The sequence below is a fragment of the Ramlibacter sp. JJN2-2R genome (assembly GCF_057747835.1).
On sequence record NZ_CM173226.1, the window covers coordinates 3,544,833 to 3,598,350 of the forward strand.

The window sequence follows — 53,518 nt, forward strand, 5'->3', positions numbered from 1 at the left end:
GGGCTGGTCGAGCGTGCCCACGCGCACGAAGCGCAACAGCGGGCCCGCGCCCGCGTAGTTGCTCCAGACGGCGATCCGGCACCGCGGGCAGCGGGCGATCTTCTGGCCCTTGCCGCTTTGCGACGGCGTGTCCACCAGCTCGGGCTCGCCGGCCAGCAGCTCGACCCGGTCGGCCTCGACCATCGCGTTGAGCGCGAAAGCCGACCCGCTCTCGCGCTGGCACCAGCGGCAATGGCAGCAATGGACGAACAGCGGCCGCGTGCGCAGCCGGTAGCGCACCTGGCCGCAGTCGCAGCCGCCGTCGAGGGGGAAAGGGTCCGCCCGGTCCATGCCGTCGTTTATACCGTCGCCCGCGTGCCCGCGGCCAGCCGGGCAGCCCGCGCCGTGCGTCGGCTCGCGGGAAACCCCGCGGGCGCCGGCCCGGCGGCCGGCGAGACACTTGGGCTGCCGCCCTCGCGCGGACCTGCCCATGAACAGCGAACCGATCCCCCTCCACGTGCCCACCGGGCTCGCCGAGCACCTGCGCGGCGCCAGCCGCACGGTGGTGCAGAGCCTGCTCAACGTGCTGGGCCGGGCGGGCGATTCCGACGAGCGCAAGCTCGAAGCCGTGCGGCTGGAGGTGCTGCAGGCGCTGCAGGCGAGCGGCGCCGCCGACGCCGACCTGGAGATGCGGGTGCGGTACTGCACCGACCTGGAGAACATGTGGTTCCTGCGCCCGCAGGTGAACGCCGCCCTCGTGCGCGGCCTGGGCGAGGCGCGCGCCGCGCAGGCCCTGCACCGCATCACCGCGCTGTTCATCGGCGCCGGCTTCCCCGTCCCCGGCTCGCGCCCGCGGCGGCGTTAGCCCGGCCCTGCGCCGCTAGACTGCGCGGCGGAGGAACACCCGCCATGCAGACACCCGCCATCCAGGTAGCCGGCACATCGGGCCACGCCGCTCCGCCCTTGCGCGCCGGCTTCAACCCCCTGATCCGCCCCTACCTCGTGCTGCAAGTCGGCCTGGCGCTGGTGCTGACGATCGTCGGCATCCCGCTGGCGATCGTGTGGTTCCTCGGCCTCGGGCCGTGGTGGGCACGGCACTGGTTCGACAAGCTCGAATGCGAGCTCGGCCCGCACGCGCTGCGCTTCCGCAAGGGCATCCTGTTCCAGGTGGAGAAGACGATCCCGCTGGAGAACATCCAGGACGTGACCTTCATCGAAGGCCCGCTGCTGCGCCGGTTCAACCTGGCGGTGCTGAAGTTCGAGACCGCCGGCCACAGTGCCCGCCAGGCCAGCGACATGCAGCTGGTGGGCGTGCTCGACGCGCACGAGTTCCGGGCCGAGATCCTGCGCCGCCGGCAGCTGTTGCGCGATGCACACGCGCCGGCGCAGCGCACCACTGCTGCCCCGCAGGACGAGGTGGTGCAGGTGTTGCGCGAGATCCTGGCCCGGGTCGATGCGATCGCGGCCGCCGTGCGCGAGCCGCGCTGAGCGTCAGGCCCCGGCGGGCACGGCCTCGCTGCCCTGCCGCTGCTGCAGCTGCCACATGCGGGCGTAGCGGCCGCCGCGCGCCAGCAGCGCGTCGTGCGTGCCGCGCTCGACGATGTGGCCGGCTTCCATCACCAGGATCTCGTGGGCGTCGACCACGGTCGACAGCCGGTGGGCGATCAGCAGCGTGGTCTTGTTGCGCGAGGCGCTCTTGAGCTCGGCTTGGATGGCGCGCTCGTTGGCCGAATCGAGCGCCGAGGTCGCCTCGTCGAAGATCAGGATGGGCGGATCCTTCAGCAGCGTGCGGGCGATCGCCACGCGCTGCTTCTCGCCGCCCGAGAGCTTGAGCCCGCGCTCGCCCACCATCGTCTGGTAGCCCCTGGGCGTGGAGGCGATGAAGTCGTGGATGCGGGCCGCGCGGGCGGCTTCCTCCACCTCGGCGCGGCTCGCGCCGGGCCGGCCGTACGCGATGTTGTATTCGACGGTGTCGTTGAACAGCACCGTGTCCTGCGGCACGATGCCGATCGCGCGCCGCACGCTGGCCTGCGTCACCTCGCGCAGGTCGTGGCCGCCGATGGTGATGCGGCCCTGCTGCACGTCGTAGAAGCGGTACAGCAGCCGCGCCAGGGTGGACTTGCCCGAGCCCGACGGGCCCACCACCGCCACGGTCTTGCCGGCGGGGATCTCGAAGCTGACGTCGTGCAGGATCACCCGGGACGGCTCGTAGCCGAAGGTGACGTGCTCGAACCGCACCGACCAGTCGTGCACCGGCGTCGCGGGCGCCGCGTCCTGCGCGCCGGCGGGCGGCAGCTGCAGCGCGCGCGCCCCCGGGCGGTCGGCGACTTCGCGCTCGCGGTCCATCAGCGCGAACATCTTGTCCAGGTCGGTCAGGCTCTGCTTGATCTCGCGGTACAGCACGCCCAGGAAGTTGAGCGGGATGTACAGCTGGATCATGAAGGCGTTCACCATCACCAGGTCGCCCAGCGTCATGCGGCCGTCCACGACACCCTGGGTGGCGCGCCAGAGCATCGCCACCAGGCCGACGGCGATGATCAGCTGCTGGCCGGTGTTGAGGATCGACAGCGTCGTCTGGGCCTTCAGCCGCGCGCGCCGCAGGCGCTCCAGGCTCTCGTCGTAGCGGTGGGCCTCGAACGCCTCGTTGTTGAAGTACTTGACCGTCTCGTAGTTCAGCAGCGAGTCGATCGCCTTGGTGTGGGCGGCCGAATCGAACTCGTTGGCCTGGCGGCGGAACTTGGTGCGCCACTCGGTCACCGAGACGGTGAACGCGATGTACAGCGCCAGCGCCACCAGCGTGATCCAGGCGAACCAGGCGTCGAACTTCACCGCCAGGATGCCCAGCACCAGCGCCACCTCCACCAGGGTCGGCACGATGCTGTAGAGCGAGTACGAGATCAGCGACTCGATGCCGCGCACCCCGCGCTCGATGTCGCGCGTCATGCCGCCGGTCTGGCGCTCCAGGTGGAAGCGCAGCGACAGCGCATGCAGGTGCTCGAAGGTCTGCAGCGCGATGCTGCGCGCCGCGCCCTGCGTCGCCTTGGCGAACACCAGTTCGCGCAGCTCGGTGAAGAGGGACGTGGACAGCCGCAGCAGGCCATAGGCCAGCAGCAGGCCGACCGGCACGACCAGCACCGACACCGGGTCGCCGGGCTTGAGGCTCATCGTGTCGACCAGGTTCTTCAGCAGCACCGGCACGCCGACGTTGGCCACCTTGGCGGCGATCATGAACGCCAGCGCGGCCAGCACCCGCCACTTGTAGCCCCACAGGTAGGGCAGGAGGCGCTGGAGCGTGGACCAGTCCGGGCTGCCCGCGGCGGCAGCGGCGGCGGAAACGGGAGCGGTGGGGGCGAGCGGGGCGGGGGCGGCTTCGCCGTGGCGGCGCATCAGGGACAATCCGGGGGTTTGCGAGGGGAGATTGTGCCCATGTCCACGAAATCAAGCGCGCAGCCGCTCGGCCCGGCCGAGCCTCCGTCCGACAAGGAACTGGTGCTGAAGGTGATCCCGATGCCGGCCGACACCAACGGCAACGGCGACATCTTCGGCGGCTGGGTGATGGCGCAGGTCGACCTGGCCGGCTCGGTGATCCCGGCGCGCCACGTCAACGGCCGCATGGCCACCGTCGCGGTGAACGAGTTCATCTTCAAGCAGCCGGTGCGCGTGGGCGACATCCTGTCGTTCTACGCCGCGGTCAGCCGCATCGGCCGCACCTCGATCACGGTGCAGGTGGAGGTGTATGCCGAGCGCTTTCGCGCCCAGGGCCGGTTCGTGAAGGTGACCGAGGCGTCGCTCACGTACGTGGCCATCGACGACAGCGGCCGCCCGCGCCCCATCGAGGAGCGCGACTAGCCTGCCCCGGTCGGGCCGGCGTCGGCCACCGGCCGCGCATCCGATGCTACGCTCGCGCGCATGACCCAACCGCCGGACCCGCTGCGCTCGCCCGCGCTGGAGCACAAGACGCTGCTGTGGCTGGTGGTGGGCTTCACGGTGGCGTTCGGCTTCGTCCTGTGGCCGCTGGCCGGCGCCCTGCTGTGGGCGATGTTCCTGGCCATCGTCTTCTGGCCCATGCACCTGCGCTGCAAGCGGCTGGTCAAGCGGCCCTCGCTGGCGGCGTTCCTCACGCTGCTGTCCATCGTGCTGATCGTCATCGTGCCGCTGGCGCTGGTCAGCGCGTCGGTCGTGCAGGAGGCGTCGCTGCTGTACCAGACGCTGCGCTCGGGCGAGCTGCGCCCGGGCGACTACCTGCAGCGCGTGCTCGACGCCCTGCCCGCCTGGGTGCAGGCCTTGCTGGCGCGGTTCGGCCTGACCGACGTGCCGGCCCTGGCGCGCCGCGCCGGCGAGGTGCTTTCGAGCAGCAGCCAGTTCCTCACCACCAAGCTGCTGGGCCTGGGGCAGAACACGCTCAACTTCGTGGTGTCGTTCTTCATCATGCTGTACGTGCTGTACTTCCTGCTGCGCGACGGCCGCGAGCTGTCGGACCAGCTCACCCGCTCGATGCCGCTGCGGGTGAACCAGACCCGGCAGCTGCTGGAGCAGTTCGTCGCCGTCGTGCGCGCCACCGTCAAGGGCAACGTGGTCGTGGCGCTGATCCAGGGCGCGCTCGGCGGCCTGGCCTTCTGGTTCCTCGACGTGCCCGGCGCCACGCTGTGGGGCGCCTTCATGGCGCTGCTGTCGCTGCTGCCGGCGGTCGGCGCGGCCATCGTCTGGGGCCCGGTGGCGCTCTACAAGCTGTTCACCGGCGAGGTGGCCAGCGGCGTCGGGCTCATCGTCTGGGGCGTGCTCGTGATCGGCCTGGTCGACAACGTCCTGCGGCCGATCCTGGTGGGGCGGCAGACCAGCCTGCCCGATTACGTGATCCTGGTGGCCACCGTCGGCGGCATCGGGCTGTTCGGCCTGAACGGCTTCGTCATCGGGCCGGTGATCGCCTCGATGTTCCTGGTCTGCTGGAACCTGCTGAACGAGGTGCGCGGGCACGCGCCGGACTCAGGCGCCTGACGCGCGCCCCAGCACGTCGAGCGCCGCCCGCAGGTCGCCGATGGGCAGCTGCCCCGGCGCCGAAGCCGCCTGGCCGGCCGCGAACGTGAGCGCGGAACCGAACTGGCCCGCGCACACGCGCGACACCGCGCCCAGCCGCCCCATCGCCATGCCGGCCACCGCGATCGGCAGCTGCCCGCTCGCGCGCCAGGTGGCCTGCAGGAGCGCGAGCACGTCGCCGGGCGACTGCGGCATCACGGCGACCTTGCCGACGTCGGCGCCCAGCCGGTGCGCCTGCTCGAAGCGCGCGACCAGCTCCTGCTCGGGCGGCGTGCGCTGGAAATCGTGGAACGAGAGCACGAGTGTGAGCCCGTGAGTACGCGCGGCCGCCGCAATGGCGGCCAGGTGCCGCGGCTCGGCCCCCATCTCGGTGTCGAGCAGGTCCACCGCGCCGCCGGCCGCCACCGCGCCGTACAGGTCGGCCACCTGCGCTTCGTCGAGCGCGATCGCCTCGCCGCCCTCGCGCCGGGCGCGGCGCGTGAAGAGCAGCGGCAGGCCGCCCGCGGCCGCCTTCAGCTGCGCGGCCAGCGCCACCACGTCGGCGGTGCGGCCGATGCCCTCGTAGAAGTCGACGCGCCACTCCAGCAGGTCCGGCCGGCTCGCCGCGGCCGCGGCCGCCTCGCGCACCAGCGCGTCGGCCGTGCGCGCCACCAGCGGCACGCACACGGCAGGCAACCTGCCGCCGGCCAGGGGTTTGCCACGGACGGGGATGGCGCGCATGGTCAGGAGACGATGTAGGCAGCGGCGCCGGTGGACAGCAGCTTGCCGTCGGCGCCCAGGAATTCCATCCGCGTGGAAGCCACGCGCGAGCCCAGCCGCAGCACCTCGGCGCGCAGCTCGAACGCTTCGCCGATGGCGGGGCGCAGGTAGTCGATGCGCAGGTCGATCGTGCCCAGCTTGGAGAACCGGTGCAGCCGCGCGCCCGGCGGCTCGTCCATGTGGCGCGCGCCGATCGCCGCCATGCAGGCCAGGCCGCCCATCGCGTCCAGCCCGGCGGAAATGACGCCGCCGTGCAGGCGGTTGTAGGCGAAATGGCCGACCAGCTCGTGCTTCATGGCCAGCCGGCCCGCCACCCGGTCGGGCCGCAGGCTTGCGATCTTCAGGCCCAGCAGCTGGTTGAAGACGATGCGCTCCTCGAAGATCGCCTTGAGCCCGTCGACGAACTCGGGCTCGAACTCGGTCACGCCCGCCGGCGGGTTCTTGCTCATGCCGGCATTGTCCCGCAGATGGCCACGGCGCCCCCATGGCTGGGCCACACCGCAGCTTCATGCTGGGTCATACTGTGCCGGCGAACCCATCACCCGCCGGACCGTGAAGAAGACCTATAGCCAGATGCTGGAAGAGATCGAGCTGCTCAAGCGCCAGGCCGAGGAAGTGCGGCGGCGCGAGGTCGAGGACGTGATCGCCCGCATCAAGGTGGCGATCGCCTTCTATGGCCTGACCGAGGAAGACCTGGGCTTTCGCAAGCGCGCGGACAAGACCGCCAGCGCGCCGCCCGCGCCGGCACCGGCCAAGAAGAAGAAGCGCAAGTCGCGCTACACCGAGCGGCCGCTGGCCGGCCCCGTGCGGCGCTGAAGCGCGGCGGCGCGCTCGCGCATCAGCGCCTGCTCGCGCGCATTGCCGGCCAGCCCGGCGGCGGCCAGGAAAGCGGCCTGCGCCTCGGCCGCGCGGCCCAGCCGCTCCAGCAGGTCGCCCCGCACGGCATGCAGCCATGGATAGCGCTGCAGCGCGCGATCCTGCAGCAGCCCGTCGGCGATCGTCAGGCCCGCCTGCGGTCCGTCCGCCATGCCGACGGCCACCGCCCGATTGAGCTCCACCACCGGCGACGGCTGCACGCCGGCCAGCTGCGCGTAGAGCGCGGCGATGCGCGGCCAGTCGGTGTCGGCCGCGACCGCGGCGCGGGCGTGGCAGGCGGCGATGGCCGCCTGCAGCGTGTAGGGGCCGGGCGCGGGCGCGAGCGACTCGGCGCGCTGCAGGGCGGCCAGGCCGCGCCGGATCAGCAGGCGGTCCCAGCGCGCGCGGTCCTGGTCGGCGAGCAGGATGGGACGGCCCTGCGGATCGGTGCGGGCGTTCATGCGCGAGGACTGCAGTTCGAGCAGCGCGGCCAGGCCGTGCGACTCCGGCTCCTGCGGCGCGAGCTCGGCCAGCATGCGCGCGAGGCGCAGCGCCTCCTGCGCCAGCGCGGGCCGCATCCAGTCGTCGCCGGCGGTGGCGGTGTAGCCCTCGTTGAACACGAGGTAGACCACCTCGTGCACCGAGGCGAGGCGCTGCCGCAGCTGCTCGCCGCGCGGCGATTCGAACGGCACGCGCGCCTCGCGCAGCTTCTGCTTGGCACGCACGATCCGCTGCGCGATGGTCGGCTCCGGCACGAGGTAGGCGCGCGCGATCTCGTGCGTCGTGAGGCCCCCCAGCAGCCGCAGCGTGAGCGCCACCCGCGCTTCGGTCGGCAGCACGGGGTGGCAGGCGGTGAACATCAGGCGCAGCAGGTCGTCGCCGATCTCGTCCTGCCGCGCCGCGTCCAGCGCGTCGGTGAAGTCCGGCGTGACCAGCGCCTCCTGCGCCTGCAGGTCGGCGCCGATCTCCTCGTGCCTGGCGGCCAGCATCTGGCGGCGGCGCAGGTGGTCCAGCGCCTTGTGCCTGGCCGTCGTCATCAGCCAGGCGCTGGGCCGCTGCGGCAGTCCGTCGACCGGCCAGTGCTCCAGCGCCGCGACCAGCGCCTCCTGCGCCAGGTCCTCGGCCACGGCGACGTCGCGCACCATCCGCGCGACCGTCGCCACCACCTTGGGCGCGTCGATGCGCCAGATGGCGGCGATGGCATCGTGCGTGGCCGAATGCATCGGGGGCGCCGGCGCCTCAGGGCTGCGGCGGCATCGCCGCCGTGTCCATCCACGTCAGTTCCCAGACGTGGCCGTCCAGGTCCTCGAAGCCATGGCCGTACATGAAGCCGTGGTCCTGCGGCGCGTTGGGGACCTTGGCGCCCGCGGCCACCGCCTTGCGCACCAGTTCGTCGACCTCCGCGCGGCTGTCGCACGACAGGCACACCAGCACCTCGGTGGCCTGGGTGGCGTCGGCCACCGGCTTCCTGGTGAAGGTCTGGAAGAACGGCTCGACCAGCAGCATGACCGCGATGTCCTCGGCCACGACCATGCAGGCGCCCTGCTCGTTGGTGAACTGCGGGTTGAAGCCGAAGCCCAGCGCCGTGAAGAACGCCTTGGTGCGTTCCATGTTCCGGACGGGCAGGTTGACGAAGATCTTGCGTCCCATGCGCGATTTCCTTGGTGCGGAAAAATCAGGCGCCGGAAGCCAGCTCGGCTTCCAGGCGGTCGAGGTTCTGTTCGTTGGCGGGGCGGCACATCGCCTCCAGCTGAGTGCGCAGCGCGGCGGTGTCGAACACCTGCCGCCACTCCAGCAGGCAGCCGTCCGCGGCCGGCGCCAGCTGCACGCTGAGCGTGAACCCGGGCGCCGAGACGTGGCGGATCACCACGCGGCCCGGCTCGTCGACGGCCTCGAAGACGGCTTCGTTGGGGTACCGCTTGCCGTCGGGCCCCTCCATCTCGTGCGTCCAGCGGCCGCCGGTGCGGAACTCGAAGCGCTCGAAATGGTTGCGAAAGCCCGCCGGGCCCCACCACCGCGCCAGCCGGCGCGGATCGCGGAAGGCGGCGAACACCTGCTCGCGCGTGGCCGCCAGCCGGCGGCTGGTGGCCAGGGCGCGGTCGTCGTCGGCGCGCATGGTCACAGCGTCCCCAGCTCGCGGAAGCGCCCGGCGCCGCCGCCCAGGCCCATCTGCTCGAAGTGCTCCATCTCGTAGAGGGGGCGCACCTCGATCTCGCCGGCCCGCCCCTCGCCCATCGGGTTGGGGAAGCGCCGCGCCCATTCGAGCGCCTCCTCGCGGCTGCGCACCTGGATCAGCGTGTAGCCGGCGATCATTTCCTTGCTCTCGGCGAACGGGCCGTCGACCACGCGCTGGCCGCCCGCGTCCCAGCGCACGCGCCAGCCCGTGCTGGAGGGCTGCAGGCCGGACGCGTCGAGCAGCACGCCGGCGCGCGCCAGCTCCTCGTGGTACTCGGCCATGCAGGCCATCAGCTTGTCGGTGTCGGGCGGAAAGCGCCCGGCTTCGGTGTCCGGGTTGGCGCGGACCATGATCATGTAGCGCATCGCCGGCTCCTCACTGGCCGCCCATGGGCAGCGGCTGCAGGATGCTGGAGCGGTTGCCCTCGGTGTCCATGAACGAGACGTAGGCGCCGACCCCCGGGATGTCCATCGGCTCGCCCAGCACCTGGCCGCCGGCGTCCTTGATCTTCTGCATCGAGGCGCCGATGTCCTGCACGGCGATGACGATGCTCGGAAACTGCGCCGGCATGTCCTTGGTGCGGGTGTAGAAGCCGCCGCCGATCGCGCCGCGGTGCGCGTCGGGCCGGCCGTCCTGGTCGGACGTGGTCACCACGACGTAGTTGCCCATCTCGGGGCCGAGCATCTGGGTCTTCCAGCCGAAGGCCTGCTGGAAGAAGCGCGCGATGCGCTCGCGGTCGTCGCAGGGCAGTTCGAAGTGCACGACGGGATCCATGGCGTTCTCCTTGGTGGGTTGCAGTGGTCGCGGCCGCGGCGCGGCCTTCCGATGCACGACGAACGAGCGGACCGGAGATCGACACGGCCCGAATCCGGGCAAACCCTAGGCGCGCCTTAGGTGTAGCACGGCCCGACCGCGCGGACCTCGACCGTGGCCCACTGCGCCGCCGGGCACTCGCGCGCCAGCGCCACCGCCTCGTCGCGGCCCGCGCACTCGACGAGGAAGAAGCCGCCGACCATCTCCTTGGCCTCGGCGAACGGCCCATCGACCAGCCGCGTGGCGCCGCCGCGCACCTGCACGCGCGCCGCCGTCGCGTCGGGCGAGCTCAGCGACTCGACGGCGCGCAGCAGCCCGCGCCGCTGCAGGTCGCCTGCGTAGCGGACCATGCGCTCGTAGACCTCGCGCCCTTCGGCCTCGCTGCGCGTGCCGCGCTGGGCCGGATCCTCGACGATGAGCAGCATGTAGGCAGGCATGCGGCGGATGATAGTGGCAGCCCGTGTCGGCGTCGTGCGCCGGACAGTCGCGCGGCGGGGACCGCCAGTGCCCTTGCGCGCCGGCGACCGGACCGGCTCAGGTGTCCCAGTGCCGGCGGAACACCGGCGCCAGGCGAGCATCGCCGTCGATGCGTTGCAGCACCGCGTGCAACGCCGGCCGCTGCTCGGCCAGGTGCTTGCGGGTGCCGGCCCAGCGCGAGACCACGCCGGCCAGCAGGTCGAGCGCGCCGGGCGTGTCGCCGCCGAGGAAGGGCCGGCTGCCGGTGAAGGTGTCGGCAAAGATCTCCCAGTGCCGGTGCAGGCGCTGGCGCGCGCCGGCGCGGATGGCTTCGCGCGCCGCCTCGTCGTCCTGGACGGTCCAGCGCTCGGGGTAGTCCATGATGCTGATCGCGCTGTAGCAGTTGGCCGCGATGTACACCAGGCCGCGCACCTGCTGCGCGCGCGCCGGGGCTTCGGCCGGCAGCAGCAGCCCGGGCGCGGCGGCCGCGGTGCCCAGGTGGACGAGGATGGCCGCGCTCTCGGTGAGCACCGAGCCGTCGGGCAGCACCAGCGTGGGAATCTGCTGCAGCGGATTGACGCGCCGCAGTTCGTCGAGCGACGACTCGGGCAGCCAGGTCGCCGCCTCGACCACGCGGTGCGGCAGGCCGGCCAGGTGCAGGGCCGCCTCGACGGCCGCCGAGCCGGAGCCCTTGGCCCCGTAGAGAACGTAGTCCTGGGCCATGCGCTTCAGAGCTTGGAGAAGTCGGGCTTGCGCTTGTCCATGAAGGCGCCGAACGCCTCGCGCGCCGCCGGCTCGCGCAGCATGCGCGAGAAGATCGCGCCCTCCTCCTGCATCTGCTGCAGCACGAGCTGCTGCTGGCCTTTCTTCATCAGGCGCTTGGTCTCGACCAGCGAGGTGCTGGGCTTGGCCGCCAGCTTGCGGGCGATCGAGGCCGCATAGCCGTTGGCCTCCGTGGGCGGCAGCACGCGGTTGACCAGGCCCGCCTCCAGCGCCGCCTCGGCCATGAAGGGCTCGCCCAGCAGCAGCGCCTCGGCCGCGCGGAGGTGGCCGAACATCTGCGGCACCAGCAGGCTGGACGCCGCCTCGGGGCAGATGCCCAGGTTGACGAAGGGCATCGAGAACGCCGCGTTGTCGCCGGCATAGACCAGGTCGCAATGGAACAGCATGGTGGTGCCGACGCCCACGGCCGGCCCGCACACCGCGGCCACCAGCGGCTTGGGGAAGGTGGCGATGCCCTGCAGGAAGCGGAACACCGGCGCGCCCTCGGCCGGCTGGGGCGGCTGGTCGAGGAAGTCGCCGATGTCGTTGCCGGCCGAGAAGATGGTCTCGTGGCCCTGCAGCACCACCACGCGCACGGTGGGATCGTCCTTGGCGCCCGCGAGGGCGTCGGCCAGCGCGGCGTACATCGCGACCGTGATCGAGTTCTTGCGCGCCAGCCGGTTGAGCGTGAGGGTCAGCACGCCGGCTTCGGCGTGGATGAGGATGTCTTGCGTCATGGTGCCCTGCATTGTCGTGGGTCGGGAAGGGTCAGGCGAGCGCTTCGCGCACGAAGTCCAGGCGGTCCTGGCCCCAGAACATCTGGCCGCCGACGAAGAAAGTCGGTGCGCCGAACACGCCGCGCGCCACCGCGTCCTGCGTCTCGGCCTTGAGGCGCTCCTTGACCTCGGGATCCTGGGTCAGCGCCAGCACAGCTTGCGGATCGAAGCCGGCGCCCTGGAGCACGGCGGCGACCTCGGCCGGGTCGTTCATGTTGCGCGCGTCGACCCAGATCGCGCGGAAGACCGCATCACCGAACGGCACGAGCCGCGCCGGCTCGCGCAACTGCAGCCCGAGCGCGGCGCGCATGAGCATCAGGGTGTTGATCGGGAAGTGCGGGTTGTGCCGGAACGGCACGCCCTGGCGGGCGGCGTGGCGCGCCAGGTCCTGCCGCATCCAGGCGTTCTTGGCCGGCACCTCCATCGGCGAGCGGTTGCCGGTGGCCTGGAACACGCCGCCCAGCAGGATCGGCTTGTAGTGCACGGCCGCCCCGGTGTCGCGCGCGATGGCGGGCACCTGGGTCCAGGCCAGGTAGGCGGCGGGGCTGCCGACGTCGAAATAGAAGTCGAGATCCTTGGGCATCAGAACTTCTCCATCCAGGGGCGCAGGTCCAGTTCGTGGGTCCAGGCGTCGCGCGGCTGCATGTGCAGCATCCAGTACTGGTCGGCGAGGTGCTCCGGATTCAGGATGCCGTCCTGCGCCTTCAGCGCGTAGCGTTCGGGAAAATTGTCGCGGATGAAGGCGGTGTCGATGGCGCCGTCGATCACCACGTGCGCCACGTGGATGCCGGCCGGCCCCAGCTCGCGCGCCATGCTCTGCGCCAGCGCCCGCAGCGCGTGCTTGGCGCCGGCGAAGGCGGCGTAGTGGCTGCCGCCGCGCAGCGACGCCGTGGCGCCGGTGAACAGGATGGTGCCGCGACCGCGCGTGACCATGCGCCGGGCGACCTCGCGCGCATTGAGGAAGCCGGAGAAGCAGGCCATCTCCCAGACCTTGAAGTACCTGCGCGCCGTCTCCTCCAGGATGCTGCTGCGCACGTTGGCGCCGATGTTGAACACCAGCACCTCGATCGGACCGACCGTCGATTCGATCTGCTCGATCAGCGCGACGACGTCCTCCTCCTTGCGCGCGTCGCTGGCGAAACCCTTCGCGCGGCCGCCCTCGGCCTCGATGGCCTGCACCAGCGGCTGCAGCTTGTCGGCGCTGCGGCGCGTGACGCAGGCCACGTAGCCGCCGCGGGCGAAGCGCCGGGCGATCGCGCCGCCGGTGGCGTCGCCGGCGCCGACCACGAGGCAGACCCTGTCCTGCCCCGGGCCGGGTGAGCCTTCGGCCGGCGCGGCGGGCAGCGTCGGCGCGTCAGCGCGGGGCGTGGTGGCCATGCGGGCTCACTCCTTGTAGTAGACGACCTGGTGCGTGGTGGCGAGCAGGTCGCCCGTCTCGCCCCACAGCTGGGCGGTCTGGTCGAAGTAGCCGCCCTGGAAGGCCTGGGCCTGCGCCTGCCCGAGCAGGTAGCCCGTGCCCGCCCGGTGCAGCTGCGCGGCGCGGGCATGGAAGTACACGGTCATCGACACGGTGCCGATCGGCACGAGGACGGCGCGGCGACGCCAGATGCGCGGGTAGAACACATCGGCCAGCGCGGCGAGCGACGCATGGTCCAGCGGCCGCGGCGGCGCGTCGCGCAGCCACAGCCGCGTGCGGCTGACGCCGTGGTCCCGGCCGTCCCATCCGGCGGGATAGCCGCCCTCGATGAACCGCATCTCGTAGCGGTTGGTCCATTCCACCCGCTTGCCGCCCTGCGGCAGAGGAACGTCGGCCGGCGCGGGCACCGCCGGCATCGTGTGTTCCACCGCGCCCCAGGTGTCCCGGCGCAGGGCGGTGAACGCGGTGGCGGTCAGCGCCGTCTGGCCCTGCTGCCGGGCCTCGATGGTCCAGTGCTGGGTCGACCGGTTGGTGCGCGCGGGCCGGGCCAGGATCTCGAACGGCCCGTCGGCCAGCGCGGCGGCGAAGTTCACGGTGAGCGCCACCGGTTCGCCGAGCAGGCGCGGGTGGCGCAGCACCGCCGACAGCACCTGCGCGGCCATGATCCCGCCGAACGGGCCGACCATGTTCGCGTAGGCCGGGCTGGTGTGGCCGCGCCAGAGGTCGTCGCCGGCCGGCTCCAGGGCCGTCGCCACGTCGAAGGGGTGTGCCTGCGTCATCCCTGCTGATCCTCCTGTCGCCCCAGAAAAAAAGGCCATCGCTTGCGGTGGCCCGTGCGGCGCGTCAGACGCGCTCGAAGATGCCGGCGGCCCCCTGGCCCATCCCGACGCACATGGTCACCATGCCGTACTTCAGATTCTTGCGGCGCAGCGCGTGCACGACTGTCGCCGACCGGATCGCGCCGGTGGCGCCCAGCGGGTGGCCCAGCGCGATGGCGCCGCCCATCGGGTTGACCTTGGCGGCGTCCAGGCCCAGGGTGTTGATCACCGCCAGCGATTGGGCCGCGAACGCCTCGTTGAGCTCGATCCAGTCGAGGTCGTCCTGCTTCAGGCCGGCGGCCTTCAGCGCGGCCGGGATCGCCTCCACCGGGCCGATGCCCATGATGTGCGGCGGCACGCCACGGCTGGCGTAGCTGACGAAGCGCGCCAGCGGCTGCAGGTTGTAGCGCTTGAGCGCGGCCTCGCTCACCAGGATGAGCGCGCCGGCGCCGTCGGAGGTCTGCGAGCTGTTGCCGGCCGTCACGCTGCCGCGGGCGGCGAACACGGTCCTGAGCTTGGCCAGGCCCTCGATGGTGGTGTCGGGCCGCGCGCCCTCGTCCAGGCTCACCGTGCGCGTCTTGACCTCGACCTCGGCCGAATCCAGGTCGAGCGAGCGCTCGGCGACGTCCACCGGGGTGATCTCGTCGGCGAACTCGCCGGCCTGCATGGCGGCCAGCGCCTTCCTGTGCGACTGGTAGGCGAACTCGTCCTGCGCCTCGCGGCCGACCTTCCACTGCTGCGCCACCTTCTCGGCCGTCAGGCCCATGCCGTAGGCGATGCCGTAGCTCTCGATGTCGTCGGGGTTGGCAAAGATGGTGGGCGACAGCGAGGGCGAGTTGCCCATCATCGGCACCATGCTCATGCTCTCGGTGCCGGCGGCGATCATCACGTCGGCCTCGCCGACGCGGATGCGGTCGGCCGCCATCTGCACCGCCGACAGGCCCGAGGCGCAGAAGCGGTTGACGGTGATGCCGCCCACGCTCTTGGGCAGGCCGGCCAGCACCGCGCCGATGCGCGCCACGTTCAGGCCCTGCTGCGCCTCGGGGATGGCGCAACCGCAGACCACGTCCTCGATCGCCTTCGGGTCCAGCCCCGGCACCTGGGCCAGCGCGGCGCGCAGCGCCGTCGCCAGCAGGTCGTCGGGGCGCATGTTGCGGAAGTAGCCGCGGTGCGAGCGCCCGATGGGCGTGCGGGTCGCGGCAACGATGTAGGCGTCTTGCACTTGTTTCATCCGTGGCTCCTGTCTTTCGCTCCCTCCCCCTCCGGGGGAGGGGTGGGGTGGGGGCGCTCGCCGGCTGCCCCGAGTTGTTCAAGGATGGCCGCCAGAACACCTTCCATGTTCTTCAACGGTTCATCGGTCCAGAAACGCAGCACCTTGAAGCCCTGCGCAGCAAAGAAAGCATCGCGTCGATCGTCGTAGGCAGCCCGCTGCGCGTGCTGGGATCCGTCGAGTTCGACGATCAGCTTGGGGGACAGGCAGGCGAAGTCGGCGATGTAGCGTCCCAGCGGGTGCTGCCTTCGGAACTTCACGCCAAGTTGCTCCAGGCGCAATCGAGACCACAGCTTCCGTTCGGAATCGGTCATGCCCGCGCGCAACGCGCGGGCATTGGCGTGGGTCGTGGAATCGGCCTGGTTTCGCATGGGAGCGCCCCCACCCCGCCCTCCCCCGAAGGGGGAGGGAGAGGGGAAGGTCAGTTCCTCACCGGCTTCCCCGTCGACAGCATGCCCAGGATGCGCTCCTGCGTCTTGGGATGCTGCACCAGCTCGCAGAACGCCTGGCGTTCCAGGGTCATCAGGTACTCCTCGCTGACGAGGGTGCCCGCGTCGACGTCGCCGCCGGTCACCACGTTGGCGATCAGCGTGGCGATGCGGAAGTCGTGCCGGCTGATGAAGCCGCCGTCGCGCATGTTCACCAGCTGGCCCATGATGGTCGCCTTGCCGCTGCGGCCGGCGACCGGGAAGAGCCGCCTCATCGGCGCGCGCCAGCCGGCTATGGCCCTGGCTTCGGCGATGGCCACGTGCAGCAGCTCGTCCTTGTTGGGCACGATCACGTCGCTGTCCAGCAGGTAGCCCAGCTTGCGCGACTCGAGCGCGCTGGTGCCCACCTTGGCCATCGCCGCGGCGGTGAAGCCCTCGGTGAGGAACGGCAGCAGGTCCTTGTGCGTGCTCTGGGCCTGGGCCTCCGCGGCGCGGCGGGCGATGTAGGTCAGGCCGCCGGCGCCGGGCACCAGGCCCACGCCCACTTCGACCAGGCCGATGTAGCTTTCCATCGCCGCCACGCGCCGTTGCGAGTACACGGCCAGTTCGCAGCCGCCGCCCAGCGCCATGCCGCGGATGGCGGACACCACCGGCACGGCGGCGTAGCGCAGCCGCAGCATCGTCTGCTGCATGAAGCCTTCGGCGTCCTCGATGGCGCTGACGCCCACGGCCATGAAGGCCGGCAGCATCACCTGCAGGTCGGCGCCGACGGAGAACATCTCGTCGCCCGACCAGATCACCAGTCCGGCGAAGTCCTTCTCCGCGGTCTCCACCGCCAGCTGCAGGCCCTCGCACAGCTCGGGGCTGATGGCGTGCATCTTGGTCTTGATGCTGGCGATCAGCACGGGGCCACCGGAGGACCCCTCGTGGTCCGCGTCCAGCGTCCACAGTCGGATGTTGGCGTCCTCGTGCAGCGTGCGCCCGGCCGTGCGCCAGTCCGGCGCGTTGCTGCCCAGCACGTTCTCGGGGAAGTGCTGGCGCTGGTGCACCGGCAGCAGCCGGCGCGGCTCGAAGCGGCCGCTGGTGGGGTTCCACGAGCCCTCGGGCGTGTGCACGCCGCCGGCCTCGGCCACCGGGCCCTGGAACACCCACTCGGGCAGCGGCGCCGTGGACAGCGCCTTGCCGGCGTCGATGTCCTCCTGGATCCACTGCGCCACCTGCAGCCAGCCGGCTTCCTGCCACAACTCGAACGGGCCCTGCTTCATGCCGAAGCCCCAGCGCATCGCGAAGTCGACGTCGCGCGCGGTCTCCGCGATGGACGCCAGGTGCACCGCGGCGTAGTGGAAGCTGTTGCGCAGGATCGCCCACAGGAACTGGCCCTGTGGGCCGGTGCTGTTGCGCAGCAGCTTCAGGCGCTCGGCGGCCGGCTTCTTGAGCATGCGGCCGTAGACCTCGTCGGCCTTCTGGCCGGCGGGCACGTACGACTCGCTCTCCAGCTCGAAGCGCAGGATGTCGCGGCCGGCCTTCTTGTAGAAGCCGGCCTTGGTCTTCTGGCCCAGGTTGCCCAGCTCCAGCAGCTTGGACAGCACCGCCGGCGTGCCGAAGCTGGCGTAGAACGGATCGGTGTCGGCGCTCAGCGTGTCCTGCAGCGTCTTGATGACGTGGGCCATGGTGTCCAGGCCCACCACGTCGGCGGTGCGGAAGGTGCCGCTGGAGGCGCGGCCCAGCTTCTTGCCGGTGAGGTCGTCCACCACGTCGTAGGTGAGGCCGAACTTCTCCACCTCGCGCATCGTCGCCAGCATGCCGGCGATGCCCACGCGGTTGGCGATGAAGTTGGGCGTGTCCCTGGCCCGCACCACGCCCTTGCCCAGTCCGGTGACGACGAAGGTCTCCAGGTCGTCCAGGACCTGCGGCTGCGTCGCCGGCGTGGCGATCAGCTCCACGAGGGACATGTACCGCGGCGGGTTGAAGAAGTGGATGCCGCAAAAGCGCGGCCGGATCGCCTCGGGCAGCGCCTCGCTCAGCTTCGTGATCGACAGGCCGGAGGTGTTGGACGCCACGATCGCGTGCGGCGCCACGAACGGCGCGATCTTCCTGTACAGGTCGAGCTTCCAGTCCATGCGCTCGGCGATGGCCTCGATCACCAGGTCGCACTCGCGCAGCTGATCCAGGTGCTCCTCGTAGTTGGCCTGCTGGATGAGCGCGGCGTCCTCGGCCACGCCCAGCGGCGAGGGCTTCAGCTTCTTCAGGCCCTCGACGGCCTTGGTCACGACGCCGTTCTTGGGACCTTCCTTCGCGGGAAGGTCGAACAGCACGACGGGCACCTTCACGTTCACGAGGTGGGCGGCGATCTGCGCGCCCATCACGCCGGCGCCGAGCACGGCCACCTTCTTCACCTGGAAACGGCTCATGCGCGGTCCCTTCTCGCTGCTGGCCGCCACGGCGGCACGTTCACTCTGGTCGTTATTCATTTCAGTCCTTGGGCGTCACTGCGCCCGCACCCAGACCTGCGTCCGGTAGAACGGGCCGAAGTAGCCACGAACCTGCAGCTTGCTGCCGCCCTCGAGTGGCACCAGGCGCAGCGTGTAGTCGCGGCCGTTGTCGGGGTCGAGGATCTTCCCGCCCGTCCACGCGTTCTCGTCGGCGTCCTTGCGGCCGCCGCGGATGATCTCCATGCCCAGCTTGGGCTGGTCCTTGCGGTCGTCCTTGCACTGGCCGCACAGCGGCTCGGGCGACGGCTTGAGTGCGCGCTCGATGCGCCCCGACAGGCCATTGGCCGTCTCGGTGATGCGCACCTCGGCGCGCGCCTCGCCGGTCTTGTCGTCCAGCGTGCGCCAGAGGCCGAGGGGCGACATCTGGGCGACCGCCTGGCCCGCCAGCAGCAAGCCGACCAGCGCTGCCATTGCGGGCTTGATCCGCAATCCAGTCCCGCGCGTGGTGCAGCGACCGCTGCTGGATCCCGGGTGCAGCCCGGGAGGACAAGAGCTGGTCACGCCAGCGCCTCGTCCGTGTCCAGCAGCACCCGGGCGCCGGCGCGGGCCGTGCGCATCAGGGTCGCGGTCTCGGGGAACAGCTTGGCAAAGTAGAAGCGCGCCGTCTGCAGCTTGGCCTTGTAGAACGGGTCGGGGTTGCCGGCCTCGATCTCGCGCAGGGCGACCTGCGCCATCCGGGCCCAGAAGTAGCCGAACACCAGGTGGCCGGCCACGCGCAGGTAGTCGACCGCTGCGGCGCCCACCTCGTCGGGGTTCTGGAACGCCTTGAAGCCGATCTCGGTGGTGAACTTGGTCATCTGGTCGCCGAGCATGGCCACCGGGTTGATGAACTCGGCCATCTTCTCGTTGACGCCCTCTTCCTCGACCAGCTGGGCGACCAGCTTGCCGAACTTCTTGAGCGTGGCGCCCTGGTTGCCCAGCACCTTGCGGCCCAGCAGGTCCAGCGACTGGATGGTGTTGGTGCCCTCGTAGATCATGTTGATGCGGTTGTCCCGCACGAACTGCTCCATCCCCCATTCCTTGATGAAGCCGTGGCCGCCGAACACCTGCATGCAGGCGTTGGTGGCGATGTGGCCGTTGTCGGTGATGAAGGCCTTGACGATGGGGGTGAGCAGCGCCACCAGTTCCTCGGCCTCCTTGCGCACCTTGGCGTCCGGGTGGTGCAGCTCGCGGTCGATCAGCAGCGAGCAGAACATCGTGAGCGCGCGGCCGCCCTCGGCATAGGCCTTGGCGGTCAGCAGCATCTTGCGCACGTCGGGGTGCACGATGATCGGGTCGGCCGGCTTGTCCTTGGCCTTGGGGCCCGATAGGCTGCGCATCTGCAGGCGGTCCTTGGCGTAGGCCAGCGCGTTCTGGTACGCCACTTCGGTCAGGCCCAGCGACTGCATGCCCACGCCGATGCGCGCGGCGTTCATCATCACGAACATGGCCTGCAGGCCCTTGTTGGGCTCGCCCACCAGCGTGCCGACGGCGCCGTCCAGCACGAGCTGCGCGGTGGCGTTGCCGTGGATGCCCATCTTGTGCTCCAGGCCCCCGCAGTAGATGCCGTTGCGCTCGCCCAGCGAGCCGTCCGGCTTCACGTTGTACTTGGGCACGACGAACAGGCTGATGCCCTTGCTGCCCTTGGGCGCGTCGGGCAGGCGGGCCAGCACCAGGTGCACGATGTTCTGCGCCAGGTCGTGCTCGCCGGCGGAGATGAAGATCTTGTTGCCGGTGATCCGGTAGGTGCCGTCGGCCTGCGGTTCCGCCTTGGTGCGCAGCAGGCCCAGGTCGGTCCCGCAGTGCGGCTCGGTCAGGCACATGGTGCCGGTCCACTCGCCGCTCACCAGCTTGGGCAGGTACAGCTTCTTCTGGTCGTCGGTGCCGTGCGCGTGCAGCGCCTCGTAGGCGCCGTGCGACAGGCCCGGATACATGGTCCAGGCCTGGTTGGCCGAGTTCAGCATCTCGTAGAGGGCCTGGTTGACCACGATCGGCAGCCCCTGGCCGCCGTACGCCGGGTCGCACGACAGCGCGGGCCAGCCGCCCTCGACGTACCTGGCGTATGCGTCCTTGAAGCCGGTGGGCGTGGTGACCTCGTGCGTGGCCGGATCCAGCTTGCAGCCCTGCTCGTCGCCGGCCATGTTCAGCGGGAACGTCACCTCGCTGGCGAACTTGCCGCCCTCCTCCAGGATGGCGTTGATGGTGTCCACGTCCGTTTCGGCGTGGCGCGGCATGGCCTTGTACTCGTCCGCGATCTTGAGCAGCTCGTGCATGACGAACTGAATGTCGCGCAGGGGCGGGGTGTAGGTGGGCATGCGGAAGGACTCCTAGGTGGATTTGTGGCGCGGTTGCCGCACCGGCCGGGCCGCGGCGTCCGCGGCGCCGTAGCGGCGCAGGATGTTCTCGAACCCCGTGTTGGCGCGCGCGATGGCGCCGGGGTTCTTCAGGAAACGGGCTTCGTAGTGCAGGGCGAGGATCAGGCCGTGAATCTCGAACAGCATCTGCTCCTCGTCCACGTCGGCGCGCAGGTGGCCTTCTTCCTTGGCCACGGCGATGGCGCGCTTCATCGCGGCATGCCAGGTGGCCACGGAGCTGGCGAGCGCGTCGCGCACGGGGCCGGGCCGGTCGTCGAATTCGACCGCGCCGCTGATGTAGATGCAGCCCGAGTCGATCTCGACCGAGGTGCGCTTCATCCAGTTGGCGAACAGCGCGCGCAGGCGCGGCAGGCCGCGGGCGGCGGCCATGGCGGGGTAGAAGACCTCGTCCTCGAACCGCATGTGGTATTCGCGGATGACCGAGATCTGCAGTTCCTCGCGCGAGCCGAAGTGGGCGAACACGCCCGACTTGCTCATCCGGGTGACTTCGGCCAGCGCCCCGATCGACAGGCCCTCCAGGCCGATCTGCGTGGCCAGGCCGAGCGCCGCGTCGACGATGGCCGCCTTGGTCTGCTGGCCCTTCTGCATGGCGCGGCCCTCGCGCAATGCGCGCGCGGACTTCAGCGGAAAGTCGGTCACGGCCATGAGACGGCACCCCACAAAACGAACGGTCGTTCTATTTTGCAGGAAGTCGGGCCCCAACTGCGTGACCGCAAGGATTTAGAGCGGCGGACCTAAACCCGACGGCAAGGCCGCGCTCGCCACCCCGCCCCCATGCGGACTGCGGACGAGCCGGGCGGGAAGCTGGACGGTGACATCGGCGACCGCGGGCGCGCCGCGGCCGCACGCGCTTTCAGCGCGCCTTGAAGGCGACGACTTCCTGGCGCTGCTCGCCCAGGCCCTCGATGCCAAGGGTGACCACGTCGCCCTTCTTCAGGAAGCGCGGCGGCTTCATGCCCATGCCCACGCCGGGCGGCGTGCCGGTGGTGATGACGTCGCCGGGCTGCAGCGTCATGAACTGGCTGACGTAGCTGACCAGGTGCGCGGCGCCGAAGATCATGGTCCTGGTGTTGCCGGTCTGCATGCGCTGGCCGTTCACGTCCAGCCACATGCCCAGGCGCTGCACGTTCGGGATCTCGTCGGTGGTGACCAGCCAGGGGCCGATCGGGCCGAAGGTGTCGCAGCCCTTGCCCTTGTCCCATTGCGGGCCGCGCTCGAGCTGGTACTCGCGCTCGCTCACGTCGTTGACCACGCAGTAGCCGGCGACGTGCGACAGCGCGTCCTTCTTGGACACGTAGCGCGCCGTGCTGCCGATCACGATGCCCAGCTCCACCTCCCAGTCGGTCTTGACCGAGCCCTTGGGCAGCATCACGGCGTCGTCGGGCCCCTGGATGCACGAGGTCGCCTTCATGAAGACGATCGGCTCCTTGGGGATCGGCATGCCGGCTTCGGCCGCATGGTCGGTGTAGTTCAGGCCGATGGCGACGAACTTGCCGACGCCGGCCACCGGGCAGCCCATGCGCGGCTTGCCGCGCACCAAGGGCAGCTTGGCCGGGTTGGCCCGGGCGATGCGGGCCAGCGCCGCGGGCGCGAGCTGCGCCGGGCCGATGTCGGGCACCAGCGCGCTCAGGTCGCGCAGCTTGCCCTCGGCGTCGACGAGGCCGGGCTTTTCCTTGCCAGGGTTGCCGTAACGGACCAGTTTCATTTGCGTCTCACCTTTCGTGCTTCAGTTGTCGAAATCGCCATTGGACGGAATCCTCCCCGGAGCCTTCCAGCGGCCTCCGCGGAACCGGCTTGTCCGGGCCGCGGGTGGCGCCCCTCGAGGGGAGGCGGCCGCGGGCCGCCTCGGGGCGGGCCTAGTACGTGGAGCGGCCGCCGGACAGGTCGAACACGGCGCCGGTGGAGAACGAGCAGTCGTCCGTGCACAGCCAGCCCACCAGCGCCGCCACCTCCTCGGGCGTGCCGAAGCGGCCCATCGGGATCTTGCTGAGCATGAACTGGATGTGCTCGGGAGTCATCTGGTCGAAGATGGCCGTCTTCACCGCCGCGGGCGTCACGCAATTCACGCGCACGTCGACGTCGGCCAGTTCCTTGCCCAGCGACTTGGTCAGGCCGATCACCGCCGCCTTGCTGGCGCTGTAGGCGCTGGCGTTCGGGTTGCCGTCCTTGCCCGCCACCGAGGCGATGTTCACGATGCGCCCGTAGCCCTGCTGGCGCATCAGCGCCGCCACCTCGCGGCAGCAGTAGAAGAGGCCGTGCACGTTGACGTCGAACACCTTGCGCCATGCGTCCGGCGGGTAGTCCCACACCTTGGTGTTCGGCCCGGTGACGCCGGCGCTGTTGACCAGGGCGTCGATGCGCGGCGAGCGGGCCACGGTGCGCTTGACGGCCTCGAGCACCGAGGCGTAGTCGGCCACGTCGACGCGCACGGCCGCGGCCTTGGCGCCCAGCTTCATGGCGGCCTGCTGCGCGGCGGCCTCGTCGAGGTCCCACAGCGTGACGGAGCCGCCCGAATGCAGCAGCCGTTCGGCGATCGCGTAGCCCAGGCCGGTGGCGCCGCCCGTGATCACCGCGTGGCGGCCCTGGAAATCGAGCTGGTTCATATCGTGATACCTCCATCGACCGAATAGGCCTGGCCGGTGACGAACGTCGCCTCGTCGCTGGCGAGGAACACCACCAGCGGCGCGATCTCCTCCGCCTTGGCCAGGCGCCCCATCGGCTGGCGCGCGACGAAGCTCCTGCGCGCGGCCTCGGGGTCGGGATTGGCGTTGATGCGCTCCTGCAGCGACGGCGTGTCGACCGTGCCGGGGCAGATCGCATTGCAGCGGATGCCCTCGGCCACGTAGTCGGCCGCCACGCTCTTGGTGAGCCCCAGCACCGCCGCCTTGCTGGTGCCGTAGATGAAGCGGTTGGGCAGGCCCTTGATGCTGCTGCACACGCTGGCCATGTTGACGATGCTGGCGCCGCGCCCCTGCGCCAGCATCTTCGGCAGCGCCGCCTGGATGGTCCAGAACTGCGCGCGCACGTTGAGGTTGAACGCGAAGTTCCACTCGTCGTCGGTGGCCTGCAGCACCGTGCCGTTATGCACGTGGCCGGCGCAGTTGAAGAGCACGTCGATGGCCGGCATCTCGCCGACCAGCCTGCCGATGGCCGCCTTGTCCAGCACGTCCAGGCGCACGGCGCGCACGCGCTCCACGCCCTGGTACGCCGCGAGCGCCTGCTCGTTCACGTCGGTCGCCCACACCTGCGCGCCCTCGGCCGCGAGGGCCAGCGCGCTCGCGCGGCCGATGCCCTGTCCCGCGGCGGTGACGAGCGCCGTCTTGCCTTTCAGACGCATGGAATGTCTCCGTGGTTGTCCCTGCCCTCGGGTTTTGCCGGATGCGCCCGGGGCCGTTCGGCGTCGATATTAATTGGCCTGACCACTTGGCCAGTCATGGCGAACCCTGAGACGGGCTCGCCATCCGTCCGGTTCGCATTCCGCCCCCATCCATGCCCCTGCAAGCCGTCGAATCGCAGCGCCTGTACCGGCAGATCGCCGACCAGTTGCGCTCGCTCGTCGCCGGCGGCGAGTTCGCCGCGGGCAGCCGCCTGCCCGCCGAACGCGACCTGGCCCGGCAGCTGGGCGTGAGCCGTCCTTCCGTGCGCGAGGCGCTGATCGCGCTGGAGGTCGAAGGGCTGGTGGAAGTGCGCATCGGATCCGGCATCTACGTGCGGGCGCAGCCGGCCCACGGGCACGGCAAGGCCGCGGCCGGCCCCAACGAATGGGGCCCGCTGGAGCTCATGCGCGCGCGCGAACTCGTCGAGGGCGAAGTCGCCGCGCTGGCGGCGCGGCACGCCCGCAAGGCGCAGGTCGGCGCGATGGCCTCGGCCCTGGCGCGCATGCGCGAGGACGCCGACGCCGGCATCGTGCCGCGCGCCGGCGACGAGGCCTTCCACACCGCGGTGGCCGACGCCTGCGGCAACGAAGTGCTGCGCGACACCGTCTTCGGCTACTGGCAGGCGCGCAGCGGGCCGCTGTTCGCGCGCCTGGGCGACTACTTCGAGAACCCCGCCTCCTGGAGCGCGGCGCTGGTGGAACACGCGGCGGTGCTCGACGCGATCCGCGCGCACGATGCCGCGGCCGCGCGCGCCGCGATGCACCAGCACCTCAAACGGGCCTACAACCGATACAGCGCGAGCTGGCGCCGCGCCAACAGTTCCTGACGCCAGACCTGACCAACCACAAGGAGACAACGCGATGCGAAAGCGCCTGACTTTGAAACTGATCGCCGCCTGCGCGCTGGCGGCCGCGGCCGCCGGCCCGGCGTTCGCCCAGACCAAGCTCAAGTGGGCCCACGTCTACGAGACGTCCGAGCCGTACCACAAGTGGTCGGTGTGGGCCGGCGACGAGATCAAGAAGCGCACCAACGGCCGCTACGAGGTGCAGGTGTTCCCGGCCTCCACGCTGGGCAAGGAGTCGGACATCAACCAGGGCCTGCAGCTGGGCACGGTGGACATCGTCCTGACCGGCGCCAGCTTCGCCGCGCAGGCGTACAGGCCGCTGGCGATCTCGTACTTCCCGTTCGTCTTCCGCGACGCCGAGCACCAGTTCAAGTACGCCAAGAGCGACGTCTTCAAGGAACTGGCCGGCGGCTACGACAAGGCCAGCGGCAACCACATCACCGCGATGACGTACTACGGGGCCCGCCACGTCACCTCCAACCGCCCGATCGCCAAGCCCGAGGACATGAAGGGCCTGAAGATCCGCGTGCCCGACGCCCCGGCCTACCTGGCGTTCCCCAAGGCCCTGGGCGCCAACCCGACGCCGATTGCCTTTGCCGAGGTCTACCTGGCGCTGCAGAACGGCACCGTGGAGGCCCAGGAGAACCCGCTGCCCACCATCGAGGCCAAGAAGTTCTACGAGGTGCAGAAGAACATCTCGCTGACCGGCCACATCGTCGACTCGCTGCTGACGGTGGTGTCCGGCTCGCTGTGGGGCAAGCTGTCCGACGCCGACAAGAAGATCTTCGGTGACGTGATGGTCGAGGCCGCCGACAAGGCCAGCCGCGAGATCGCCGCCTCGGAGGTGCGCCTGGCCGAGGAATTCAAGAAGCGCGGCATCAACGTGATCACGGTCGACAAGAACGCCTTCCGCGAGGCGGTGCTCAAGTCCACCAAGCCGGCCGACCAGGGCTACCGCCAGGCCGACTACGACAAGATCCTGGCGATCAAATGACCCCCCCGAAGCGGCCTTCGGCCGCCTCCCCCCGAGGGGGCGCCACCGGCGGCCCGGCAAGGCCGGTTCCGCGGTGGCCGCTTGCAGTTCATGCCGTCCAGGCATCTCGCCCCGCGGTGGGCGCTCAGGAGTAATCAGACATGTCGAGCCAGACCACCGCCGCCGCAACGGCCGAGGACGACCCCTTCGGCGGCCCCAAGGTGATGGGGGACGACGGGCAGTTCCACGCGCAGGACGAGGCCGTGGACCTGTCCGGCACCTTTCCGGAAGCCTGGGTCGCCCTGGGCTTCTTCTGGGTGCTGGGGCTGACGGTCTTCTACCAGTTCTTCACCCGCTACGTGCTGAACGACTCGGCCTCCTGGACCGAGGAGATCGCGCGCTACCTGCTGATCGGCACCGTCTTCATCGGCGCCGCCATCGGCGTCGCGAAGAACAACCACATCCAGGTGGACTTCTTCTACCGCCACCTGCCCGCGGCGATGTGCCGCTGGATGGCGCGCGCGGTCGACGTGCTGCGCATCGCCTTCTTCGCCGGCGCGGTGATCCTCACCGTGCAGATGATGCTCAAGCTGGGCAACGCCCGCATGACCATCGTCGACCTGCCCATGAACCTGGTCTACGGCGTCTGCCTGGCCGGCTTCATCGCCATGCTGTTCCGCTCCGTCTGGGTGATGCGCGTGCACCTGCAGCGCGGCTACAGCGTGCTGGAACGTCCCGAGACCACCATGGAGGACCGGGCCTGAGCCCCGGTCGACAGCCTTGCTCAAGATCGTCTTCCTGTTCCTGATGGGCGGCGGCCTGCCCGTCGCCATCGCGATGGCCGGCGCCTCGCTGGTCTACCTGCTGTGGGCCCAGACCACGCCGCCCTTCGTGGTCATCCACCGCATGGTCAGCGGCATCGACAGCTTCCCGCTGCTGGCCGTGCCGTTCTTCATCCTGGCCGGCAACCTGATGAACAACGCCGGCATCACCAACCGCATCTACAACTTCGCCCTCGCGCTGGTGGGCTGGTTGAAGGGTGGGCTCGGGCACGTGAACGTGCTGGGCTCGGTGATCTTCGCCGGCATGAGCGGCACCGCCATCGCCGATGCCGCCGGACTGGGCACGATCGAGATCAAGGCCATGAAGGACCACGGCTACAGCACCGAGTTCGCCGTCGGCGTGACGGCCGCCTCGGCGACGCTTGGGCCGATCATCCCGCCGTCGCTGCCGTTCGTGATCTACGGGATGATGGCCAACGTCAGCGTCGGCGCGCTGTTCCTGGCCGGCATCCTGCCCGGCGCGCTGCTGGCCATCCTGATGATGCTGACGGTGGCCTACTACGCGCACAAGAACGGCTGGGGCGCCGACATCAAGTTCGAGTGGCCGCGCGTGATCAAGGCGCTGGCCGAGACGGCCGTGGTGATCGGCTGGCCGCTGGCGATGTGGCTGCTGGTCGCCAAGGCCGGCCTGCCCGCCCAGGCGACCGTGATCGCCGGGCTGGTGGTGCTGTTCGGCATGGACAAGGTGTTCAGCTTCCAGGCCGTGCTGCCCATCATGACCCCGGTGCTGCTGATCGGCGGCATGACCACCGGCATCTTCACGCCCACCGAGGGCGCCATCGCCGCCTGCGTGTGGGCGATGGTGCTGGGCTTCGCCTGGTACCGCACCCTCAGCTGGAAGATGTTCGTCAAGGTGTGCCTGGAGACCGTCGAGACCACGTCCACCGTGCTGTTCATCGTGGCCGCGGCCAGCATCTTCGGCTGGATGCTCACCGCCACCGGCGTGACGGCGGCCATCTCGTCGTGGGTGCTGGGCTTCACCAAGGAACCGTGGGTGTTCCTGCTGCTGGCCAACCTGCTGATGCTGTTCGTGGGCTGCTTCCTGGAGCCGACGGCGGCCATCACCATCCTGGTGCCGATCCTGGTGCCGATCTGCCAGCAGCTGGGCATCGACCTCGTTCACTTCGGCCTGGTCATGGTGCTGAACCTGATGATCGGGCTGCTGCACCCGCCCATGGGCATGGTGCTGTTCGTGCTGGCCCGGGTGGCCAAGCTGTCGGTCGAGCGCACCACGGTCGCGATCCTGCCCTGGCTGGTGCCGCTGCTCGGCTCGCTGGCCATCATCACGTACTTCCCCAAGCTCGTCCTGTGGGTTCCGAAACTGTTCTATTGACCACCGAGGTCGCCCTGCCGGGCCCGGCCCGGCATCCAGCAGCGCGGCCCGCCGCGGCGCCGCACTGGATGGCGGGCCCGGCCCGCCGCGGCGAGGCAACACCATGACTCCCTTCATCCGCCTCCACCCCAACGACGACGTGCTGATCGCGCGCGCCCAGCTCGTCGGCGGCACCGCCGTCGAGAACGTGCAGGTGCGCGGCCTGGTGCCGCCGGGCCACAAGGTCGCCACCCGTGCCATCGCGGCCGGCGAGCCGGTGCGCCGCTACAACCAGATCATCGGCTTCGCCAGCAAGCCCATCGAAGCCGGCGAGCACGTGCACACGCACAACCTCTGGATGGGACCGGAGGGGGGCGCCTTCGAGCGCGACTACGCCTTCGGCGCCGACGTCAAGGCCGAGCCGGCGCGCCGCAGCGCCACCTTCATGGGCTTGCGGCGCACCGACGGCCGCGTGGCGACGCGCAACTACATCGGCGTGCTCTCGAGCGTCAACTGCTCGGCCACCGCCGCGCGCGCCATCGCCGACCACTTCTCGCGCCAGACCAACCCCGCGGCGCTGGCCGACTACCCGAACATCGACGGCGTGGTCGCCCTCACCCACGGCACCGGCTGCGGCATGGACACGCAGGGCCTGGGCATGCAGATCCTGGAGCGCACGCTCGCCGGCTACGCCACCCACGCCAACTTCTGGGGCGTCATCGTCGTCGGCCTGGGCTGCGAGGCCAACCAGATCAATGCCTGGCTCGCGCACTCGAGCCTGCGCGAGGGCGAGACGCTGCGCGTCTTCAACATCCAGGACACCGGCGGCACGCGCAAGACGGTCGAACGCGGCATCGCGCTGGTGCGGGAGATGCTTCCGCAGGCCAACCGCGTGCGGCGCGAGCCCTGCGGCGCCGAGCACATCACCATCGGCCTGCAGTGCGGCGGCTCGGACGGCTACTCGGGCATCAGCGCCAACCCGGCGCTGGGCGCCGCGGTCGACCTGCTGGTGGCCCACGGCGGCACCGCCATCCTGTCCGAGACGCCCGAGATCTACGGCGCCGAGCACCTGCTCACGCGCCGCGCCACGCGCCGCGAGGTGGGCGAGAAGCTGGTCTCGCGCATCAGGTGGTGGGAGCAGTACACCCGCGCCAACGAGGGCGAGATGAACAACAACCCCTCGCCCGGCAACAAGGCGGGCGGCCTCACCACCATCCTGGAGAAGTCGCTCGGCGCCGTCGCCAAGGGCGGCACCACCAACCTGCAGGCCGTCTACGAATACGCCGAGCCGGTGAAGGCGCACGGCTTCGTCTACATGGACACGCCCGGCTACGACCCCGTCAGCGCCACCGGCCAGGTGGCCGGCGGCGCCAACATGATCTGCTTCACCACCGGGCGCGGCTCGGCCTACGGCTGCGCGCCCTCGCCCTCGCTCAAGCTGGCCACCAACACCGCGCTGTGGCAGCGGCAGGAGGAGGACATGGACATCAACTGCGGCGAGATCATCGACGGCACGGCGTCGATCCAGGCCATGGGCGAGCGCATCTTCCAGCTGGTGCTGGCCACCGCCTCCGGCGCGGCGAGCAAGAGCGAAAAGCACGGCTACGGGCAGAACGAGTTCGTGCCGTGGCAAGTCGGCGCGGTGATGTGACCATGACGATCCAGCTGCAAGCCCCCGACCTGCAGGCCCGCGTCGCGGCCATCCTGCGCGCCGCCGGCAGTTCGCCGCAGGAGGCCGACGCCGTCGCCGCCAACCTGGTGCTGGCCAACCTGTCCGGCCACGATTCGCACGGCGTCGGCATGGTGCCGCGCTACGTCGACGCCGTCCTCGAAGGCGGCCTGGTCCCCAACACCGCCGCGCGCGTCACGCTCGACGCCGGCGCCCTGCTCACCGTCGACGGCGACCGCGGCTACGGCCAGATCGTCGGCGCGCAGGCGATGGAGCTCGCGATCGGCAAGGCTCGCGAGCTGGGCAGCTGCGTCCTCGCGCTTTCGCGTGCGCACCACCTGGGCCGCATCGGCCACTTCGCCGAGATGGCGGTGGCCCAGGGCCTGGTGTCGCTGCATTTCGTCAACGTGCTGTCGCGGCCCGTGGTCGCGGCCTGGCATGGCGGCGACGGCCGCTTCGGCACCAACCCCTGCTGCATCGGCGTGCCGCTGGCCGGCCGCGAGCCGTTCGTGCTCGACTTCGCCACCAGCCGCGTGGCGCAGGGCAAGATGCGCGTGGCCCACAACGAAGGCAAGCGGGCCGAGCCCGGCACGCTGATCGACGAGGAGGGCCAGCCGACGACGGACCCCGGCGTCGTCGTCGTCGCGCAGCCCAAGGGCGGCTACGGCGCGCTGCGTGCCTTCGGCGAGCACAAGGGCTCGGGCCTGGCGATCGCCTGCGAGCTGCTCGGCGGCGCGCTGACCGGCGGCGGCACCTGGCACCGCGAGGCGGACCACAAGCGCTCGGTCTACAACGGCATGCTGGCCATCGTCATCGACCCCCGCAAGCTGGGCACGGCCGATGCGTTCGCGCAGGAGGCGCTGGCCTTCGTCGACTGGTTGCGCCAGGGCCCGCCGGCGCCGGACACCGAGGGCGTGCTGCTCGCCGGCGAGCCGGAGCGTGCGGCGCGTGCGCAGCGCGCGCGCGAGGGCATCGCGGTCGACGCCACCACCTGGGCCGAGATCACCGCCGCGGGCCGCAAGGTCGGCGTCGAGCCGGCGCCGGTGCGCTGAGGTGCGCTCAGGCCGCGCCCGGCAGCTCGCGCACCACGCCGTCGGCGACGGCGAAGATGCGGTCGCCCGCCACCGGCTCGATGCGGTGCATGCCGGTGAAGCTGCCGAACGCCGGCAGCACGCCCACGCCGCCGCCCGTTTCCCTGTCGGCGCTGTCATCCCCCAGCCAGAAGCACGGCAGCCGCAGGCTCTGGAAGGCGCGGCCGCGCACGCGCACGCACGGGTGCCAGTGCCCGGCGAGCACGTAGGCCCCCGCGACCGCGCCGGGGTGGTGGCGCAGCGCGAACGCGCCCAGCCGCAGCGGCTCGTCCACGACCTCGATCCCCAGCGACGCCGGCGGGTCGCCCGCCCGCGCGTCGTGGTTGCCGCGCACCAGCGTGAGCGCGATGCCGGCATGCCCGGCCCGCCACGCGTGCAGGGCCTGCAGGGTCTCGGGCGCATGCGAGCGGGCCGAATGCAGGAAGTCGCCGAGGAAGACGATGCGCCGGGCCCCGGTCGAGCGCAGGTCGGCGTCCAGCCCCTGCAAGGTGGCCGCGGTGGTCGCCTCGGGCACCGGCACGCCGAGCCGGCGGTAGCTCACGGCCTTGCCGAAGTGCGCGTCGGCCACGAGCAGGGTCGCATGGGCCGGCAGCAGCATGGCGCCGCTGGGCAGCAAGACGGCCTGGTCACCCGCCAGGGAGATGCGCATCGTGGAGACCGCGACAGGAACGGGCGGCGGTGGCCGCGCGCTCAGAGCATGCAGGCGAGGCTGGCCTCGAGATGCTCCGAGGGGCTGCGGCGAAAGCCCGAGCGCGCGAAGCGCTGCAGGCGGCCGACGAGGAAGGACGTGAGCATCGAGGCGCGCACCTGCGCGTCGACGCTGGGCATGGCCGAGCCGTCGCCCTCGGCCGCGCTGCGCAGGCACTGCTTGAGGGTCGACTCGATCTTGTCGAAGAACTGGTTCATCCGCTGCTGCAGGCGCTCGTTCTCGTAGACGAGGGCGTCGCCGACCATCACCCGCGTCATGCCCGGGTTCTTCTCGGCGAACTGCACCAGCATGGCGGCAATGCGCGCCGCCTGCCGCTGGCCGGCCTCGACCGGGCCGTCGGCGCCGGCCTCGCGCTCCTGGATCTGGTTGACCAACGTGAACACGCTCTGCTCGATGAACTCGATCAGACCCTCGAACATCTGCGCCTTGCTGGCGAAGTGCCGGTACAGCGCCGCTTCGCTGACCTCCAGCCTGGCCGCCAGTGCCGCCGTGGTGATGCGCTCGGCGCCCGGCTGCTCGAGCATCATCGCCAGCGCCTGCAGGATCTGCACGCGCCGCTCGCCCGGCTTGGGGCGCTTGCGGGCCGGGGCGGCGGCTTCGGCGGCGGATGTGGCGGGGAGGCTGAGCTCGGCGTCGGACATGGATGCGGGCTATGGATGGGTTGGGTCCATTCTCGCACATGGATGGGCACCCTTTCGCGGACAGGCCTCCTGCAGTCGCGCGGCTCAGCGGCCAAGTGCGCACTTACAACGTGGCGCGCCCGCCACGCTGCGCGGGCCCTCAGAGCAGGACCGAAACCCGCAGCCCGCGGCCACCCGCGCCGCACTGCAGCTCCAGCTGGCTGTGGTGCACGCGGGCGATCTCCTGCGCGATGGCCAGGCCGAGCCCGTTGCCTTCGCCATGCGTGCCCTGCACCCGGTAGAAGCGCTCCAGGACGCGGCCGCGCTCGGGCGCCGGGATGCCCGGTCCGTCGTCCTCGACTTCCAGCAGCGCGTGGCCGCCGCGCCGGCCGCAGCGGATCGTGACCGTGCCGCCTTCGGGCGTGTACTTGACTGCGTTGTCCACCAGGTTCGCCAGCAGCTCGCGCAGCAGCCAGTCGTGGCCCATCACCTCGACCGGCTCGGCGTCCAGGCCCAGGTCCAGGTGGCGCGCGCTGGCGGCGTCCAGGTGCGCGGCCAGGATGTCCTCGCACAGGGCCTTGAGCTCCACGCGCTGGCGCGGCTGTGCCTGCATGGTGCGGGCGTCCGCGCGCGACAGGGCGAGCAACTGGTTGGCCAGCTGCGAGGTCCGGCGGGTGGCGCCGCGCAGCTTGTTGACCTGCTCGGCGCGCAGCTGCAGCGTGCCGTCGCCGCCGCCGGTGTTGGCCGCCTGGGCCCAGGCTTCCACCTGCGCCTGCAGGCCGGCCAGCGGCGTGCGCAGCTGGTGCGCGGCGTCGGCGACGAACTGGCGCTGGCTCTGGGCCTGCGCGTTCACCAGCCCGAACAGGCGGTTGAGCGAGCGGACCAGCGGCCGCACCTCCTCGGGCGAGGCGTTCTCGTCGAAGGCGCTCAGGTCGCGCGGCGAGCGGCGCTCCACGGCATCCTTGAGGTCCAGCAGCGGCTTGAGCGCGCGCTCCACCGCCCAGCCGACGGCGAAGGCGGCGGCGGCGATCAGCACCAGGTTGGGCAGCAGCACCTTGAACAGGATCGAGCGCGCCCACTGCTGGCGCGGATCCGAGCCGTCGGCCACCGAGATCACGACCTCGCCCAGCACGGTCTGCTGCCGCTGGCGCACGATGCGCCAGGTGACGCCGCCGTGCTCCTCGCTGTGGAACTGCGGCTCGGCGGCGGTGGGCGCGAGGTCGGCGAGCCAGGCGTCGCCCGTGACGAGGCGGCCGTCGGCATCGGTGATCGCGAACGCCGCGAACCCGGCGTGGTCCTTGAAGAATTCCGCCACCGCCGGCGGCATCAGCAGCAGGGGCATCTCCCGGCGGCCGGTGTCGTGGCCGATGACCGAGTCGGCCAGCAGCGGCACCAGCGCGGCCAGGCGCCGGTCCTGCTGCTCGGCCACGTTGTCGGCCGAGCGGTAGTCGAACCAGGCGTTGAGCATCGCCAGCGCGCCCAGCGGCACCAGCAGCATCACCAACAGCCGCCGGCGCAGGCCGGACAGCATGCGCCCCGCCGCCGAGTCGCGGCGCCGCATGGCGGGCGCGAAGCGCATCACGGCCGCAGCGCGTCCTGCAGCTCGAGCCGGTAGCCGAAGCCCCGGATGGAGCGCAGCGCGACGCCGTGCGGCTCGAGCTTGCCGCGCAGCCGCGAGATGTAGACCTCCACCGCGTTGGGCGTGATCTCCTTGTCCCACCCGGTCAGCGCCTGCAGGAGCTTGTCCTTGCTGGCCGGCTTGGGCGCATGGATCAGCAGGTACTCCATGACGGTCCACTCGCGCGGACCGAGTTCGATCGGCACCTGCTGGCCGTCGCGGCGCGCGCTGGCGCGCCGGTTGGCCGTGTCCAGCTCGATCGGGCCGAAGGTCAGCACCGCGCTGGTGGCCGCCTGCGAGCGGCGCAGCAGCGCGCGCAGCCGCGCGAGCAGCTCGGGCAGCTCGAACGGCTTGACCATGTAGTCGTCGGCGCCCAGGTCCAGGCCCTGCACGCGGTCCTGCAGCGCGTCGCGGGCGGTCAGGATCAGCACCGGCATCTTGCGGCTGGCCATCTCGGGCTTGCGCAGCCGCCGCGTCAGCTCCAGGCCGTCCATCTGCGGCAGGCCGATGTCGATGATGGCGGCGTCGAACACCTCGGTGCGCAGCACCTCCTCGGCCCGTTCGCCGCTGCCGACCCAGTCGACCGCATAGCCGGCGCCCGTGAGGCCCAGCTTGATGCCGCTGGCCACCATGACGTCGTCCTCGACGAGAAGCAGCCGCACGTCAGCCCCGGCCGGCGCCCTTCGGGTCGGCGCGGCCCCATCCGGCGGCCACCGCGCCATCGGCGCGGCCGGGCCACGGGTGGCGCCCCGGCGAGGGGGTGGCGCCGAGGGCGCTTCGGGGCGGGACCGTCATTTGGAGCGGATCATCGTCCCGTAGGCCTGCTCGGTCAGGATCTCCAGCAGCATCGAGTGCGGCACGCGGCCGTCGATGATGTGCACGGAGTTGACCCCGCTCTTGGCGGCGTCGAGCGCGCCGCTGATCTTGGGCAGCATGCCGCCGGAGATGGTGCCGTCGGCGAACAGGTCGTCGATCTCGCGCGCCGTCAGGTCCGTGAGCAGGTTGCCCTTCTTGTCCAGCACGCCGGTGGTGTTGGTCAGCAGGATCAGCTTCTCGGCCCGCAGCACGGTGGCCAGCTTGCCGGCCACGACGTCGGCATTGATGTTGTAGCTCTCGTTGGACTCGCCGAAGCCGATCGGGCTGATGACGGGGATGAACTGGTCGTCCTGCAGCGCCTTCACCACCGCCGGGTCGATGGCGATGATGTCGCCCACCTGCCCGACGTCGTGCTCCTTGGTCGGGTCCTGGTTGTCGACCATCTTCAGCTTGCGCGCGCGGATCATCCCGCCGTCGCGGCCGGTCAGGCCCACGGCCTTGCCGCCGGCCTGGTTGATCAGGCCCACGATGTCCTGCTGCACCTCGCCGGCGAGCACCCACTCGACCACTTCCATGGTCTCGGCGTCGGTGACCCGCATGCCCTGGATGAACTCGCCCTTCTTGCCCAGGCGGTTGAGCGCCTGTTCGATCTGCGGGCCGCCGCCGTGCACGACCACCGGGTTCATGCCGACCAGCTTGAGCAGCACGATGTCCTCGGCGAAGTCGGCCTGCAGCTCGGGATCGGTCATGGCATTGCCGCCGTACTTGACGACGATGGTCTTGCCATGGAACTTGCGGATGTAAGGCAGGGCCTGCGCGAGGATCTCGGCCTTTTCGCGCGGCGCGATCTGGAGGGAATCGGTCATTGGGAGGGCGGGCGGCGGTGCAGCCGCAAATTGTGCCCTAGCGGCGCGGGCCGCTCGCGGCGCGGGGCGGCGCGGCCAGTCCGGTGTGCACCGTCGGGTGCGCGAGCCTCAGCCGCAGCTCGCGCTTCAGGCGCGTGTTGTCCAGGCGGCGCGATTCGCTCATGAAGCTCAGGAGCATGAGCGGCAATTCGTCCTGCGCGGTGCTGCGCGCCACCCGGGGCGGGCGCGGCAGGCCGTACAGGTCGGCAGCGAGGTCGAAGTAGTCGCCCATCTTCATCTCGCTGTCGTCGCTGGCATGCACCACGCGCTGCGGCCGGCCGCGCCACAGCGCCAGCACCAGCGCGCGCGCCAGGTCGTCGGCGTGGATGTGGTTGGTGTAGACGTCGTCCTGCGCCTGCAGCACCGGCGTGCCGCGCAGCAGGCGTACGCGCGGCGTGCCGCCGGCGCGATCGGGGGCGTAGATGCCGGGAATGCGCAGGATGCTCGCCCGCACGTGGGCGGCCCGGCCGAAGTGGCGCACCGCCGCCTCGGCGTCGACACGGCGCTGCGCGCGCGGCGTGCGCGGGGCCACCGGCCGGGCTTCGGTGACGCGCGCGCCGCCGCAGTCGCCGTACACGCCGCTGGTGGACCCATACACCAGCGAGGCGGGCACGGTGCGCAGCCGCAGCGCCCGCAGCAGCGTGGTGGTGCGCGTGTCGCGCCACCAGTTCGTGGCGGCGTCGCCGGGCGGGGGCGCCAGGTGCACGATGCGCGTGGCCAGCCCGGCCAGGCGGGCCAGCGACGCGGGGCGATCGAGGTTGCCCTGCAGCGGCGTGACGCCGCCGGCCCGCAGCGCGTCGACGCGGGACGGGCTGGAGGTCAGCGCCAGCAGCCGCACGCGGCCGCGCAACTCGCGGGCGACGCGCAGGCCGACGTCGCCGCAGCCCACGATGAGCACGCGTTCGCGGCGAAAGCGCGCCGGACGGGCGCCGAGGGGGCTCTGGTTTGAGGGCAAAATCCCGTCTGTTCGAGTGTGACGACGTCCCGTCGAGGATACCCAAAACATGACCAGCGCCCCGGCCGCCGCAGGCCCATTCCAGGTGACCGTGCAGCCCAGCGGCAGGACGTTCAGCGCCAACGCCGACGAGGCCCTGCTGGCCGCCGCCATCCGCCAGGGCATCGGCCTGCCCTATGGCTGCAAGGACGGCGCCTGCGGCTCGTGCAAGTGCAGGAAGCTCGAGGGCCAGGTCACGCACCGCGCCCACCAGAGCAAGGCCCTGTCCGCCGAGGAGGAGGCCAACGGCTACGTGCTGACCTGCAGCGCCGTCGCGCTGACCGACGTGGTGCTGGAGTCGCGCCAGGTCACCGACGAGAGCGCCTTCCCGATCCGCAAGATGCCTGCACGCGTGCTGTCGCTGGAGAAGAAGTCGCGCGACGTCATGATCGTCAAGCTGCAGCTGCCGGCCAACGACACGCTGCGCTACCACGCCGGCCAGTACATCGAGTTCATCCTGCGCGACGGCTCGCGGCGCAGCTACTCGATGGCCAACGCGCCGCACGCCGGCCCCGGCGTGGAACTGCACATCCGCCACATGGCGGGCGGCAAGTTCACCGACCACGTGTTCGGCGCCATGAAGGAAAAGGAGATCCTGCGGGTCGAAGGCCCGTACGGCAGCTTCTTCCTGCGCGAGGACTCCGACAAGCCGATGATCCTGCTGGCCTCGGGCACCGGGTTCGCGCCGATCAAGGCCATCATCGAGCACATGCAGGCCAAGGGCATCACCCGCCCCGCCACGCTGTACTGGGGCGGCCGTCGCCCGGACGACCTGTACCTGGACGACTGGGTGCGCGCGCGCTGCGCCGAGATGGGCAACCTGAAGTACGTGCCCGTGGTCTCCGACGCGCTGCCGGAGGACGACTGGAAGGGCCGCACGGGTTTCGTGCACCGGGCCGTGCTGGAGGACTTCCCCGACCTGTCGGGCCATCAGGTCTATGCCTGCGGCGCGCCCATCGTGGTCGATTCGGCCCGCGCGGAGTACAGCGCCGCCGCGCAGTTGCCGCCCGAGGAGTTTTACGCCGACGCCTTCACCACCGAGGCGGACAAGCATCGCGACTAGGGGCGCCGCGCCCTTTCTGGCCGGCGATGGCCGGCCGGGGGACTAATAGGCCGCCGAGCGGCGACCGCCTTCCAGGTCCATCATCCCCGTGGGCACCGGCTCGAAGCCGGTTGCGGGGGCGCTCAGCGTCTCGTGGATGCGGTGGACCACATACCAGCTGGCGCGCAGGCGGGCCTCCCGCGTGTGGGCCCCCAGCCGCGGCGTCAGGAAGAGGTTGTTGCACTCGTGCAGCGGCGAGCCCTTGGACGCGAAGCCGGATTCGGCGCCGTCCAGGATGGCCGATTCGATGCGGCCGTCGTTCAGGGCGCGGGCGAAGCCCTGGATGTCGAACAGCTGCGACCGGCTGATCCCCACCCAGACCTGCCCCGGCTTGCAGTGCGCCAGCAGCTTGTCGTTGATGAATCCCTGGTAGCGCGAGCCGTAGATCACCTGCACCGAGACGGCGTCGGCATGGGCCAGCAGCTCCTGCGCGCCCACCGGCTGGATGTTCAGGCGCCCCCAGATGGGCGCGGTGTGGTGCACCGCCGGGTCGTAGCCGATCAGGCGGGCACCGAGGGAGTGCAGCATCAGGGCGAGCGCGTGCGCGGTCGGCGCCAGGCCCAGGATGCCGACGACGCTGCCATGCAGTTCCCGGCCGAGCCGCAGCTCGGCATGCCGGTCGCCCGCGACGGCCGCGCCGATGCCGCGCCGGTACAGCAGCAGCAGGCTGGCCAGCAGGTACTCGGCGTTCGATCGCACGTTGGCGGTGCTGGCGTTGATGACGCGCACCTTGCGCTCGCGGCAGGCTTCCAGGTCGGTGTTGTCGGTGCCGCCATGCAGCCGGGCGACGGCCTTCAGGCGCGGGGCGAAGTCGAGGAATTCCTGGGTGACGGCGGCCTTGCGCGGCAGCACGACGGCCTGCGCCTTGTAGACGGCCTTGCGCAAGGCGCTCGGGTCGAGGGCGAGTTCGGGCCTCACCTCGACCGGGTGCCGCTCTTCCAACCAGCTCTGCGCCTCCGGCACGAGCCGTTCGACCAGTAAGATGTCCAAGGCAGTGATTGCGCCGTTGTCCGACAGGAAGTTCAGCCGCAGGCGAATGGATGAGACACCGCGGCGTGAAAGACTGCCTCAACTTTAACCACAACCTCCTCAGCAGTCGATGAGTACCCACCCCAAGATCAACAAGGCCGTCTTTCCCGTGGCCGGCCTGGGAACCCGATTCCTGCCGGCGACCAAGGCCCAGCCCAAGGAAATGCTGCCCGTCGTCGACAAGCCGCTGATCCAGTACGCGGTCGAGGAGGCCTACGAGGCCGGCATCCGCCACATGATCTTCGTCACCGGCCGCAACAAGCGCGCCATCGAGGACCATTTCGACACCGCCTACGAACTCGAGCACGAGCTGGAGGCCAACGGCAAGAAGGCGCTGCTGGAGCTGGTGCGCTCGCTGACGCCGGACGACATGTTCTGCTCCTTCGTGCGCCAGCCGCGCGCCCTGGGCCTGGGGCACGCCGTCCTGTGCGCCGAGCCGCTGGTCAACCACGAGCCCTTCGCCGTCCTGCTGGCCGACGACCTGATGTGCGGCAAGGAAGGCGGCTCCTGCGTGACCGGCCAGATGGTCGAGCAGTTCGCCCGCACGCCAACCTGCATCCTGGCGGTGCAGGAAGTGCCGCGCGAGCACGTCAAGCGGTACGGCATCGTCGCCGGCGAGCCGGTCAACGAGCGCCTGACCAAGGTGACCGCGATGGTGGAGAAGCCCAGCCCCGAGGAGGCGCCCTCTCGCATGGGCGTGGCCGGCCGCTACATCCTCACGCCGGCCGTCTTCGACATGATCCGCAACAATCCGCGCGGCGCCGGCGGCGAGATCCAGCTGACCGACGGCATCGCCCGCCTGATCGACACCGAAGGCGTGCACGCGTTCCTGTACGAGGGACGCCGCTACGACTGCGGCAGCAAGCAGGGCTTCCTGGAGGCCACCGTCGACCTGGCGCTCAAGCACGAGGAAGTCGGGCCCGACTTCCGCGAGTACCTGAAGTCGCTGAAGCTCTGAGGTCCGGCGGGGCGCCGCCTCAGCGGCGCCGCAGCACGTGGACGATGTCCTCGCCCTGCTGCTGCTGCTCGACCAGCTCGTTGCCGGTCTGCCGGGCGAACGCCTGGAAGTCCCGCACCGAGCCGGGATCGGTGGACACCACCTTGAGCAGCTGGCCGCTGGCCATGTCCGTCAGGGCCTTCTTGGCCCGCAGGATGGGCAGCGGGCAGTTCAGGCCCCGGGTGTCGATTTCCTTGTCGATGTGCATGGCGCGGCGGGAAGAGCTGCGGCCATTCTAGGCGCCGGTGCCGGGACGATTTGCTATCGTCCCGCTCCTCCCATGAAGATCCTCCTGTTCGGCAGCACCGGCCAGCTCGGCTGGCAACTGCGCCGCAGCCTGTCCGTGCTGGGCGACGTGGTGCCGCTTTCGCGCGCCTCCACGCCGCTGTGCGGCGACCTGCTGCGGCCCGACGGCATCGCGGCCGCCATCCAGGCGGTCCGACCCGATGTCGTGGTCAATGCCGCGGCCTGGACCGACGTGGACGGCGCGGAACGGGACCCCGCCGGCGCCCAGGCGGTGAATGCGACGGCCTGCGAAGCACTCGCGAGCGCCAGCCGCGAGGCGGGCGCGTGGCTGGTGCATGTCTCCTCGGACTACGTGTACGACGGCGCCGGCGAGCGGCCATGGAAGGAGTCGGACCGGCCGGGCCCGCTGGGCGCGTACGGCCGCAGCAAGCTCGCCGGCGACGGTGCCGTCATGGGCGGCAACCCGCGCCACCTGGTGCTGCGCACCGGCTGGCTGTTCGAGCCCTGGCGGCGCAATTTCGTGACCGCCGTCCTCGCGGCCGCCCGCAGGCGCGACACGATCGACGTGGTGGCGGACCAATGGGGCGCGCCCACCCGGGCGGCGCTGGTGGCGGACGTCGCGGCCCACATGCTGCGCAGCGTGGCGCAGGCGCCCTCGCCTGATGCGCTCGCCGGCCTGTACCACGTGGCCGCGGCCGGCTTCACCAGCCGGCACGGCTGCGCGCAGCTGGTGGTGCGGGAAGCGCTGGCGCTCGGCCTGCCCCTGCGGACGACGCCCCGCCAGGTGCGGCCGGTGGCCTCGGCCGCCGCGACCGGGGCCGCGCCGCGTCCGCTGAACTGCCGCCTGGACACGAGCCGCCTGCACCAGGCCTTCGGGCTCGCCCTGCCCCCCTGGGAGGAAGGCGTGCGCCAGGCCCTGGCGGACATCGCGCTTGCCGAGCGCGGCGTGGAGGCACCCCGATGAAAGTCCATCCGACCCGCCTGCCGGGGGTGCTGCTCCTCGAGCCCGATGTCCACCGGGACGATCGGGGCAGCTTCATGGAGACCTGGAACCAGCGCACCTTCGACGCGGCGGTGGGCGGCCCGGTGGCCTTCGTGCAGGACAACCACTCCCTGTCCCGCCAGGGCGTGCTGCGCGGGCTGCACTTCCAGCGCACCCAGCCGCAGGGCAAGCTGGTCCGCGTGGCGTCCGGGTGCGTGTACGACGTCGCCCTGGACCTGCGGCGCAGCTCGCCGACCTTCGGCCAGTGGGACGCCATCGAGCTGGACGCGGCCGCGCCGCGCCTGCTGTGGATCCCGCCGGGATTCGCCCACGGCTTCCTGGTCCTGTCGCCCCAGGCGGAGGTCCTCTACAAGGTGACCCGGCACCATGCGCCCCGCGACGAACGCGCCGTGGCCTGGAACGACCCCGCCCTGGCGATCGCCTGGCCGCTGGAGCGCCTGCCGGGGCCGCCAATCCTGTCGCCGCGCGATGCCGCGGCGCCCCGCCTGGCCGCGGCCGACCTGCCCGGCTGAGCGCGCGGGCGGCCTGCGCTATAATGGCCGGCTTTGCTGCCGCGAGCCTGGGAAGGACACCGCGACGGCACATGGGTTACCGCCACCCGACTTGGCGAGGTGAGGCGAGTTCGCGAGGCCCTCGGCGCAAGCCGGCCGGCCGACAGTGACCGCCGTATCGATTGACTGGAGTGCTCCATGGCACGCGTCTGTGAAGTGACGGGCAAGGGCCCGATGGTGGGGAACAACGTCTCCCACGCCAACAACAAGACCAAGCGCCGGTTCGAAGTGAACCTGCAATACCGCCGTTTCTGGGTCGAGAGCGAGAACCGCTGGGTGCGCCTGCGCATCTCCAACGCCGGCCTGCGTCTGATCGACAAGAACGGCATCGAGACCGTGCTGGCGGACCTGCGCGCCCGCGGCCAGGCTTAACCCCCCGCGAAGGAGCAGCACCATGGCAAGCAAAGGCGGCCGCGAGAAGATCAAGCTGGAGTCCACCGCGGGCACCGGCCACTTCTACACCACGAGCAAGAACAAGAAGACGATGCCCGAGAAGATGTCGATCATGAAGTTCGACCCGAAGGCGCGCAAGCACGTCGAGTACAAAGAGACCAAACTGAAGTAAAGCGGCACTGCCGCGATTTCAGTGTGTCCCCGCGCAGGCGGGGACCCAGGAAGCCCCGCACTGCGGGGCTTTTCTCTTGGGCCATGGCATCCTTGCGCCCTCCCCCACCGTGAAGGACACCATGACCACCCGCCAGCAACGCCTCGACGCCTGCATCGCCGAACTGGGCCACGGCTTCGAGGGCCCGATCCTCGCGGGCGGCGACTACGTGCCGGTGGTGCACGACGGCGACGTCGCGTACGTCAGCGGCCAGGTGCCACGCGTGGGACAGTCGGTGGTGGTCACCGGCCGCGTCGGCGAGGCGGTGAGCTTGCAGGACGCCCAGCAGGCCGCCCGCATCTGCGCCGTGCGGGCGCTGCTGCTGCTGGCGGCGCAGCTGGGCGGCCTGGACCGCATCGCCCGCGTGCTGCGCGTGGGCGTCTACGTGCAGTCGGCGGCCGACTTCACGCAGCAAAGCGAAGTGGCCGATGCCGCGTCGAAGTTGATCAAGACCGTGATCGGCGAGGCCGGGGCCCACACGCGCACCTCGGTGGGCGTCTACCAGCTGCCGAAGGATGCCTCCGTCGAGCTGGAGATGACGGTGCGCACCATCGGCTGAGCGCCCGCCGAAGAAGCGCCGTTCTCCGACACGCCGCGGCCCAGCTCGCGCCGAGGATGCCCCCGACATCCTCAGGAGACCCCAGCATGAGCATCCTCGGCAACATCTTCGGCCGCATCTTCCACCGTCGCGAGGAGCCGCAGGCGGAAGTCGCCACGGCCGGCACGCCCGCTTCCGCCGGCGCTGCCCCGTCCGCCACCGCGCAGGCCGCGCCCGCAGCCACCCAGGCAGCGCCCGCCTCGGCCACCGCGCAGCCCCAACCCGCCGCCCAGCCCGTGGACGTCGAGGCCGTGCTGAACGAGATGGCCGGCAAGAACCCGCAGAAGCTGAACTGGCGCACGTCCATCGTCGACCTGATGAAGCTGCTCGACCTGGACAGCAGCCTGCAGGCGCGCAAGGCGCTCGCCGACGAACTGCACTACAGCGGCGACAAGAACGACTCGGCCAGCATGAACATCTGGCTGCACAGGCAGGTGATGAACAAGCTGGCCGCCAACGGCGGCAAGGTGCCCGCGGACCTGAAGGACTGAGTCGGTCCGCGCATGAAAAAAGGCCCCCGCGGGGGCCTTTTTCGCTGGATCGCCCGGGCCGTCAGGCGTGGACGGACCGCAGCTTGAGCGAGAAGCGCTGCAGCGCGTCGATGCCGCTGGCCTCGGCGCGGTGGCACCAGGCCTGCAGGTCGGCGGCCAGCTGCTCGCGCGAGTGCGACGTGTTGAGCCACATCTGGCGCAGCTCCTCGCGCATGGTGACCATCTGGTCCAGCACCGGGTGGGCGGCGCGGGCCTGCTGCAGCTTGGCGCGGGCGCCGGCCGGCACGCGGTCGTCGTCGCGGTGCAGCCAGCGCTTGGCAGCCTGCAGCGGCGACACGTCGCCCTGCCTGGCCTTGAGCGTCGCCAGCTCGGACTTGCAGACCCGGCGCATCTCGCGCGCGTAGCCCGCCATCACCTCGTAGCGGTGGGCGATGAGCGCCTCGAGCGTCTTCTCGTCGGCCACCGGCTTGACCGCGCCCAGGCGCAGCTTCGGCGGCACCTTCTTGACCTTGGCCCAGCCGATCTTCTGCATCAGCGAGATGTACATCCAGCCGATGTCGAACTCGTACTTCTTGACCGAGAACTTCGCCGCGGTCGGGTACGTGTGGTGGTTGTTGTGCAGTTCCTCGCCACCGATGATCACGCCCCAGGGCGAGATGTTGGTGCTGGCGTCCGGCGCCTCGAAGTTGCGGTAGCCCCAGTAGTGACCGATGCCGTTGATGACGCCGGCAGCCGTGATCGGGATCCACAGCATCTGCACGGCCCAAACGGCCGCGCCGATGGCGCCGAACAGGGCCAGGTCCAGCAGCAGCATCAGGCCCACGCCCTGCCAGCTGTAACGGGTGTACAGGTTGCGCTCGATCCAGTCGTCGGGCGTGCCGTGGCCGAACTTGGCCATGGTCTCCTGGTTCTTCGCCTCGGCGCGATAGAGCTCGGCGCCGCGCCACAGCACGGTGTCGATGCCGCGCGTCTGCGGGCTGTGCGGATCCTCGGGCGTCTCGCACTTGGCGTGGTGCTTGCGGTGGATGGCGACCCATTCCTTGGTCACCATGCCCGTGCCCAGCCACAGCCAGAAGCGGAAGAAATGCGACGGGATCGGGCCCAGGTCCATGGCGCGGTGCGCCTGGGTGCGGTGCAGGAAGATCGTGACCGCGGCGATCGTGACGTGGGTGGTCGCCAGCGTGTACAGCACGATCTGCCACCAGAACAGGTGCCACAGGCCGTTGGCCAGCCAGTCGATCGCCGCGTTCAGCACGGCCCAGTCGGGAAGCAACATACGTTCGGGTGTCTCTCTTGGATTTTGGGGGGACGGCGGCACCGGAAGCGGCGCCTCAACCCATCCGATCCATTTTAGGGCCGGGGGTTCCCCCGCAAGCATGAATTCCGCCGGCCGGCCCGATTCGGGGCCGGTTTGTCAACGTTTCCGCCACGCGGCAGCAAAGAAGCCATCGGTCTGGTGCCGGTGCGGCCACAGCCGCAGGTAGGCGCGGCCGTCGGCACCGCCGCTGGTCAGGCCCGAACTGCCCAGCTTGAGCCCGTCCAGGATCTCCCCCACCGGCAGCACCTCGAAGTCCGGGGACTCCGCGCTGAAGGCCTGCGCGATCGCCTCGTTCTCGGCCGGCAGCACGCTGCAGGTGGCATAGACCAGCCGCCCGCCGGGCTTGAGCAGCCGCGCCGCGCTGCGCAGGATGGCGGCCTGCTTGGCGGCCATCTCCTCCACGCCCTGCGGCGACTGGCGCCACTTGAGGTCGGGGTTGCGCCGCAGCGTGCCCAGGCCGGTGCACGGGGCGTCGACGATGACGCGGTCGATCTTGCCGGCCAGCCGCTTGATGCGCTCGTCGCGCTCGTGGGCGATGGCCGCCGGATGCACGTTGCTGAGCTTGCTGCGCGCCAGCCGGGGCTTGAGCGCGTCGAGCCGGTGGGCCGAGGTGTCGAAGGCGTACAGCCGGCCGGTGTTGCGCATGGCCGCGCCGATGGCCAGCGTCTTGCCGCCGGCGCCGGCACAGAAGTCGACCACCATCTCGCCGCGCCGCGCCTCCAGCAGCAGCGCGAGCAGCTGCGAGCCCTCGTCCTGGACCTCGATGGCGCCGCGCGCGAACGCGTCCAGCCTGGTGAGCGGCGGCTTGTCGGCCAGGCGCAGGCCCCAGGGCGAATACGGCGTCGGGACCGAGGCGATGCCGGCGAGCTGGAGCTCCTTGCGAACGTCCTCCCGCTTGTCGGTCAGGGCGTTGACCCGCAGGTCGAGCGGGGCCGGCTGGTTGAGGCTCTGCGCCAGGGCCCAGAATTCGTCACCGAGCTGCTCCTTGAGCGGCTGCACCAGCCACTCGGGCAGGTTGTGGCGGTGGCGCTCCAGCAGGTCCTGCCGATCGATCGCGTCGCATTGGTCGAGCCAGCGCCGCTCCTGCTCGTCCAGCGCGCTCTTGAGGAAATCGCGCGGGCCATGGAAGCCCAGGATCGCCAGCCGGCGGTGCTTGGGGCCGCTGCCCGAGGGCGCGAGGTGGTCGAACAGCAGTTTCTTGCGCAGCACCGTGTAGACCGTCTCGGCCAGCGTGGCCCGCTCGCGCGGGCCAAGCGAGCGGTGCTCGCGGAAATAGCGCGACACCACGGCGTCCGCCGGGTGGTCGAAGCGCATGACCTGCTGCAGCAGGTCGGCGCAGGCATCGAGCAGGGCCTTGGGATGCATGGGTGTTCAGCGCGCCTCGCGAAGGAACGCCTCGACGGCGCGCGGGTAGATCAGGTGTTCTTGCGTCAGGACGCGGGCGGCGAGCGACTGCTCGGTGTCGCCGGGCAGCACCGGCACCGCCGCCTGCTCGAGGATGGGACCGTGGTCCAGCTCGGCCGTGACCAGGTGCACGGTCGCGCCGGCGACGCGGCAGCCCGCCTCCAGGGCGCGGCGGTGGGTGTGCAGGCCCGGAAAGGCCGGCAGCAGCGACGGATGGATGTTGACCAGCCGGCCGGCGTAGCGCTCGACGAAGCCGGGCGTGAGGATGCGCATGAAGCCGGCCAGCACCACCAGGGCGGGCGCGTGACGGTCGATCTCGGCCGCCAGCTCGGCGTCGAACGCCTCGCGGCTGTCGAATGCGCGGTGGTCGACCACCGCGGTGGCGATGCCGTGCTCGCGCGCGAAGGCCAGCCCGCCGGCGTCGGCGCGGTTGCTCAGCACGGCGGCGACTTCCGCGCCGAGCCGGCCCGCCCAGTCGCGCTGGCGCGCCGCGCGCACGATGGCCGCCATGTTGGAGCCGCCGCCGGAGATGAGAATCACGATCTTCTTCATGCAGACACCGATTGTCCCATCCCGCTCATGCGTTCCCTGACCCCGATCGAAGCCCGCGTGCTCGGCACGCTGATGGAAAAGGCCCGCACGGTGCCCGACAGCTACCCGCTCTCGCTCAATGCGCTGGTGGGCGGCTGCAACCAGAAGAGCAGCCGCGACCCCGTGATGGAGGTCACGGACACCCAGGCACAGGAAGCGCTCGACGAGCTCAAGCGGCTGGCGCTGGTGTTCGAGACCAGCGGCAGCCGCGTGCCGCGCTGGGAGCACAACGTGCAGCGGGCGCTCGGCATCCCGGACCAGTCGGCGGCCCTGATCGGCCTGCTCCTGCTGCGCGGGCCGCAGACGGCCGGCGAGCTGCGCATCAACGCCGAGCGCTGGCACCGGTTCGCCGACATCTCGTCGGTCGAGGCCTTCCTGGCCGAACTGGAGGAACGCGCGCAGGCCAAGGGCGGGCCGCTGGTGGCCCGACTGCCGCGTGCGGCCGGCGCGCGCGAGCAGCGCTGGGCGCATCTCCTGTGCGGGCCGGTGGAGGCGGCGCCCGCCGCCCAGGCCGCCCATCCTGCCCAGGCCGCGCCGGCGGCGGCGGCCGAGGGCGACCTGCGCAGCCGCGTGGACGCGCTCGAAGGCGAGGTCGCCGACCTGCGCGCCGCGCTCCAGTCCCTGGAGCAGCGACTCGCTTTGTCACGCCTCGGACAGGGCGATTAGCACGGGCGTGCTAGAACATCGGCTGCCGCAGACCGACCGGAGACAACGTCATGGATTTGGCCTTCACGCCCGAGGAACAGAAGTTCCGCGAAGACATCCGCGCCTGGGTGCGCGAGAACCTGCCCCAGGACATCGCGCACAAGGTCCACAACAGCCTGCACCTCACGCGCGAGGACATGCAGCGCTGGGCCAGGATCCTGGGCAAGAAGGGCTGGCTCGGCTATGGCTGGCCCCGGGAATTCGGCGGCCCGGGCTGGAACGCGGTGCAGAAGCACCTGTTCGAGGAGGAATGCGCCCTGGCCGGCGCGCCGCGCATCGTGCCCTTCGGCCCGGTGATGGTGGCGCCGGTGATCATGGCGTTCGGCAACGCGGAGCAGCACAAGCGCTTCCTGCCCGGCATCGCCAGCGGCGAGGTCTGGTGGAGCCAGGGCTACAGCGAGCCGGGCTCGGGCTCGGACCTCGCCTCGCTCAAGACCCGGGCCGAGCGCCGGGGCGACAAGTACATCGTCAACGGCCAGAAGACCTGGACCACGCTGGGCCAGTACGGCGAGTGGATCTTCTGCCTGGTGCGCACCAGCACCGAGGGCAAGCCGCAGACCGGCATCTCGTTCCTGCTGATCGACATGAAGTCGCCCGGCATCACCGTGCGCCCGATCATCATGCTCGATGGCGGCCACGAGGTGAACGAGGTGTTCTTCGACAACGTCGAGGTGCCGGCCGAGAACCTGGTCGGCGAGGAGAACAAGGGCTGGACCTACGCCAAGCACCTCCTGTCGCACGAGCGCACCAACATCGCCGACGTCAACCGCGCCAAGCGCGAGCTCGAGCGCCTCAAGCGCATCGCCAAGGCCGAGAGCGTGTACGACGACCTGCGCTTTCGCGACGAGATCGCCAGGCTCGAGGTGGACATCGTGGCGCTGGAGATGCTGGTGCTGCGGGTGCTGTCGGCCGAGAAGTCGGGCAAGAACTCGCTGGACATCGCCGGCCTGCTGAAGATCCGCGGCAGCGAGATCCAGCAGCGCTACAGCGAACTGATGATGCTGGCCGGCGGCCCGTACAGCGTGCCGTTCATCCTGGAGGCGATGGAAGCCGGCTGGCAGGGCGACTTCCCCGGCGGTGCCCTCGGCCTGGCGCCGCTGGCCGCCACCTACTTCAACCTGCGCAAGACCACCATCTACGGTGGCTCGAACGAAGTGCAACGCAACATCGTCGCCCAGACGGTCCTGGGCTGAGCCCTTCGACAGGCTCAGGATGAACGGAGGTTAGACATGGATTTCGATTTTTCCGACGACCAGGAACAGCTGCGCGACGCGGTGCGCAAGTGGGTGGACCGCAGCTACGGGTTCGAGCGCCGCCGCGCCGCGGTGCGGGCCGGCGGCTTCGACCGCAAGACCTATGGCGAGCTGGCCGACCTGGGCCTGGCGGGCCTGTACATCCCCGAGGACCAGGGCGGCATGGGCATGGGCCCGGTCGAGGGCATGGTGGTGATGGAGGAGCTGGGCCGCGGCATCGTGCTGGAGCCGCTGGCGCAGGCACTCATCGCCGGCGCCGTGATCAACGGCTACGCGCCCGACGCGGTCAAGGCCGCGTGGCTGCCCAGGATCGCGGGCGGTGAAGCGCTGGTCGTGCTCGCGTACCAGGAGCGCAAGGCGCGCTACCGCCTGGACGCATGCGAGGCGCAGGCGGCGCAGCAGGGTGGCGGCTGGGCCATCACCGGCACCAAGAGCATCGTGCCCGCGGGTGACCAGGCCGACGCCTTCCTCGTTCCCGCGCAGGCGAACGGCAAGCTGGCCCTGTTCCTGGTGGAGCGCGGCGCCCCGGGCGTGGGCACCAACGGCTACACCTGCATGGACGGCAGCCGCGCGGCCGAGGTCACGCTCAAGGGCGCGGCGGCCACGCTGGTGACCCAGGACGGCCTGGCCGCGCTGGAGCACGCCGTCGACGTCGGCATCGCCGCCACCTGCGCCGAAGCCGTGGGCGTGATCGACAGGACGATGGCGCTGACGGCGGAATACATGAACACGCGCAAGCAGTTCGGCGTGCCGATCGCCACCTTCCAGGCGCTGCGCCACCGCATGGCCGAGATGAAGATGCAGCAGGAACTCGCCCGCTCCATGAGCTACTACGCGAGCCTGAAGCTCAATGCGCCGGCCGCCGAGCGCCGCCGGGCCCTGGCCCGCGCCAAGTACCAGCTGGGCGTGGCGATGCGGTTCGTCGGCCAGAACTCGGTGCAGCTGCACGGGGGCATCGGCGTGACCGACGAATACGTGGGCAGCCACTACTTCAAGAAGCTCACGCAGCTGGAGCTGACCTTCGGCGACACGATGCACCACCTGGGCGAGGTGTCGGCCCGGATGCAGGACACCGCGGGCGTGTTCGCCTGACGCGCCGCCTCCTGCACAATGCCCGCGCCTGCCGCGGGCATTTTTCTTGCCCGCCGCCCGAAGGAGACCGCCCGTGACCACCCGCCGCCACCTGCTCGCCGCCACGGCAGCCGCCGCCATGCTGGCCGCCTGCGCCTCGCCCACCACCTCCATGCAGCAGACCGACCTGCCCCCCATCGTCTTCGTCCACGGCAACGGCGACAGCGCCTCGATCTGGCTGTCGACCGTGTGGCGGTTCGAGTCCAACGGCTGGCCGCGCGAGCGCCTGCATGCCATCGACGTGCCCTACCCGCTCGCCCGCGAGGACGACGCCAGGGCGCAGCCGGGCCGCACGTCGAGCGCCGAGCACATGGCCTACCTGAAGGGCGAAGTCGAGAAGGTGCTCGCGCGCACCGGCGCCAGGCAGGTCGTGCTGGTGGCCAACTCGCGCGGCGGCTACGCGGTGCGCAACTACATCCAGAACGGCGGCGGCGCCGCGGTCGTGAGCCACGCCATCCTGGGCGGCACGCCCAACCACGGTGTCTGGTCGGACCCCACCTACCTGCCCGGCAGCGAGTTCAACGGGACCGGCCCGTTCCTCACCGCCCTCAACGCGCCCAAGGACGCCGCCGGCAACGAGGTGGCCGGCCCGGTGAAGTGGATGACCATCCGCTCGGACCGCAACGACAAGTTCGCGCAGCCCGACGGGCTGTGGATCGGGCGGCGCGGCCAGCCGACCCACGTGACGTTCGCGGGCCCGGAGCTGCGGGGCGCCACCAACGTGGTGATCCCGCGCATCGACCACCGCGAGACGGGGTTCTCGCCGGCGGCGTTCGACGCCATGCACCGCTTCCTCACCGGCCGGGCGCCCGCCACGCTCGAGGTCGTGCCCGAGCAGCGCGTCGTCCTGGCCGGCAAGGTCAGCGGACTGGGACTGTCGTCCACCGATCCGGCCTCCGGCAGCTACGCCAACAACCTGCCCCTGCCCGGCGCCCGCCTGGAGGTCTTCGCCCTCGACCCGGCCACCGGCGAGCGGCGCGGCGGCCCGGTGCACGGCCAGGTGATCGGCGCCGACGGCGCCTGGGGGCCGTTCACCGCCGACCGCGAGGCACGCTACGAGTTCGTTCTCGCCGCTCCCGGCTATGCGACCACGCACATCTACCGCAGCCCGCTCCCGCGTTCGAGCACGATCGTCAACATGCGGCCCGAGCGGATCGCCGATGCGGACCGCGACGCACCCGCGCTGGCGATCATGAGCCGCCCGCGCGGCTACTTCGACCCGGGCCGCGACCGGATGGCCTTCGACGGCCAGACGCCGCCCCCCGGCGCGGTGCCCGGCGCCGGCGTGTCGGCCTCGCGCGTGAAGCCCGCGGGTCCGGCGCGCACCATCGTGGCGGAATTCAACGGCGAGCGCGTGGTCGGCCGCACCTGGCCGCTCGCGCAGGGCCACGTCAGCGTGCTCGAACTGCACTATTGAGCGGGCGGCATGGGCCGCTCGGGCGTGTTCATCAACCTGGACCGCAGCGGCGAGCGCCGCACGGCGATGCAGGCGCAGTTGCACCAGGCGGGACTGGGCTGGGTGACGCGCCTGGCCGCGACCGACGGCGCGGCCGCGCCCGTGCCGGCCGGCTGCCGCATCACGCCGGCGGAGCACGGCTGCTTCGTTTCGCACCTGCGCGCGCTCGAGGCGGGCGGCGAGGACGACTTCCGTTTCGTGTTCGAGGACGACGTCGAGCTCAGCCCCGACCTGGCCGCGCTGGTGCAGGCGCCGCAGTTGGCCGCGCTGGCGTCGCACGACCTGCTGCTGCTCGATTGCCAGCCCGACTGCGGCTCGCACGTCCTGGCGCAACTCTGGGCCTGCGTCGAGCGGCGCCTGTCCGAGCCCGCCGCGATGCTGGCCCCGGACGCGCCGCGGCGCATCACCGGGGTCGACCTGGTCGACGCGGCCGCGATCTACCGCTGGGGCCTGCAGGCGTACGTGGTCACGCCGCGCGGCCGCCCACGCCTGCTGGCGCTGCTGCGCGAGGCGCTGGCGCACGGACCCGCGCAACCCGTGGACCTGCTGGTGGGCGAGGCGCTGCGCCGGAAGCAACTGCAGGGCGTGGCGCTGGTTCCGTTCCTCGCCACGCCCAGGCTCGCCAGCCACGACGACAGCACGATCGGCCGCATCGGCGCCCGGGACACGCAGGCGCTGGCCGGCGCGGTGCGGCGGCTGCTGTTCGCCGGTCCGGTGCAGGGGCTGGAGTCGTATGCCGCGGCGCTGCTGCATCAGCCGCGCGCGACGTCGCCACAGCAGCAGGTGCTGGGCCGCCTGCTGGCGGAGCTGTTCGCGATCGAGGCGCGACAGGGGTCGCTGGACCTCGGCCGGCGGCACTGAGCCGGCCGGGCGGCGCTAGGCGTGCAGCCGGCTCGTCTTGGGCAGGTGCGCCATCAGGAACTCCATCTGGTCCGCCAGGATGCGGCGGTTGCGCAGGATGAAGTCCTCCCACAGGCTGGGCACGTAGGGCGTGTACAGCAGCGGCATGTTCGCCTGCTCCGGCGTGCGGTTGCTCTTGCGGTGGTTGCAGGCGCGGCAGGCCGTGACCACGTTCATCCAGTGGTCGCGGCCGCTCTGGGCGAACGGGATGATGTGCTCGCGCGTGAGTTCCTCGTCGCGATGCACGCAGCCGCAGTACGCGCAGACGTTGCGGTCGCGGGCGAACAGCTTGGCGTTGGTGAGGCCCGGCTTGAGGTCGAAGGGATTGATGTTGGGCACGCCCTTCGTGCCGATGATGCTGCTGATGGTGATGACCGACTGCTCGCCGGTGACCGCGTTGTGGCCGCCGCGGAACACGGCGACCTGCGCGCCCACTTCCCAGCGCACCTCATCGGCGGCGTAGTGCAGGACGGCCTGCTCCAGCGAGATCCACGACTGGGGCAGCCCCTGGGCCGACAGCTTCAAGACCTTCAACGAACGCTCCTTCATCGACGGCGGGCCAACACGGAACGGAACAGCAAGCACAATATACCCTGATTCACGTGCCAATTTCGCCCGCACGCGCTTGGCGGCGCCAGCGCGGCGCGCTATCAAAACGATACCGACCGGTCCCACGGCCCATGCAGATCTTCCGCGGCTTCCACCACCCCGGCATCGCCAAGGCGTGCGCGGTGACCATCGGCAACTTCGACGGCGTGCACCGGGGGCACCAGGCGATGCTGGCGCTGCTGAACAGCGAGGCGCGCCACCGGAACGTTCCCAGCTGCGTGCTCACCTTCGAGCCGCATCCGCGCGACTACTTCGCCCGCGTGGCGCGCCGGCCCGAACTGGCGCCCGCGCGCATCGCCACCCTGCGCGACAAGCTCACCGAGCTGGCTGCCTGCGGCGTCGGGCAATGCGTCGTGCTTCCGTTCGATGCGCGTTTGTCGAGCCAGGTTCCCGAAGCCTTCATCGACGAAGTGCTGGTGCGCGGGCTGGGCGCCAGGTACGTGCTGGTGGGCGACGACTTCCGCTTCGGCGCCCGCCGCGCCGGCGACTACGCCATGCTCGACGCGGCCGGCCAGGCCCGCGGCTTCGACGTCGCGCGCATGAACAGCTACGAGGTGCGCAACCTGCGCGTGTCCAGTTCGGCCGTGCGCGACGCGCTGGCCCGCGGCGACATGGGCGCCACCGCCGACCTGCTGGGCCGCCACTACGGCATCAGCGGGCACGTCGTGCACGGCCGCAAGCTCGGCCGCGACCTGGGCTTCCCGACCCTGAACCTGCGCTTTTCGCACTGGAAACCGGCCGCCAGCGGCATCTTCGTCGTCGAGGTCCACGGCCTGGGCGACGCGCCGCTGCCCGGCGTGGCCAACCTGGGCATCCGCCCCTCCCTCGATCCGCAGGACGTCAACGGCGGCCGCGTGCTGCTGGAGACGCATTGCCTGGACTGGCCGGCACGGCTGGGCCGCGAGGGGGGCTACGGTAAAATCATCCAGGTGGACCTGCTGCACAAACTGCACGACGAGCTGAAGTACGACGGCCTGGATGCGCTGCGGGCCGGCATCGCGCGCGATTGCGACGAGGCCCGTGCGTTCTTCGCTTCCACCCGCCGCCAGACCACCCGCGACCGAATTTAGGGGGCGCCCGCACCGCTCGCCGCCCGAAGGCAAGCTCAGGGCGGGCGGTCCTTGCGCACTCCGCCCCCTAGCGGCCCGCCCGGGCTGAGCTTGTCCCAGCCTTGCGAGGCCCCGATGTCCGACCAGAAAACCGATTACCGCGCCACCCTCAACCTGCCCGACACGCCGTTCCCGATGCGTGGCGACCTGCCCCGGCGCGAGCCCGGGTGGGTGAAGGCCTGGGAGGACCAGGGCCTGTACAAGCGCCTGCGCGAGGCGCGCTGCGGCCGCCAGAAGTTCGTGCTGCACGACGGGCCGCCCT

General features: G+C 71.0%; 62 protein-coding genes (2 of these 62 only partly in view). 26 read left to right on the forward strand and 36 right to left on the reverse strand.

Annotated elements, in window-relative coordinates; genetic code table 11:
* Positions 1–330: the 5' portion of a GFA family protein gene (locus tag AC3ANR_RS17140; protein ID WP_488289314.1), read on the reverse strand. It extends 195 nt beyond the left edge of the window; only the first 330 of its 525 coding nucleotides appear in the window; it begins with the start codon at positions 328–330; its stop codon lies beyond the left edge, outside the window.
* Between the two features lie 139 nt (positions 331–469).
* Here AC3ANR_RS17140 and AC3ANR_RS17145 point away from each other — a divergent pair, with 139 nt between their 5' ends.
* On the forward strand, positions 470–844 hold the full coding sequence (locus tag AC3ANR_RS17145) for a hypothetical protein (RefSeq protein WP_488289315.1): 375 nt from the start codon (positions 470–472) through the stop codon (positions 842–844).
* A gap of 44 nt (positions 845–888) precedes the next feature.
* Positions 889–1,467 (forward strand): PH domain-containing protein, encoded by a 579-nt coding sequence (locus AC3ANR_RS17150; RefSeq protein ID WP_488289316.1) that lies wholly within the window; start codon positions 889–891, stop codon positions 1,465–1,467.
* Between the two features lie 3 nt (positions 1,468–1,470).
* Here AC3ANR_RS17150 and AC3ANR_RS17155 read toward each other — a convergent pair whose 3' ends face one another.
* Complete coding sequence (locus tag AC3ANR_RS17155; protein ID WP_488289317.1) at positions 1,471–3,366, reverse strand: ABCB family ABC transporter ATP-binding protein/permease; 1,896 nt, start codon at positions 3,364–3,366, stop codon at positions 1,471–1,473.
* 39 nt (positions 3,367–3,405) lie between these two features.
* Between AC3ANR_RS17155 and AC3ANR_RS17160 the strand changes: the two genes are divergently transcribed.
* Both AC3ANR_RS17160 and AC3ANR_RS17165 read left to right on the forward strand, forming a co-directional pair.
* A complete protein-coding gene (locus tag AC3ANR_RS17160) occupies positions 3,406–3,828 on the forward strand; it encodes an acyl-CoA thioesterase (RefSeq protein ID WP_488289318.1) in 423 nt (140 codons plus the stop codon).
* 60 nt (positions 3,829–3,888) lie between these two features.
* Positions 3,889–4,974, forward strand: a complete 1,086-nt coding sequence (locus AC3ANR_RS17165) for an AI-2E family transporter (protein WP_488289319.1) — start codon at positions 3,889–3,891, stop codon at positions 4,972–4,974.
* On the opposite strand, the gene aroD is transcribed toward AC3ANR_RS17165, so the two are convergent.
* Complete coding sequence (aroD, locus tag AC3ANR_RS17170; protein WP_488289320.1) at positions 4,963–5,733, reverse strand: type I 3-dehydroquinate dehydratase; 771 nt, start codon at positions 5,731–5,733, stop codon at positions 4,963–4,965. The two genes, AC3ANR_RS17165 and aroD, sit on opposite strands and share 12 nt — an antisense overlap.
* A gap of 2 nt (positions 5,734–5,735) precedes the next feature.
* On the reverse strand, positions 5,736–6,221 hold the full coding sequence (locus AC3ANR_RS17175) for a thioesterase family protein (RefSeq protein WP_488289321.1): 486 nt from the start codon (positions 6,219–6,221) through the stop codon (positions 5,736–5,738).
* Positions 6,222–6,324: 103 nt separating this feature from the next.
* On the opposite strand from AC3ANR_RS17175, the gene AC3ANR_RS17180 reads away from it, so the two are divergent.
* A complete protein-coding gene (locus tag AC3ANR_RS17180; protein ID WP_488289322.1) occupies positions 6,325–6,588 on the forward strand; it encodes an H-NS histone family protein in 264 nt (87 codons plus the stop codon).
* Here the strand turns inward: AC3ANR_RS17180 and AC3ANR_RS17185 are convergent.
* The 20 genes from AC3ANR_RS17185 to AC3ANR_RS17280 all read right to left on the reverse strand — a co-directional run bounded on the left by AC3ANR_RS17185 (position 6,549) and on the right by AC3ANR_RS17280 (position 23,726).
* Entirely contained in the window at positions 6,549–7,850 is a 1,302-nt protein-coding gene (locus AC3ANR_RS17185) for an RNA polymerase sigma factor (RefSeq protein WP_488289323.1), read from the reverse strand. The two genes, AC3ANR_RS17180 and AC3ANR_RS17185, sit on opposite strands and share 40 nt — an antisense overlap.
* Before the next feature lie 16 nt (positions 7,851–7,866).
* The gene (locus tag AC3ANR_RS17190; protein WP_488289324.1) at positions 7,867–8,277 is read right to left on the reverse strand and encodes a VOC family protein; all 411 of its coding nucleotides are present in this window, start codon (positions 8,275–8,277) and stop codon (positions 7,867–7,869) included.
* 25 nt (positions 8,278–8,302) lie between these two features.
* Positions 8,303–8,743 (reverse strand): SRPBCC domain-containing protein, encoded by a 441-nt coding sequence (locus AC3ANR_RS17195; RefSeq protein WP_488289325.1) that lies wholly within the window; start codon positions 8,741–8,743, stop codon positions 8,303–8,305.
* 2 nt (positions 8,744–8,745) lie between these two features.
* Complete coding sequence (locus AC3ANR_RS17200; protein WP_488289326.1) at positions 8,746–9,168, reverse strand: YciI family protein; 423 nt, start codon at positions 9,166–9,168, stop codon at positions 8,746–8,748.
* 10 nt (positions 9,169–9,178) lie between these two features.
* Complete coding sequence (locus AC3ANR_RS17205) at positions 9,179–9,577, reverse strand: VOC family protein (RefSeq protein WP_488289327.1); 399 nt, start codon at positions 9,575–9,577, stop codon at positions 9,179–9,181.
* A 116-nt stretch (positions 9,578–9,693) separates the two neighbouring features.
* On the reverse strand, positions 9,694–10,053 hold the full coding sequence (locus tag AC3ANR_RS17210) for a YciI family protein (RefSeq protein ID WP_488289328.1): 360 nt from the start codon (positions 10,051–10,053) through the stop codon (positions 9,694–9,696).
* A gap of 97 nt (positions 10,054–10,150) precedes the next feature.
* Positions 10,151–10,795, reverse strand: coding sequence for a glutathione S-transferase family protein (locus AC3ANR_RS17215; RefSeq protein ID WP_488289329.1), 645 nt, complete (start codon positions 10,793–10,795; stop codon positions 10,151–10,153).
* Between the two features lie 5 nt (positions 10,796–10,800).
* Entirely contained in the window at positions 10,801–11,571 is a 771-nt protein-coding gene (locus AC3ANR_RS17220) for an enoyl-CoA hydratase (RefSeq protein WP_488289330.1), read from the reverse strand.
* A 31-nt stretch (positions 11,572–11,602) separates the two neighbouring features.
* Positions 11,603–12,193, reverse strand: coding sequence for a DsbA family protein (locus AC3ANR_RS17225; protein WP_488289331.1), 591 nt, complete (start codon positions 12,191–12,193; stop codon positions 11,603–11,605).
* Entirely contained in the window at positions 12,193–12,987 is a 795-nt protein-coding gene (locus AC3ANR_RS17230) for an SDR family oxidoreductase (protein ID WP_488289332.1), read from the reverse strand. Before AC3ANR_RS17230 ends, AC3ANR_RS17225 begins: the two co-directional genes overlap by 1 nt.
* 6 nt (positions 12,988–12,993) lie before the next feature.
* A complete protein-coding gene (locus tag AC3ANR_RS17235) occupies positions 12,994–13,806 on the reverse strand; it encodes an acyl-CoA thioesterase (RefSeq protein WP_488289333.1) in 813 nt (270 codons plus the stop codon).
* A 64-nt stretch (positions 13,807–13,870) separates the two neighbouring features.
* The gene (locus AC3ANR_RS17240) at positions 13,871–15,076 is read right to left on the reverse strand and encodes an acetyl-CoA C-acyltransferase (protein ID WP_488289334.1); all 1,206 of its coding nucleotides are present in this window, start codon (positions 15,074–15,076) and stop codon (positions 13,871–13,873) included.
* Complete coding sequence (locus tag AC3ANR_RS17245) at positions 15,073–15,486, reverse strand: endonuclease domain-containing protein (protein WP_488289335.1); 414 nt, start codon at positions 15,484–15,486, stop codon at positions 15,073–15,075. Before AC3ANR_RS17245 ends, AC3ANR_RS17240 begins: the two co-directional genes overlap by 4 nt.
* A 50-nt stretch (positions 15,487–15,536) precedes the next feature.
* Positions 15,537–17,954 carry a 3-hydroxyacyl-CoA dehydrogenase/enoyl-CoA hydratase family protein gene (locus AC3ANR_RS17250; RefSeq protein ID WP_488289336.1) on the reverse strand — a complete coding sequence of 806 codons (2,418 nt, stop codon included), beginning with the start codon at positions 17,952–17,954 and terminating at the stop codon, positions 15,537–15,539.
* Positions 17,955–18,029: 75 nt separating this feature from the next.
* Positions 18,030–18,446 carry a DUF2147 domain-containing protein gene (locus tag AC3ANR_RS17255; RefSeq protein ID WP_488289337.1) on the reverse strand — a complete coding sequence of 139 codons (417 nt, stop codon included), beginning with the start codon at positions 18,444–18,446 and terminating at the stop codon, positions 18,030–18,032.
* An 86-nt stretch (positions 18,447–18,532) separates the two neighbouring features.
* Positions 18,533–20,329 (reverse strand): acyl-CoA dehydrogenase C-terminal domain-containing protein, encoded by a 1,797-nt coding sequence (locus AC3ANR_RS17260; protein WP_488289338.1) that lies wholly within the window; start codon positions 20,327–20,329, stop codon positions 18,533–18,535.
* 12 nt (positions 20,330–20,341) lie between these two features.
* Positions 20,342–21,034: a TetR/AcrR family transcriptional regulator gene (locus AC3ANR_RS17265; RefSeq protein ID WP_488289339.1), complete on the reverse strand. Its 693-nt coding sequence runs from the start codon at positions 21,032–21,034 to the stop codon at positions 20,342–20,344.
* Between the two features lie 208 nt (positions 21,035–21,242).
* The gene (locus AC3ANR_RS17270) at positions 21,243–22,094 is read right to left on the reverse strand and encodes a fumarylacetoacetate hydrolase family protein (protein WP_488289340.1); all 852 of its coding nucleotides are present in this window, start codon (positions 22,092–22,094) and stop codon (positions 21,243–21,245) included.
* 151 nt (positions 22,095–22,245) lie between these two features.
* A complete protein-coding gene (locus AC3ANR_RS17275) occupies positions 22,246–22,992 on the reverse strand; it encodes an SDR family NAD(P)-dependent oxidoreductase (protein WP_488289341.1) in 747 nt (248 codons plus the stop codon).
* Entirely contained in the window at positions 22,989–23,726 is a 738-nt protein-coding gene (locus tag AC3ANR_RS17280; protein ID WP_488289342.1) for an SDR family oxidoreductase, read from the reverse strand. Before AC3ANR_RS17280 ends, AC3ANR_RS17275 begins: the two co-directional genes overlap by 4 nt.
* A 152-nt stretch (positions 23,727–23,878) precedes the next feature.
* On the opposite strand from AC3ANR_RS17280, the gene AC3ANR_RS17285 reads away from it, so the two are divergent.
* The 6 genes from AC3ANR_RS17285 (at position 23,879) to AC3ANR_RS17310 (ending at position 30,458) form a co-directional block, all read left to right on the forward strand.
* Positions 23,879–24,592, forward strand: a complete 714-nt coding sequence (locus AC3ANR_RS17285; RefSeq protein ID WP_488289343.1) for a FadR/GntR family transcriptional regulator — start codon at positions 23,879–23,881, stop codon at positions 24,590–24,592.
* Between the two features lie 34 nt (positions 24,593–24,626).
* On the forward strand, positions 24,627–25,604 hold the full coding sequence (locus AC3ANR_RS17290; RefSeq protein WP_488289344.1) for a sialic acid TRAP transporter substrate-binding protein SiaP: 978 nt from the start codon (positions 24,627–24,629) through the stop codon (positions 25,602–25,604).
* 140 nt (positions 25,605–25,744) lie between these two features.
* Positions 25,745–26,347: a TRAP transporter small permease gene (locus AC3ANR_RS17295; RefSeq protein WP_488289345.1), complete on the forward strand. Its 603-nt coding sequence runs from the start codon at positions 25,745–25,747 to the stop codon at positions 26,345–26,347.
* A gap of 16 nt (positions 26,348–26,363) precedes the next feature.
* The gene (locus AC3ANR_RS17300; protein WP_488289346.1) at positions 26,364–27,758 is read left to right on the forward strand and encodes a TRAP transporter large permease; all 1,395 of its coding nucleotides are present in this window, start codon (positions 26,364–26,366) and stop codon (positions 27,756–27,758) included.
* 103 nt (positions 27,759–27,861) lie between these two features.
* Positions 27,862–29,388 (forward strand): UxaA family hydrolase, encoded by a 1,527-nt coding sequence (locus AC3ANR_RS17305; protein WP_488289347.1) that lies wholly within the window; start codon positions 27,862–27,864, stop codon positions 29,386–29,388.
* Positions 29,389–29,390: 2 nt separating this feature from the next.
* Positions 29,391–30,458: a malate/lactate/ureidoglycolate dehydrogenase gene (locus tag AC3ANR_RS17310; RefSeq protein ID WP_488289348.1), complete on the forward strand. Its 1,068-nt coding sequence runs from the start codon at positions 29,391–29,393 to the stop codon at positions 30,456–30,458.
* Positions 30,459–30,465: 7 nt separating this feature from the next.
* Here the strand turns inward: AC3ANR_RS17310 and pdeM are convergent, their stop codons facing one another.
* The 6 genes from pdeM to AC3ANR_RS17340 form a co-directional block, all read right to left on the reverse strand.
* The gene (gene pdeM, locus AC3ANR_RS17315) at positions 30,466–31,146 is read right to left on the reverse strand and encodes a ligase-associated DNA damage response endonuclease PdeM (RefSeq protein ID WP_488289349.1); all 681 of its coding nucleotides are present in this window, start codon (positions 31,144–31,146) and stop codon (positions 30,466–30,468) included.
* Positions 31,147–31,187: 41 nt separating this feature from the next.
* Positions 31,188–31,847 carry a nucleoid occlusion factor SlmA gene (gene slmA, locus AC3ANR_RS17320; RefSeq protein WP_488289350.1) on the reverse strand — a complete coding sequence of 220 codons (660 nt, stop codon included), beginning with the start codon at positions 31,845–31,847 and terminating at the stop codon, positions 31,188–31,190.
* Positions 31,848–31,986: 139 nt separating this feature from the next.
* Positions 31,987–33,357, reverse strand: a complete 1,371-nt coding sequence (locus tag AC3ANR_RS17325) for a sensor histidine kinase N-terminal domain-containing protein (RefSeq protein WP_488291837.1) — start codon at positions 33,355–33,357, stop codon at positions 31,987–31,989.
* A 47-nt stretch (positions 33,358–33,404) separates the two neighbouring features.
* Positions 33,405–34,106 carry a response regulator transcription factor gene (locus AC3ANR_RS17330; protein ID WP_488289351.1) on the reverse strand — a complete coding sequence of 234 codons (702 nt, stop codon included), beginning with the start codon at positions 34,104–34,106 and terminating at the stop codon, positions 33,405–33,407.
* Between the two features lie 129 nt (positions 34,107–34,235).
* Entirely contained in the window at positions 34,236–35,126 is an 891-nt protein-coding gene (gene argB / locus AC3ANR_RS17335; protein WP_488289352.1) for an acetylglutamate kinase, read from the reverse strand.
* Between the two features lie 37 nt (positions 35,127–35,163).
* Entirely contained in the window at positions 35,164–36,120 is a 957-nt protein-coding gene (locus AC3ANR_RS17340; protein WP_488289353.1) for an NAD-dependent epimerase/dehydratase family protein, read from the reverse strand.
* Positions 36,121–36,169: 49 nt separating this feature from the next.
* Between AC3ANR_RS17340 and AC3ANR_RS17345 the strand changes: the two genes are divergently transcribed.
* The gene (locus AC3ANR_RS17345; RefSeq protein ID WP_488289354.1) at positions 36,170–37,222 is read left to right on the forward strand and encodes a CDP-6-deoxy-delta-3,4-glucoseen reductase; all 1,053 of its coding nucleotides are present in this window, start codon (positions 36,170–36,172) and stop codon (positions 37,220–37,222) included.
* A 42-nt stretch (positions 37,223–37,264) separates the two neighbouring features.
* Here the strand turns inward: AC3ANR_RS17345 and AC3ANR_RS17350 are convergent, their stop codons facing one another.
* Complete coding sequence (locus AC3ANR_RS17350; RefSeq protein ID WP_488289355.1) at positions 37,265–38,251, reverse strand: NAD(P)-dependent oxidoreductase; 987 nt, start codon at positions 38,249–38,251, stop codon at positions 37,265–37,267.
* A gap of 109 nt (positions 38,252–38,360) precedes the next feature.
* On the opposite strand from AC3ANR_RS17350, the gene galU reads away from it, so the two are divergent.
* Positions 38,361–39,248, forward strand: a complete 888-nt coding sequence (gene galU / locus AC3ANR_RS17355; protein WP_488289356.1) for a UTP--glucose-1-phosphate uridylyltransferase GalU — start codon at positions 38,361–38,363, stop codon at positions 39,246–39,248.
* Between the two features lie 19 nt (positions 39,249–39,267).
* On the opposite strand, the gene AC3ANR_RS17360 is transcribed toward galU, so the two are convergent.
* Positions 39,268–39,495, reverse strand: a complete 228-nt coding sequence (locus tag AC3ANR_RS17360) for a sulfurtransferase TusA family protein (RefSeq protein WP_488289357.1) — start codon at positions 39,493–39,495, stop codon at positions 39,268–39,270.
* A gap of 72 nt (positions 39,496–39,567) precedes the next feature.
* Between AC3ANR_RS17360 and rfbD the strand changes: the two genes are divergently transcribed.
* The 6 genes from rfbD to AC3ANR_RS17390 all read left to right on the forward strand — a co-directional run bounded on the left by rfbD (position 39,568) and on the right by AC3ANR_RS17390 (position 42,780).
* A complete protein-coding gene (gene rfbD, locus AC3ANR_RS17365) occupies positions 39,568–40,497 on the forward strand; it encodes a dTDP-4-dehydrorhamnose reductase (protein ID WP_488289358.1) in 930 nt (309 codons plus the stop codon).
* Positions 40,494–41,048 carry a dTDP-4-dehydrorhamnose 3,5-epimerase gene (gene rfbC / locus AC3ANR_RS17370; RefSeq protein ID WP_488289359.1) on the forward strand — a complete coding sequence of 185 codons (555 nt, stop codon included), beginning with the start codon at positions 40,494–40,496 and terminating at the stop codon, positions 41,046–41,048. The genes rfbD and rfbC overlap by 4 nt, the downstream gene beginning before the upstream one ends.
* A 177-nt stretch (positions 41,049–41,225) precedes the next feature.
* Positions 41,226–41,459: a 50S ribosomal protein L28 gene (gene rpmB, locus AC3ANR_RS17375; protein WP_458539643.1), complete on the forward strand. Its 234-nt coding sequence runs from the start codon at positions 41,226–41,228 to the stop codon at positions 41,457–41,459.
* Positions 41,460–41,481: 22 nt separating this feature from the next.
* On the forward strand, positions 41,482–41,652 hold the full coding sequence (gene rpmG, locus AC3ANR_RS17380; protein WP_055899695.1) for a 50S ribosomal protein L33: 171 nt from the start codon (positions 41,482–41,484) through the stop codon (positions 41,650–41,652).
* A 121-nt stretch (positions 41,653–41,773) separates the two neighbouring features.
* Entirely contained in the window at positions 41,774–42,250 is a 477-nt protein-coding gene (locus tag AC3ANR_RS17385; RefSeq protein WP_488289360.1) for a RidA family protein, read from the forward strand.
* Between the two features lie 86 nt (positions 42,251–42,336).
* Complete coding sequence (locus AC3ANR_RS17390; RefSeq protein WP_488289361.1) at positions 42,337–42,780, forward strand: DUF3597 domain-containing protein; 444 nt, start codon at positions 42,337–42,339, stop codon at positions 42,778–42,780.
* Positions 42,781–42,841: 61 nt separating this feature from the next.
* On the opposite strand, the gene AC3ANR_RS17395 is transcribed toward AC3ANR_RS17390, so the two are convergent.
* From AC3ANR_RS17395 to purN, 3 genes are all read right to left on the reverse strand, one after another.
* Positions 42,842–44,056 carry a DesA family fatty acid desaturase gene (locus AC3ANR_RS17395; RefSeq protein WP_488289362.1) on the reverse strand — a complete coding sequence of 405 codons (1,215 nt, stop codon included), beginning with the start codon at positions 44,054–44,056 and terminating at the stop codon, positions 42,842–42,844.
* Positions 44,057–44,194: 138 nt separating this feature from the next.
* A complete protein-coding gene (locus tag AC3ANR_RS17400) occupies positions 44,195–45,463 on the reverse strand; it encodes an RsmB/NOP family class I SAM-dependent RNA methyltransferase (RefSeq protein ID WP_488289363.1) in 1,269 nt (422 codons plus the stop codon).
* Positions 45,464–45,469: 6 nt separating this feature from the next.
* Complete coding sequence (gene purN, locus AC3ANR_RS17405; RefSeq protein WP_488289364.1) at positions 45,470–46,054, reverse strand: phosphoribosylglycinamide formyltransferase; 585 nt, start codon at positions 46,052–46,054, stop codon at positions 45,470–45,472.
* A 27-nt stretch (positions 46,055–46,081) separates the two neighbouring features.
* Here purN and AC3ANR_RS17410 point away from each other — a divergent pair, with 27 nt between their 5' ends.
* The 5 genes from AC3ANR_RS17410 to AC3ANR_RS17430 all read left to right on the forward strand — a co-directional run bounded on the left by AC3ANR_RS17410 (position 46,082) and on the right by AC3ANR_RS17430 (position 51,499).
* Positions 46,082–46,759: a YceH family protein gene (locus AC3ANR_RS17410; protein WP_488289365.1), complete on the forward strand. Its 678-nt coding sequence runs from the start codon at positions 46,082–46,084 to the stop codon at positions 46,757–46,759.
* A gap of 50 nt (positions 46,760–46,809) precedes the next feature.
* Positions 46,810–47,991 carry an acyl-CoA dehydrogenase family protein gene (locus AC3ANR_RS17415; RefSeq protein WP_488289366.1) on the forward strand — a complete coding sequence of 394 codons (1,182 nt, stop codon included), beginning with the start codon at positions 46,810–46,812 and terminating at the stop codon, positions 47,989–47,991.
* Positions 47,992–48,027: 36 nt separating this feature from the next.
* Positions 48,028–49,143: an acyl-CoA dehydrogenase family protein gene (locus AC3ANR_RS17420; protein ID WP_488289367.1), complete on the forward strand. Its 1,116-nt coding sequence runs from the start codon at positions 48,028–48,030 to the stop codon at positions 49,141–49,143.
* Positions 49,144–49,216: 73 nt separating this feature from the next.
* Complete coding sequence (locus AC3ANR_RS17425) at positions 49,217–50,599, forward strand: twin-arginine translocation pathway signal (protein WP_488289368.1); 1,383 nt, start codon at positions 49,217–49,219, stop codon at positions 50,597–50,599.
* 9 nt (positions 50,600–50,608) lie between these two features.
* The gene (locus AC3ANR_RS17430) at positions 50,609–51,499 is read left to right on the forward strand and encodes a glycosyltransferase family 25 protein (RefSeq protein ID WP_488289369.1); all 891 of its coding nucleotides are present in this window, start codon (positions 50,609–50,611) and stop codon (positions 51,497–51,499) included.
* Positions 51,500–51,514: 15 nt separating this feature from the next.
* Here the strand turns inward: AC3ANR_RS17430 and AC3ANR_RS17435 are convergent, their stop codons facing one another.
* Positions 51,515–52,072, reverse strand: a complete 558-nt coding sequence (locus AC3ANR_RS17435) for an HNH endonuclease (RefSeq protein ID WP_488289370.1) — start codon at positions 52,070–52,072, stop codon at positions 51,515–51,517.
* A 146-nt stretch (positions 52,073–52,218) separates the two neighbouring features.
* Here AC3ANR_RS17435 and AC3ANR_RS17440 point away from each other — a divergent pair, with 146 nt between their 5' ends.
* Both AC3ANR_RS17440 and ileS read left to right on the forward strand, forming a co-directional pair.
* Positions 52,219–53,217, forward strand: coding sequence for a bifunctional riboflavin kinase/FAD synthetase (locus AC3ANR_RS17440; RefSeq protein WP_488289371.1), 999 nt, complete (start codon positions 52,219–52,221; stop codon positions 53,215–53,217).
* 114 nt (positions 53,218–53,331) lie between these two features.
* Positions 53,332–53,518, forward strand: the start of a protein-coding gene (gene ileS / locus AC3ANR_RS17445; RefSeq protein WP_488289372.1) for an isoleucine--tRNA ligase. Its footprint extends 2,666 nt past the window's final position; the window shows 187 of its 2,853 coding nt (coding positions 1–187); it begins with the start codon at positions 53,332–53,334; its stop codon lies off the right edge, out of view.

Coding starts and splice junctions, on each gene's coding strand:
- AC3ANR_RS17145 (WP_488289315.1), top strand. CDS start 470: ATGAACAGCGAACCGATCCCCCTCCACGTGCCCACCGGGCTCGCCGAG.
- AC3ANR_RS17150 (WP_488289316.1), top strand. CDS start 889: ATGCAGACACCCGCCATCCAGGTAGCCGGCACATCGGGCCACGCCGCT.
- AC3ANR_RS17155 (WP_488289317.1), bottom strand. CDS start 3,366: ATGCGCCGCCACGGCGAAGCCGCCCCCGCCCCGCTCGCCCCCACCGCT.
- AC3ANR_RS17160 (WP_488289318.1), top strand. CDS start 3,406: ATGTCCACGAAATCAAGCGCGCAGCCGCTCGGCCCGGCCGAGCCTCCG.
- AC3ANR_RS17165 (WP_488289319.1), top strand. CDS start 3,889: ATGACCCAACCGCCGGACCCGCTGCGCTCGCCCGCGCTGGAGCACAAG.
- aroD (WP_488289320.1), bottom strand. CDS start 5,733: ATGCGCGCCATCCCCGTCCGTGGCAAACCCCTGGCCGGCGGCAGGTTG.
- AC3ANR_RS17175 (WP_488289321.1), bottom strand. CDS start 6,221: ATGAGCAAGAACCCGCCGGCGGGCGTGACCGAGTTCGAGCCCGAGTTC.
- AC3ANR_RS17185 (WP_488289323.1), bottom strand. CDS start 7,850: ATGCATTCGGCCACGCACGATGCCATCGCCGCCATCTGGCGCATCGAC.
- AC3ANR_RS17190 (WP_488289324.1), bottom strand. CDS start 8,277: ATGGGACGCAAGATCTTCGTCAACCTGCCCGTCCGGAACATGGAACGC.
- AC3ANR_RS17195 (WP_488289325.1), bottom strand. CDS start 8,743: ATGCGCGCCGACGACGACCGCGCCCTGGCCACCAGCCGCCGGCTGGCG.
- AC3ANR_RS17200 (WP_488289326.1), bottom strand. CDS start 9,168: ATGCGCTACATGATCATGGTCCGCGCCAACCCGGACACCGAAGCCGGG.
- AC3ANR_RS17205 (WP_488289327.1), bottom strand. CDS start 9,577: ATGGATCCCGTCGTGCACTTCGAACTGCCCTGCGACGACCGCGAGCGC.
- AC3ANR_RS17210 (WP_488289328.1), bottom strand. CDS start 10,053: ATGCCTGCCTACATGCTGCTCATCGTCGAGGATCCGGCCCAGCGCGGC.
- AC3ANR_RS17215 (WP_488289329.1), bottom strand. CDS start 10,795: ATGGCCCAGGACTACGTTCTCTACGGGGCCAAGGGCTCCGGCTCGGCG.
- AC3ANR_RS17220 (WP_488289330.1), bottom strand. CDS start 11,571: ATGACGCAAGACATCCTCATCCACGCCGAAGCCGGCGTGCTGACCCTC.
- AC3ANR_RS17225 (WP_488289331.1), bottom strand. CDS start 12,193: ATGCCCAAGGATCTCGACTTCTATTTCGACGTCGGCAGCCCCGCCGCC.
- AC3ANR_RS17230 (WP_488289332.1), bottom strand. CDS start 12,987: ATGGCCACCACGCCCCGCGCTGACGCGCCGACGCTGCCCGCCGCGCCG.
- AC3ANR_RS17235 (WP_488289333.1), bottom strand. CDS start 13,806: ATGACGCAGGCACACCCCTTCGACGTGGCGACGGCCCTGGAGCCGGCC.
- AC3ANR_RS17240 (WP_488289334.1), bottom strand. CDS start 15,076: ATGAAACAAGTGCAAGACGCCTACATCGTTGCCGCGACCCGCACGCCC.
- AC3ANR_RS17245 (WP_488289335.1), bottom strand. CDS start 15,486: ATGCGAAACCAGGCCGATTCCACGACCCACGCCAATGCCCGCGCGTTG.
- AC3ANR_RS17250 (WP_488289336.1), bottom strand. CDS start 17,954: ATGAGCCGTTTCCAGGTGAAGAAGGTGGCCGTGCTCGGCGCCGGCGTG.
- AC3ANR_RS17255 (WP_488289337.1), bottom strand. CDS start 18,446: ATGGCAGCGCTGGTCGGCTTGCTGCTGGCGGGCCAGGCGGTCGCCCAG.
- AC3ANR_RS17260 (WP_488289338.1), bottom strand. CDS start 20,329: ATGCCCACCTACACCCCGCCCCTGCGCGACATTCAGTTCGTCATGCAC.
- AC3ANR_RS17265 (WP_488289339.1), bottom strand. CDS start 21,034: ATGGCCGTGACCGACTTTCCGCTGAAGTCCGCGCGCGCATTGCGCGAG.
- AC3ANR_RS17270 (WP_488289340.1), bottom strand. CDS start 22,094: ATGAAACTGGTCCGTTACGGCAACCCTGGCAAGGAAAAGCCCGGCCTC.
- AC3ANR_RS17275 (WP_488289341.1), bottom strand. CDS start 22,992: ATGAACCAGCTCGATTTCCAGGGCCGCCACGCGGTGATCACGGGCGGC.
- AC3ANR_RS17280 (WP_488289342.1), bottom strand. CDS start 23,726: ATGCGTCTGAAAGGCAAGACGGCGCTCGTCACCGCCGCGGGACAGGGC.
- AC3ANR_RS17285 (WP_488289343.1), top strand. CDS start 23,879: ATGCCCCTGCAAGCCGTCGAATCGCAGCGCCTGTACCGGCAGATCGCC.
- AC3ANR_RS17290 (WP_488289344.1), top strand. CDS start 24,627: ATGCGAAAGCGCCTGACTTTGAAACTGATCGCCGCCTGCGCGCTGGCG.
- AC3ANR_RS17295 (WP_488289345.1), top strand. CDS start 25,745: ATGTCGAGCCAGACCACCGCCGCCGCAACGGCCGAGGACGACCCCTTC.
- AC3ANR_RS17305 (WP_488289347.1), top strand. CDS start 27,862: ATGACTCCCTTCATCCGCCTCCACCCCAACGACGACGTGCTGATCGCG.
- AC3ANR_RS17310 (WP_488289348.1), top strand. CDS start 29,391: ATGACGATCCAGCTGCAAGCCCCCGACCTGCAGGCCCGCGTCGCGGCC.
- pdeM (WP_488289349.1), bottom strand. CDS start 31,146: ATGCGCATCTCCCTGGCGGGTGACCAGGCCGTCTTGCTGCCCAGCGGC.
- slmA (WP_488289350.1), bottom strand. CDS start 31,847: ATGTCCGACGCCGAGCTCAGCCTCCCCGCCACATCCGCCGCCGAAGCC.
- AC3ANR_RS17325 (WP_488291837.1), bottom strand. CDS start 33,357: ATGCTGTCCGGCCTGCGCCGGCGGCTGTTGGTGATGCTGCTGGTGCCG.
- argB (WP_488289352.1), bottom strand. CDS start 35,126: ATGACCGATTCCCTCCAGATCGCGCCGCGCGAAAAGGCCGAGATCCTC.
- AC3ANR_RS17345 (WP_488289354.1), top strand. CDS start 36,170: ATGACCAGCGCCCCGGCCGCCGCAGGCCCATTCCAGGTGACCGTGCAG.
- galU (WP_488289356.1), top strand. CDS start 38,361: ATGAGTACCCACCCCAAGATCAACAAGGCCGTCTTTCCCGTGGCCGGC.
- AC3ANR_RS17360 (WP_488289357.1), bottom strand. CDS start 39,495: ATGCACATCGACAAGGAAATCGACACCCGGGGCCTGAACTGCCCGCTG.
- rfbD (WP_488289358.1), top strand. CDS start 39,568: ATGAAGATCCTCCTGTTCGGCAGCACCGGCCAGCTCGGCTGGCAACTG.
- rfbC (WP_488289359.1), top strand. CDS start 40,494: ATGAAAGTCCATCCGACCCGCCTGCCGGGGGTGCTGCTCCTCGAGCCC.
- rpmB (WP_458539643.1), top strand. CDS start 41,226: ATGGCACGCGTCTGTGAAGTGACGGGCAAGGGCCCGATGGTGGGGAAC.
- rpmG (WP_055899695.1), top strand. CDS start 41,482: ATGGCAAGCAAAGGCGGCCGCGAGAAGATCAAGCTGGAGTCCACCGCG.
- AC3ANR_RS17385 (WP_488289360.1), top strand. CDS start 41,774: ATGACCACCCGCCAGCAACGCCTCGACGCCTGCATCGCCGAACTGGGC.
- AC3ANR_RS17390 (WP_488289361.1), top strand. CDS start 42,337: ATGAGCATCCTCGGCAACATCTTCGGCCGCATCTTCCACCGTCGCGAG.
- AC3ANR_RS17395 (WP_488289362.1), bottom strand. CDS start 44,056: ATGTTGCTTCCCGACTGGGCCGTGCTGAACGCGGCGATCGACTGGCTG.
- AC3ANR_RS17400 (WP_488289363.1), bottom strand. CDS start 45,463: ATGCATCCCAAGGCCCTGCTCGATGCCTGCGCCGACCTGCTGCAGCAG.
- purN (WP_488289364.1), bottom strand. CDS start 46,054: ATGAAGAAGATCGTGATTCTCATCTCCGGCGGCGGCTCCAACATGGCG.
- AC3ANR_RS17410 (WP_488289365.1), top strand. CDS start 46,082: ATGCGTTCCCTGACCCCGATCGAAGCCCGCGTGCTCGGCACGCTGATG.
- AC3ANR_RS17415 (WP_488289366.1), top strand. CDS start 46,810: ATGGATTTGGCCTTCACGCCCGAGGAACAGAAGTTCCGCGAAGACATC.
- AC3ANR_RS17420 (WP_488289367.1), top strand. CDS start 48,028: ATGGATTTCGATTTTTCCGACGACCAGGAACAGCTGCGCGACGCGGTG.
- AC3ANR_RS17430 (WP_488289369.1), top strand. CDS start 50,609: ATGGGCCGCTCGGGCGTGTTCATCAACCTGGACCGCAGCGGCGAGCGC.
- AC3ANR_RS17440 (WP_488289371.1), top strand. CDS start 52,219: ATGCAGATCTTCCGCGGCTTCCACCACCCCGGCATCGCCAAGGCGTGC.